This window comes from Bacillus sp. AFS029533 (assembly GCF_002585125.1).
GTDB classification, from domain to species: Bacteria; Bacillota; Bacilli; order Bacillales; family Bacillaceae_G; genus Gottfriedia; species Gottfriedia luciferensis_B.
In genome coordinates this window covers 1-42,383 of record NZ_NUQC01000048.1, presented here as the reverse complement: position 1 = coordinate 42,383, position 42,383 = coordinate 1, and the positions used below count along the sequence as shown (strand labels likewise).

At 31.4% G+C, this 42,383-nt stretch carries 40 protein-coding genes and 1 riboswitch; of the genes, 37 read left to right on the top strand and 3 right to left on the bottom strand.

Translation table 11 applies throughout. The features are described from left to right. Window positions 1-59 precede the first annotated feature (59 nt). Together COE53_RS20955 and COE53_RS20950 are read right to left on the bottom strand one after the other, a co-directional pair. Window positions 60-422, bottom strand: coding sequence for a group I truncated hemoglobin (locus tag COE53_RS20955; protein ID WP_098948665.1), 363 nt, complete (start codon window positions 420-422; stop codon window positions 60-62). Between the two features lie 359 nt (window positions 423-781). Continuing rightward, on the bottom strand, window positions 782-3,397 hold the full coding sequence (locus tag COE53_RS20950; RefSeq protein WP_098948664.1) for a right-handed parallel beta-helix repeat-containing protein: 2,616 nt from the start codon (window positions 3,395-3,397) through the stop codon (window positions 782-784). A 523-nt stretch (window positions 3,398-3,920) separates the two neighbouring features. On the opposite strand from COE53_RS20950, the gene COE53_RS20945 reads away from it, so the two are divergent. The 37 genes from COE53_RS20945 (at window position 3,921) to COE53_RS20775 (ending at window position 41,075) form a co-directional block, all read left to right on the top strand. Continuing rightward, window positions 3,921-4,628 (top strand): YveK family protein, encoded by a 708-nt coding sequence (locus tag COE53_RS20945; protein ID WP_098948663.1) that lies wholly within the window; start codon window positions 3,921-3,923, stop codon window positions 4,626-4,628. Further along, window positions 4,615-5,277, top strand: coding sequence for a CpsD/CapB family tyrosine-protein kinase (locus tag COE53_RS20940; protein WP_286162611.1), 663 nt, complete (start codon window positions 4,615-4,617; stop codon window positions 5,275-5,277). The genes COE53_RS20945 and COE53_RS20940 overlap by 14 nt, the downstream gene beginning before the upstream one ends. Window positions 5,278-5,530: 253 nt before the next feature. Next, window positions 5,531-5,704 carry a hypothetical protein gene (locus COE53_RS24155; protein WP_180242465.1) on the top strand — a complete coding sequence of 58 codons (174 nt, stop codon included), beginning with the start codon at window positions 5,531-5,533 and terminating at the stop codon, window positions 5,702-5,704. After that, complete coding sequence (locus COE53_RS20935; RefSeq protein WP_098948661.1) at window positions 5,701-7,539, top strand: polysaccharide biosynthesis protein; 1,839 nt, start codon at window positions 5,701-5,703, stop codon at window positions 7,537-7,539. Before COE53_RS24155 ends, COE53_RS20935 begins: the two co-directional genes overlap by 4 nt. An 11-nt stretch (window positions 7,540-7,550) precedes the next feature. Continuing rightward, window positions 7,551-8,441, top strand: coding sequence for a UTP--glucose-1-phosphate uridylyltransferase GalU (gene galU / locus COE53_RS20930; RefSeq protein WP_069033768.1), 891 nt, complete (start codon window positions 7,551-7,553; stop codon window positions 8,439-8,441). A gap of 25 nt (window positions 8,442-8,466) precedes the next feature. Further along, a complete protein-coding gene (locus COE53_RS20925) occupies window positions 8,467-9,621 on the top strand; it encodes a glycosyltransferase family 4 protein (protein ID WP_069033769.1) in 1,155 nt (384 codons plus the stop codon). Continuing rightward, window positions 9,606-10,715 (top strand): glycosyltransferase family 1 protein, encoded by a 1,110-nt coding sequence (locus COE53_RS20920; RefSeq protein ID WP_098948660.1) that lies wholly within the window; start codon window positions 9,606-9,608, stop codon window positions 10,713-10,715. The genes COE53_RS20925 and COE53_RS20920 overlap by 16 nt, the downstream gene beginning before the upstream one ends. A 3-nt stretch (window positions 10,716-10,718) precedes the next feature. After that, the gene (locus COE53_RS20915; RefSeq protein WP_069033771.1) at window positions 10,719-11,603 is read left to right on the top strand and encodes a glycosyltransferase family 2 protein; all 885 of its coding nucleotides are present in this window, start codon (window positions 10,719-10,721) and stop codon (window positions 11,601-11,603) included. A 32-nt stretch (window positions 11,604-11,635) separates the two neighbouring features. Next, window positions 11,636-12,724 carry an EpsG family protein gene (locus tag COE53_RS20910; RefSeq protein ID WP_098948659.1) on the top strand — a complete coding sequence of 363 codons (1,089 nt, stop codon included), beginning with the start codon at window positions 11,636-11,638 and terminating at the stop codon, window positions 12,722-12,724. A 39-nt stretch (window positions 12,725-12,763) separates the two neighbouring features. After that, complete coding sequence (gene galE / locus COE53_RS20905; RefSeq protein ID WP_069033773.1) at window positions 12,764-13,801, top strand: UDP-glucose 4-epimerase GalE; 1,038 nt, start codon at window positions 12,764-12,766, stop codon at window positions 13,799-13,801. Between the two features lie 30 nt (window positions 13,802-13,831). Further along, window positions 13,832-13,993, top strand: coding sequence for a YwzD family small protein (locus COE53_RS24150; RefSeq protein ID WP_175495615.1), 162 nt, complete (start codon window positions 13,832-13,834; stop codon window positions 13,991-13,993). Between the two features lie 24 nt (window positions 13,994-14,017). Then, on the top strand, window positions 14,018-14,617 hold the full coding sequence (locus COE53_RS20900; RefSeq protein WP_098948658.1) for a sugar transferase: 600 nt from the start codon (window positions 14,018-14,020) through the stop codon (window positions 14,615-14,617). Between the two features lies 1 nt (window position 14,618). Beyond that, the gene (locus COE53_RS20895; RefSeq protein WP_069033775.1) at window positions 14,619-15,239 is read left to right on the top strand and encodes an acetyltransferase; all 621 of its coding nucleotides are present in this window, start codon (window positions 14,619-14,621) and stop codon (window positions 15,237-15,239) included. 75 nt (window positions 15,240-15,314) lie between these two features. After that, on the top strand, window positions 15,315-16,448 hold the full coding sequence (locus COE53_RS20890) for a DegT/DnrJ/EryC1/StrS family aminotransferase (RefSeq protein ID WP_098948666.1): 1,134 nt from the start codon (window positions 15,315-15,317) through the stop codon (window positions 16,446-16,448). A gap of 22 nt (window positions 16,449-16,470) precedes the next feature. After that, complete coding sequence (locus COE53_RS20885) at window positions 16,471-16,803, top strand: helix-turn-helix domain-containing protein (RefSeq protein WP_069033776.1); 333 nt, start codon at window positions 16,471-16,473, stop codon at window positions 16,801-16,803. Between the two features lie 25 nt (window positions 16,804-16,828). Further along, window positions 16,829-17,986, top strand: coding sequence for a glycosyltransferase family 1 protein (locus COE53_RS20880; protein ID WP_098948657.1), 1,158 nt, complete (start codon window positions 16,829-16,831; stop codon window positions 17,984-17,986). Next, window positions 17,955-19,136, top strand: a complete 1,182-nt coding sequence (locus tag COE53_RS20875; RefSeq protein WP_069033778.1) for a glycosyltransferase — start codon at window positions 17,955-17,957, stop codon at window positions 19,134-19,136. Before COE53_RS20880 ends, COE53_RS20875 begins: the two co-directional genes overlap by 32 nt. 51 nt (window positions 19,137-19,187) lie before the next feature. Then, on the top strand, window positions 19,188-20,378 hold the full coding sequence (locus COE53_RS20870; protein ID WP_069033779.1) for a glycosyltransferase: 1,191 nt from the start codon (window positions 19,188-19,190) through the stop codon (window positions 20,376-20,378). A gap of 25 nt (window positions 20,379-20,403) precedes the next feature. Next, the gene (locus COE53_RS20865) at window positions 20,404-21,594 is read left to right on the top strand and encodes a glycosyltransferase (RefSeq protein WP_069033780.1); all 1,191 of its coding nucleotides are present in this window, start codon (window positions 20,404-20,406) and stop codon (window positions 21,592-21,594) included. A 67-nt stretch (window positions 21,595-21,661) separates the two neighbouring features. Next, the gene (locus COE53_RS20860; RefSeq protein WP_069033781.1) at window positions 21,662-22,852 is read left to right on the top strand and encodes a glycosyltransferase; all 1,191 of its coding nucleotides are present in this window, start codon (window positions 21,662-21,664) and stop codon (window positions 22,850-22,852) included. A gap of 15 nt (window positions 22,853-22,867) precedes the next feature. After that, on the top strand, window positions 22,868-23,908 hold the full coding sequence (locus COE53_RS20855) for a glycosyltransferase family 2 protein (protein WP_069033782.1): 1,041 nt from the start codon (window positions 22,868-22,870) through the stop codon (window positions 23,906-23,908). After that, window positions 23,905-24,879, top strand: coding sequence for a glycosyltransferase family 2 protein (locus COE53_RS20850; RefSeq protein WP_069033783.1), 975 nt, complete (start codon window positions 23,905-23,907; stop codon window positions 24,877-24,879). The genes COE53_RS20855 and COE53_RS20850 overlap by 4 nt, the downstream gene beginning before the upstream one ends. Next, window positions 24,876-25,784 carry an SP_1767 family glycosyltransferase gene (locus tag COE53_RS20845; RefSeq protein WP_069033784.1) on the top strand — a complete coding sequence of 303 codons (909 nt, stop codon included), beginning with the start codon at window positions 24,876-24,878 and terminating at the stop codon, window positions 25,782-25,784. The genes COE53_RS20850 and COE53_RS20845 overlap by 4 nt, the downstream gene beginning before the upstream one ends. A gap of 22 nt (window positions 25,785-25,806) precedes the next feature. Next, complete coding sequence (locus COE53_RS20840) at window positions 25,807-26,787, top strand: glycosyltransferase family 2 protein (RefSeq protein ID WP_069033785.1); 981 nt, start codon at window positions 25,807-25,809, stop codon at window positions 26,785-26,787. A gap of 36 nt (window positions 26,788-26,823) precedes the next feature. Beyond that, the gene (locus COE53_RS20835; protein WP_439097781.1) at window positions 26,824-28,617 is read left to right on the top strand and encodes an ABC transporter ATP-binding protein; all 1,794 of its coding nucleotides are present in this window, start codon (window positions 26,824-26,826) and stop codon (window positions 28,615-28,617) included. 45 nt (window positions 28,618-28,662) lie between these two features. Beyond that, complete coding sequence (locus tag COE53_RS20830) at window positions 28,663-29,829, top strand: polysaccharide deacetylase family protein (RefSeq protein WP_069033787.1); 1,167 nt, start codon at window positions 28,663-28,665, stop codon at window positions 29,827-29,829. Between the two features lie 34 nt (window positions 29,830-29,863). Next, a complete protein-coding gene (locus COE53_RS20825; RefSeq protein ID WP_069033788.1) occupies window positions 29,864-30,739 on the top strand; it encodes a 6-hydroxymethylpterin diphosphokinase MptE-like protein in 876 nt (291 codons plus the stop codon). A 213-nt stretch (window positions 30,740-30,952) separates the two neighbouring features. Beyond that, entirely contained in the window at window positions 30,953-32,146 is a 1,194-nt protein-coding gene (locus COE53_RS20820; protein ID WP_069033789.1) for a protein kinase family protein, read from the top strand. A gap of 80 nt (window positions 32,147-32,226) precedes the next feature. Next, window positions 32,227-32,973, top strand: a complete 747-nt coding sequence (locus tag COE53_RS20815; RefSeq protein ID WP_069033790.1) for a 3-deoxy-manno-octulosonate cytidylyltransferase — start codon at window positions 32,227-32,229, stop codon at window positions 32,971-32,973. Continuing rightward, window positions 32,970-34,592 carry an aldolase catalytic domain-containing protein gene (locus COE53_RS20810; protein WP_069033791.1) on the top strand — a complete coding sequence of 541 codons (1,623 nt, stop codon included), beginning with the start codon at window positions 32,970-32,972 and terminating at the stop codon, window positions 34,590-34,592. Before COE53_RS20815 ends, COE53_RS20810 begins: the two co-directional genes overlap by 4 nt. Before the next feature lie 12 nt (window positions 34,593-34,604). Further along, window positions 34,605-35,276 carry an HAD hydrolase-like protein gene (locus COE53_RS20805; RefSeq protein WP_069033792.1) on the top strand — a complete coding sequence of 224 codons (672 nt, stop codon included), beginning with the start codon at window positions 34,605-34,607 and terminating at the stop codon, window positions 35,274-35,276. 58 nt (window positions 35,277-35,334) lie between these two features. Beyond that, window positions 35,335-36,339, top strand: a complete 1,005-nt coding sequence (locus tag COE53_RS20800) for a metallophosphoesterase (RefSeq protein ID WP_069033793.1) — start codon at window positions 35,335-35,337, stop codon at window positions 36,337-36,339. 72 nt (window positions 36,340-36,411) lie between these two features. Next, window positions 36,412-37,320 (top strand): LCP family glycopolymer transferase, encoded by a 909-nt coding sequence (locus COE53_RS20795; RefSeq protein WP_286143768.1) that lies wholly within the window; start codon window positions 36,412-36,414, stop codon window positions 37,318-37,320. A gap of 537 nt (window positions 37,321-37,857) precedes the next feature. After that, a complete protein-coding gene (locus COE53_RS20790) occupies window positions 37,858-38,628 on the top strand; it encodes a hypothetical protein (RefSeq protein WP_069033794.1) in 771 nt (256 codons plus the stop codon). 91 nt (window positions 38,629-38,719) lie between these two features. Further along, on the top strand, window positions 38,720-39,295 hold the full coding sequence (locus tag COE53_RS20785; protein ID WP_069033795.1) for a hypothetical protein: 576 nt from the start codon (window positions 38,720-38,722) through the stop codon (window positions 39,293-39,295). Beyond that, window positions 39,295-39,867: a signal peptidase I gene (gene lepB / locus COE53_RS20780; RefSeq protein WP_069033796.1), complete on the top strand. Its 573-nt coding sequence runs from the start codon at window positions 39,295-39,297 to the stop codon at window positions 39,865-39,867. Before COE53_RS20785 ends, lepB begins: the two co-directional genes overlap by 1 nt. A gap of 26 nt (window positions 39,868-39,893) precedes the next feature. Next, a complete protein-coding gene (locus tag COE53_RS20775; RefSeq protein WP_069033797.1) occupies window positions 39,894-41,075 on the top strand; it encodes a hypothetical protein in 1,182 nt (393 codons plus the stop codon). Window positions 41,076-41,173: 98 nt separating this feature from the next. Here the strand turns inward: COE53_RS20775 and COE53_RS20770 are convergent, their stop codons facing one another. Then, window positions 41,174-41,494 (bottom strand): helix-turn-helix domain-containing protein, encoded by a 321-nt coding sequence (locus COE53_RS20770; RefSeq protein WP_069033798.1) that lies wholly within the window; start codon window positions 41,492-41,494, stop codon window positions 41,174-41,176. A 235-nt stretch (window positions 41,495-41,729) separates the two neighbouring features. Beyond that, window positions 41,730-41,860, bottom strand: a riboswitch (cyclic di-GMP riboswitch). Window positions 41,861-42,383 lie beyond the last annotated feature (523 nt).

The window sequence follows — 42,383 nt, the reverse complement described above, 5'->3', positions numbered from 1 at the left end:
TTTTATATTTCAACACTCTGTAAAAGCTACTATCATAGATAGTAGCTTTTATTGAACTATTATTTATATTGTATGTCATCTCTCAGTGATTCAACCTTTGTTAGGGCTTGATCGATGTCTGTTTCGCATACCCCGAAGTGAGCTAGTGCATCATGGAGATGGGTAGCAATTGCATTAAAATGTTCGGGTTGAATATTCATTCCTTCATGAGCTTTTGACATGGATTTGCCAGTATATTTGTTAGGTCCACCTAAAGCAAAACTAATAAACTTTGTTTGGTGACGACGTTGCTTGTCCATATCCGTTTGATCAAAGAAATGATTAACTGTTTCATCTTTTAGGACTAATTCATCGTAAAAATAATCTACTACTTTTCCAACTGTTTCTTCTCCACCATATTTTTCATAAAGAGTTTGTTCCATTTAGTAGCTTCCTTTCAAAATAAGATATAAGTAGAATCCCCTAAATTAACAATTTAAGACTGTCTATTTAACGATTAATTCATGATATGAAAATACATTTGCTAAACAATTATGCTTCTTATAATTAAACGCTTATATGTAAGTCTAATCAATCCGTTTAAACAAATTGATTAGACCATTATAGATTCAACCACCTATCCATAACTAGAACTTACTTTGTAGAAAGTTTTAAACTGTGTATGAAGTAATATGTGTAATCGTTAGAATGAATATTTTTGTATAGTAATATCAGATAAATTAATAGTAGTTGAATTTTACTTTAATAAATAATTAACGCACCTATTGTTTCAACTATTTTTTTAAGTGACTGTATTGTTTTTGTTAATATCTTTAGATGTTAATGCAAGTGTATTATTGATTAATGTGTTGTCTTCAATATCATAAGGAGGCGCACCGATACCACCGTTAGTTGTGTCAATTCCAACCCTTTTTATTTTGGATGTTATTTTGTTTCCTTTAATTACTGCTCCTTTAACTTGAGTAGGAGAATTTTTCCATGCGTCACGGCCGATTTGAATGATTGGATGATCTGCAGAAGTTGTTACACTATCATTTATTGTATTGTTAAGAAAGGAAAAACTTGTTGCATTATTTACTAAAATAATGTTACCTGATACAGATTTATCGAAGTCGAATGTTGAGCTTGATATAGTAACATTTGGATATCCATTGTCATTATCAAGTATGACAGTACTATTTTTAAACTGTCCCTGATTAATAGTTACTTTTCCAGGATAGAAATTGATCTTTCCATTTGTAACAATTAGATTGTTATAGTTTCCAGAAGCTAATCGAGATTCAGTAGTATTATTAAATGTAACATTCGAGTATACATTCGAAGCGAGTCCATTGCCACTTAGACCATTGTTTCCTTCTAGATAAATAGTACTTAACGTTATTGGCTTGTCTCCCCATATAGCAAAACCATGTAATTCTGAATCTTGTCCAGAAGATGTAAGAGAAATATTGGATGCGCTTATGCCGTTTTCAACAGTCTGAGTAAAGCTGATATCTGAATCAACACCAACAAGACCATCAACAATTATATTTTCTCCACCGTCAAAAACTGCTCCACTTTTTGTTAGTTTGTTATTTGTAAAAGTAATATTAGAAGAGCCGTCAGAACTTACAAATGAAGAATTGTCAAAGGTGTTATTAGAAGCAGAAACGCCACCCCAGCTAGTTGAAGCAAAAGCAGCATCAGGACCAAAGTAGTTATTATTTGCTATTGCATGGCCACCATAAGAGAGTACCATATGAATTTTATTATTTAAAAATTCATTTCCGCTTATCTCCGTATTTATACCCGGGTAAAATCCAGGCTCTAAATCAACTCCACTTCCAGGAGCGACTCCACTTATATCGTGTATTTTATTATTGAGTATTTTGACACCATCAGTGCCTACTAAACTTATGCCTTGTCGACGGTTATTGCCGATATTGCAATTTTGTATCAATAAATTTTCTGTAACAGCAACGGACATCATTTGAACACCAACATTTGCTGTACTTGTAGCATTAAAAACAGCACGCCATTTAACCGCGTCATCTGGAATCTTAGAATATCCAAAAGATGAATTGAAATCTTGATCTTTATCAGTTTTAATTAAACTTCCATCTGAGCGATAATAATATAAATCGTATTTCCCGGATACACCTTCAGGATTCCACATCATAATATTTCTAAAATGAGGATTTTGATACGCTGGATCACTAAGCGTATAAGGTTTAGTGCGAATTTTTCCTGATTGGCTAATAGGGTTTCCATTTGCATCTAATCCACCTAATTCTAGGTTGGTTGAATCAATCGATTCGCCTGTGACTGTTGTACCACCGGCTTGAACACCATCACCGGTAAAATCTGTAAAAATAACACCATCAATAATGACATTACTTGCTCCCTCTGTTATGATTCCAAATCCCCACTCATGCGTACCTGAAGTGTAAGGACCAACATAAGTGTAATCGTGAGTATATCGGTCACCTTTCAAGGTCCCACCTTTTATAGTCACATTCACAATGTCTTTACTTAGCGAAATAATAGCGTATTGTTCCCATTTATTTGTTTCCTTTTGAAGAACCGTATCACTATCCATTAAAAATGTCATATTACTTACCATATTAATTTGAGCATTATGATCTTTATCTTCAACGCCCTTAGCTATCAAGTACGTACCACCTAATACATGAAAGGTAGTGTATCCGTTACTAGTTGCCCACTGTAATGCCTGGTTAAATCCATTTGTAGTTTCAATAGGATGAGAATTATCATTATAAATTCCCCATCTAGTTCTTTCTTGCGAAGTTAGTTCATATACTCCAGCTGGAGGAGATACAACCGTAGTATCTTTTGTGACAACTGTGGAACTCGTAGATTGATTGCCATATTGATCATTCGAGACAGCAGTGATTGTAATACTTCCATTATTTAAAGAACTCATATTAAATAATACTGAAAAATTGCCACTTGTATCAGATGTAGTTACTTTAGAGAGTGGACTATGAATACCATCACTAACAGTTACTGTTACTTTTTGGTTTGCTTCCACTTTTCCATTTACTGGATAAGCACTTTGATTTTGTAAAGTAATATTTGAGACACTTAAAAGAATCGTTGGACCAACGGTATCTTTTAAAACAGTCTTATTAACCTTTCCACTTGTATTACCTTTTGTATCTTTTTGATAAGCTTCCAAATTTAATTGGCCATCTTTTAGAGTAATGAGATTAAATTTTGTAGAAAAGGTACCGCTTGAAGTTGCTTTAACAGTAGTAGAAATCGTATTTTTGTTAGGATCTTTAAACGTTAAATAAATAGTAGCATTTGCAATTCCGCTACCACTTACAGTATAGGAGCTTGCGTTGATACTTGTTACAACAGGTAAACTATTAATCTTTGGACTACTAATTGCCAAATAACATGACACTCCTTATAAATTAGTATATTTATAGGAGTAGTATATTTATTTCAGTCCAAATTGCTTGTACTAATTAAGAGAAAGCATAAAAGATGGTGAAACTATCTAGTAAGTAAATGGAAGATTATTAAAAAAAACTAATTTTTCCTAGTAATTTAGTATGGTAAATGTTCATTTAAAAGAACATCTTTGTTCTTATGTTTAGTACTAAACATAATTTATTAACAATAAATTTACTAGGAATTTATAATTAATTTACTAGAATCTACTATTATTAAAGTGTAGTAAAATAGGTATAAATTGGAGCGAAAATATTATTGACTAGTTCATTATAAAGAATTAAAATTAAGTTCATAATTACCCTAATTTTCAGATTTTAGTTAGTCATAAGAGTACTTATTATGCATAATTATATGCGTACATACTATTTTTGGTAGCTTATTAAAACGTTGTTCGTTATATAGAATCTTTCGTCATGTTTTATATCAAGTAAAAAATACTAAAAAGTGAAGGTGAATGGATGAATAGTGTAAGGCCTAAGGAAATTGATATAAAGGAATATTTTGATGTAATTAAAAGTCGATTTTGGATTATTATTGTTTTTACTATATTAACTACATCAGTTGGTTACCTATATCAGAAATTTTATAACAATTATGTTCCTGTGTATGAGTCTTCTACTAGAATAATGATTAATTCAAAGGATGATTTAAGTACGTTAGCAGTTATGATTAATGATCCAACTGTTTTGGCAAGAGTAATTAATAATTTACACCTTAATATTTCTAAAGACACTCTAGCAAAAAAATTAGACGTGCAAAGAATAGGTGATTCAACTATTTTTAGTATTACAGTACAAGATACCGATTCAACTATTGCTAAAAATATTGCGAACGAAACTGCAAAATCATTTAAAGATGAAGTTAGTAATCTATTAAATTTTAAAAATGTTCAATTGTTAACCCCAGCAGAGGCAGCCTCATTGCCAATTAATCAGCAAAGTAATAAAGTCATTATTTTTGCATTTGTTATGGGGATCGTTATTAGTATTGCATTAGTATTTTTAATGGATTCTTTAGATCAAACAATTAAAAGACGAAGCGAAGTCGAAGAAATCCTAGGGGTACCTGTAATTGGCGTTGTTCCAAATATGAATAAGAAAAAGTTACTAACTGAGAAAAAGAAATATAAATTATTAAAAAATGAAGGTGAGAATGTTGATATTTAATAAAAGAAAACAAAACACAGCCTTTAAAAAAAGAAATCTAGTAACGTTTACAAATCCAAATTCAATTATATCTGACCAATTTCGAACAATACGTATAAATTTACACTTTTTAACTGAGGAAATCAAAAATAAAATCCTCTTAATTACTTCAACTGGTAAAGGTGAAGGAAATTCAACAATTAGCGCTAATTTAGCTGTATCGATGGCCCAGCAGAAAGAAAAAGTCTTATTGATCGATGCTAATTTAAGGGAAGCCTCAATACATACAATTTTTAAATTACAGAACAATGTTGGCTTAACAGATTTGTTAACAAAACGTATAGAGCTTAAAGATGTAGTAACAAGTACAGATTTTGAAAATTTGGATGTATTGACTAGTGGCACAATTAACTTTAATCCTGTAGAACTTTTGGCGAATTCATCGGTAAAAGAGTTATTTAAAAAATTGATTACCTCTTATGATATTGTACTAATTGATTCACCATCAATATTAGACTATACAGAGACAAGAGTACTTGCAAATCAATGTGATGGTGTAGTTTTAGTACTTAACCGTGGTAAAACTGAAATAGAGAAGACGAGTGAGGCTAGTAGAGTAATTGAGCTATCACATGGCCGATTGATCGGTGCAATTATAAATGAAAAGTAAGTAAAATTTTTACTGTTTTGTTCTTAATTAAGAACGATGTTTGATAGAATAGTTTAGGTAATGTCTACTTTCCTTTATCAATGTAGGCACTCGATCATGCTGTGGGTTGAAATATACCTTAGACGCAAGTCGTCAAGAGTGTGGTGTGAGGGTGGGTTGAATGCCCGTTTTTTATATAAAGTGTTTATTTATGTGCTTTTTTTAAAAGAGTGCAAAAATAAGCACTTTATTAATACAGTATGGGGATGTGAATATGAAAAATAAGGATAGGCTACCTAAAACACTAAAGAATAGAATTAGAATCATTCAACAATTTGAACGGCTAGATGAAACTAACGGATTACCAAATAATAAAATAAATGACGATGGTAGAAAAAAGCTTGAATTATATAACGTAGGATGGTTTATGAGAGGAGCATTCAAGTGACTTATAGGCAAAGATTATCTCTATTTATAATTATTGATTCATGTATTGCACTCACATCCATTTTTATTAGTCGATTTTTGGTAGACGCAACAATTGATATTTTTATTAAACCTGTTTTTATAAGTTCACTTTTTCTTTTATTAAGCCATCATATTTTTTCTTTAATTTTTAAACTTTATAAAAAGGCATGGGAATATGCAAGTATAGGTGAAATAATTATTATCTTTAATATTGTAACGTCTTCAATAGTTACATCTTTAATTATCCAGCAAATGATTATGCAAAAAACATATTTCAGGTTATTTGCGGTCGCTTGGTTACTTCATATGATATTAATAGGTGGTTCAAGATTTACTTGGAGGTTATATCGAGATTCACTCGTTAGAAAAAATATTATTAAGAAGAGAACCCTAATTATTGGTGCTGGCGCAGCAGGCACTATGGTTGCAAGACAGCTTTTAAAGAGCAACGATAATTATAGTCATCTCCATCCTGTTGCTTTTATAGATGATAACGTAAAAAAACATCACTTAGATATACTAGGAATTCCTGTTTTAGGTGGGGTTGAAAAAATTGAAAGTGTTGTAAGTAAATATTCAATTGAAAATATTATTATTGCAATTCCTTCGTTACATAAAAAGGAGTTAAATATTATCTTTCAGGAATGCTCTAAAACAAACGCTAGTACTAAAATACTACCTATGTTAGAAGATCTAATTACTGGTAAGGTTTCAGTCAATCAATTCCGTGATGTTCAAGTAGAGGACTTATTAGGAAGGGATCCTGTTGTAATGGATATGGGCAGCATTTCTGAATCAATTACAAATAATGTTGTATTAGTTACAGGAGCGGGAGGATCAATCGGTTCGGAAATTTCACGACAAATTTCTAACTTTAATCCAAAACAATTAATTTTACTTGGCCATGGTGAAAATAGCATTTATTCAATTGAAATGGAATTAAAGAATAGTTTTAAGGATTCTAGCATTGAATTTATAACAGAGATTGCTGATTTACAAGACGAAAAGAAAATGATGTCAATTATGGAACAATATAATCCGGATGTTGTCTACCATGCAGCAGCACACAAGCATGTACCTTTAATGGAGCGAAATCCGGAGGCAGCAATTAAAAATAATGTAATTGGTACTATGAATGTTGCAAAAGCAGCTAGCTGGCATTGTGTAAAAACATTTGTCATGATTTCAACTGATAAAGCTGTCAATCCAACGAGTGTAATGGGTTCAACAAAAAAACTTGCAGAAATGATTATTCAAGATATGGATAAAAATAGTGATACCAAATTTGTAGCAGTTCGATTTGGAAATGTGCTAGGTAGTAGAGGGAGTGTTATTCCACTTTTTAAAAAGCAAATTGAAAATGGAGGCCCTGTCACTGTTACTCACCCAGATATGGTGCGTTATTTCATGACGATTCCCGAGGCATCTAGGCTAGTGATACAAGCAGGGGCATTAGCAAAGGGCGGCGAAATCTTCGTATTAGACATGGGCGATCCAGTAAAAATAGTAGATCTTGCTAGAAATTTAATTTTATTATCAGGTAATTCACTTGAGGATATAGAGATTGAATTCTCAGGAATGAGACCGGGAGAGAAGCTATTTGAGGAATTATTAAAAGAAGAAGAAATTCATGAAGAACAAATTTATCCGAAGATTTATATTGGAAAAACAACGGATTTGCATATAAGTGAAATACATGAAATTATTGATAACTTTTCAGATTTAGAGAAGGACGACCTCAGAGAGAGATTATTAAATTTGGCTAATAATAAAGTTATTTCTCAAACGAACGCTACAACACCAATTTTAAATTAAGGGAGAAAAAAATGAAAATTAAAAAAGCCATAATACCTGCTGCTGGATTAGGAACTAGATTTCTACCGGCAACAAAAGCAATGCCAAAAGAGATGTTGCCAATTGTAGATAAGCCTACTATTCAGTATATAGTTGAAGAAGCCATTGAATCAGGAATTGAGGATATTATTATTGTAACTGGAAAAGGTAAAAGAGCGATTGAAGATCATTTTGATAATTCATTTGAATTAGAACAAAATCTATTAGAAAAAGGTAAATTTGAATTATTATCAGAGGTTCAGAAATCATCAAAGATGGTAGACATTCATTATATTCGCCAAAAAGAACCAAGGGGCTTAGGTCATGCGATTTGGTGTGCACGCAAATTTATAGGTGATGAACCATTTGCAGTGTTATTGGGCGATGATATTGTTAAAGCCGATACACCATGTTTAAAGCAGATGATTGGGCAATTTAATCGATATAATGCTTCTATATTAGGTGTACAAACTGTAAATGAAGCTGAGGTTTCTAGATACGGAATTGTTGACGGGAGTTTAATAGATAATCATTTTTATAATGTTCATAGTTTAGTAGAAAAACCAAAGCAAGAAGAAGCTCCTTCAAACTTAGCGATTTTAGGCCGCTATATACTAACGCCGAGAATATTTGATATTTTAAGTAATCAGAAACCAGGGGCTGGAAATGAAATTCAACTGACTGATGCAATTGCTGAACTTAACAAACAAGAAGCAGTCTATGCTTATGAATTTGAAGGAACTCGATACGATGTAGGCGAGAAATTAGGTTTTATTAAAACGACTCTTGAGTTTGCTCTTAAAAGGGAGGACTTGAGACATAGTGTTCTAGATTATTTAACGGAACTAATGAAAAAAGAATTAATTAGCGGGTCAAATGATTAGAAAATAACGTTGATAGGTGAAAAAGATGAAAAAAAAGGTGCTCTTTTGTGCAACTGTGGATTATCATTTTACGGCATTTCATATGCCATATATAAAGTGGTTCAAGGATAATGGCTGGGAAGTACATATTGCTGCTAATGGAGAAAACAATATTCATTATGTCGACAAAAAGTTTAATCTACCTATTCAAAGATCGCCTTTTAATTTTAAAAATATAAGGGCACTAAAAGACCTTAAAAATATAATAGATGAAAATAATTATGAGATCATACATTGCCATACTCCTATGGGTGGGATACTTGCTCGCCTTGCGGCTCGTAAGTCCAGGGCTAAAGGAACAACAAAATTGATTTACACAGCACATGGATTCCATTTTTGTAAGGGTGCACCTATATTAAACTGGCTATTATATTATCCAATTGAAAAATTCATGGCACCCCTATCAGATTGTTTAATAACGATTAATAAAGAAGATTATGAGTTATCAAATAGAAGTTTTAATATTAAAAGAATCGTACATATCCATGGGGTTGGAATTGATACAGAGGATTTTAAGCCAATTGATGAATTAAATAAAAAGGTAGTAAGAGAGTCGTTTGGATATCAACCAGATGACTTTTTGCTTTTTTATGCAGCAGAATTTAATAAAAATAAAAATCAACAATTTCTACTTAATTCATTGGCACTAATGAAAGATGAATTGTTGAATGTAAAACTTCTACTTGCTGGGGAAGGTGCTTTACTAAATGAATGTAAACAGTTAGCAAATCAACTTGGAATTTCACATATGGTAGAGTTTTTAGGTTTTAGAAAGGATATTAAAGAAATCCTACCTATGTGTGACGTTGCAGTTGGGTCTAGTCTACGTGAAGGTTTGCCGGTCAATATAATGGAGGCCATGTCTTGTGGCTTACCGATTATAGCAGTAGATAACCGAGGGCATAGAGAGCTTGTAATTAATAACAAAAATGGATGGCTTGTAAAGAGTAATGACTCCACTGGTTTCTCAAGCGCTATAAAAGACCTTGCCGAAAGAAAGGGTCTCAAAGAGAGGCTTGGGGCCAATAGTAGAAAGATCATTATGAGAAAATATAGCATTGATAAAGTAATATTGGAAAAAAGTGAGGTATATAAGAGCTATATGAAGGAAATGGAGGATACAATGTGGGCGACCCTTTAAGAATCTTACATACCGTTGTTAATATGAACAGAGGTGGCGCGGAAACATTAATAATGAATTTGTATCGTAATATTGATCGAACGAAAATACAGTTCGATTTTTTAACGTGTAAAGAGGGGGCATATGACTCTGAAATAATTGCCATGGGTGGAAAGATTCATAGAATTCCATATATAACGGACGTTGGTCATATAGGTTATATAAGAAAACTAGATAAATTTTTTAGGCTAAATCCTAATTATAAAATCGTACATTCTCATATGGATAAAATGAGTGGCTTAGTTTTAAGAGCTGCAAAAAAAGCTAATATACCCACGAGAATTGCCCACAGCCATAATACAAAAAGTGAAGGTGGGTTGGCTTCACAGGTTTATAAATGGTATGCGGGTAAATACATTGAGCCCAATGCTACCCATTTATTTGCTTGTTCGGAGTCAGCAAGTAGGTGGTTATTTACTAAACGTTCAAGTGAATCACTAATCTTAAAAAATGGAATTGAAAGTGAGAGGTTTCAATTCTCATTAAATTTAAGAAAACAAATTAGGGATCAGTTAGATATCTCGGACAAAGCATTTGTACTTGGCCATGTTGGAAGATTTAATCAACAAAAAAATCATCTCTTTTTACTAGAAATTTTTGCTTCACTATTAAAAGAAATGCCGAGTGCAGTTCTAATCTTAGTTGGAGGAGGTTCCCTTCAAGCAAAAATAGAATCGAAAATAAAAGAACTTCAAATAGAGAAAAATGTAAAGTTACTTGGTATTAGAGATGATATTTATAAACTTTTACAAGCAATGGATGTATTTGTTTTCCCATCTTTACACGAAGGTTTACCTGTAACGTTAATAGAAGCACAAGGTGCAGGTTTAACTTGTATTATTTCAGATACGATTACAACAGAAGTTGATATGGGGATGGGACTAATTCAATACTGTTCATTAAATGACAGTGAAAAATGGGTTGAGAAAATCTTGAAAGAAGCAAAAAGAAATTTTAAAAGAGGAAATGCGGGAAGTGCATTGATCCAAAAAGGATATGATATTCGCATAACAGCGGAGAATACCCAAAAGACATATATCTCGTTAGGGAGGTAGGATATGAAGAAATTAACTGTATTTACTCCAACATTTAATCGAGCATACTGCCTTCACAAATGTTACGAGAGTTTAAAGAATCAAACTTGCAAAGAATTTATCTGGTTAATTATTGATGATGGTTCAACTGACAATACTAAAGAATTAGTTGAAGGTTGGATCGAAGAAAATAAAATTGAAATTATGTATTATTGGCAGAAAAACCAAGGAATGCATGGTGCTCATAATACCGCTTACCAGAAAATTGTCACAGAACTTAATGTTTGTATTGATTCAGATGATTATATGCCTTTAGATGCGGTTGAAAAAATTATTAAGCACTGGAATCAATTTGGTAACGATCATGTGAGTGGAATTATTGGTCTAGATGCATATTCAGATGGAAAAATTATTGGTACAAAGTTACCGGTTAATAGAAAACAGTCTAGATTATTTGATTTATATAATAAATTTGGAGTAACTGGTGATAAAAAACTTGTATATCGAACAGAGTTAACAAAAAAATTTCCATATCCACTATTTAAAAATGAACGTTATGTTGGTCTAGCATACAAATATCACATGCTTGATAAACAATACGAAATGCTATTAATGAATGAAACTTTATGCTATGTAGAGTATCTTGCAGATGGATCATCTTTAAATATGTTAAGTCAATATATTAAAAATCCGAATGGATTTGCATTTTATCGAAAAGAAATGATGAAATTGCCATTTGCAAGTCAGTTGTTTAAATTCAGACAAGCCATTCATTATGTTTCTAGTAGCATTATGAGTAGAAACTGGAGTTTTTTAGACGAGACGCCTAAAAAAGGTTTAACAATCTTGGCGATTCCATTTGGGATAACTTTATATATTTATATTACGACAAAAACAAAAGCCGCCTAAAAAGTGGTTTTGTTTTTTGGAAGGATATTGGTATGACTATATTTTGGTTCAATTTAGCAATTGTATTTGTTTTTTCATTCATGGCACGGGTAACCTCAAGGGTTAGCATATCTAGCACCGCAACATTATCATCGGTCTATATAAAACCTAATAAAACGTTGGCATTTGTTGTATTAGTAACTCTAGTTTGCGTATCGGGACTTAGATCAAATATCGGGGACACATATGCATATGTGGATATCTATAAAAGACATGACTTTACATGGAACTATATTTTAGAGTCTAAGGATATTGGATTCGGCATTCTGCAAATGATTTTAAAATATTTTTCTTCAAATCCTCAAATATTGTTAATTACAACAGCGATTATCACAAATGTATTAGTTATTTTTACTTTGTATAATTATTCAAGAATTTTTGAATTGAGCGTTTATGTATATATTACTGGTGGTTTGTTTCTGGTCTCTATGAATGGAATCAGACAAGTACTTGCTGCATCCATAGCTTTTGCAGGTATACGGCTATTGCTTGAAGGTAGCTTTAAACGCTATCTACTCGTTATTTTATTTGCTTCTTTATTTCATCAAACTGCACTTATTTTAATTCCAATTTATTTTCTTGTGCGCTTTAAGGCATGGTCAAAAGTAACAATCGCTCTATTATTATTTTCAATCGTATTCATAATTGGATTTAATCAACTTTCAACTTATTTGTTTAACGCTATTCAAGATACCCAGTATGCAGTCTATAAAAACTTTCAAGAAGGTGGAGCTAGCATTATTAGGGTTGCAGTAACAGCAATTCCACTTTTAATTGCTTTTGTGGGAAGAGAGAGGTTAAGAGAAATGAATCCAAAGAGTGATATTGTTGTCAATATGGCTTTACTTGGATTTGTCTTTATGCTTATTTCAACGCAAAATTGGATCTTTGCAAGAATTTCAATTTATTTTAGTTTTTATCAGCTAATTTTAATTTCATGGATTGTGAAATTATTTCGAGTAAGAGATCAAAAGTTAATCTATTATGGCATACTAATTTGCTACTTTTTTTATTATTACTATGAAAATGTAATTAGTCTGCAAATACAATATTTCAGCGATTATATTAATTTAAACTGGTAAAAGTGATTATTTTTTAGTCTTTTATAGGAGGAAAAATAAATGGCAATTCTTGTAACTGGTGGAGCAGGATATATTGGGAGTCACACAATCGTAGAGCTGTTACAGAGTGGCAATGAAATTATTGTTCTAGATAATTTTTCAAATAGTAAGCCAGAAGCATTAAAAAGGGTGTCAGAGATAACGGGTAAGTCATTTAAAACATATAATATTGACCTATTAAATAGAGATGAGTTAGAAAATATATTTTCTCAGAATAGGATATCGGCTGTTATCCATTTTGCCGGGCTTAAAGCTGTAGGTGAATCAGTCCAAAATCCTATTGAATACTATTATAACAATATTACAGGAACGATTAATCTTTGCGAAATGATGAGAAAATATGAAGTAAAAAAACTTGTTTTTAGTTCTTCTGCCACAGTCTATGGTTCAAAGAATGAATCACCGATATTAGAAAGTAGTGACTTAGGCGCTTCTAATCCATACGGACGAACTAAGCTTATGATTGAGGAATTCCTTAAGGACTTATACGAATCAGACCATACTTGGAGGATAGCATTATTGAGATATTTTAATCCAATCGGTGCACATCATAGTGGCTTAATTGGCGAAGACCCAAATGGAGTTCCGAATAACTTAATGCCATTCATTTCACAAGTAGCAGTAGGTAAATTGGAGCAATTAACTATTTTTGGAAATGATTATCCAACAAAAGACGGCACAGGTGTGAGGGACTATATTCATGTGGTAGATTTAGCAATTGGTCATATGAATGCACTAAAAAACCTAGAAAACAACACTGGAATTGAAGCATATAACATTGGTACAGGCAATGGCTATAGTGTTCTAGAAATGATTGAAGCTTTTGAAATAGCATCTGGTAAAAAGATACCATATAGAATTAAAGAAAGACGTCCTGGTGATGCGGCAGTTTGTTATGCGAATCCAACAAAGGCTATGCAAAAACTTGGCTTTACAGCTACAAAGGGAATTCATTTAATGTGTGAGGATACATGGAGATGGCAAAAAAATAATCCGAACGGATATACTGAAGGGATTGAACAAGTAACAGTGCAATAATGCAGTGTTTTTTTGGTTTGGGAGGAAAAAATGGAATCAATTAATTTATCACAACAACAATTAATAGATATTCTAAAACTCTTTTACTATAGAGGAAGCCATTCGAATGAATTAAATACGATTGATTTTATAAATGATATGAAAAATACGATCATTATGATTAGCACAAACAATTTAGTAGAAATGAAGTAATTAATTTTTAGGAGTAGACTAAAAATGAAAAGAGTCATAGATTTAGTATGTTCAATGATAATATTGCTGTTGCTATTGCTACCTCTAGTAGTTGTAGCAATTTTTGTTAGATTAAAAATGGGTGCTCCTATACTATTTACTCAAGAGCGCCCTGGTTTAAATGGTAAACCATTTTACTTGTATAAATTCCGAACAATGAGTGATTTGCATGATGCAGGAGGAAACCTTTTATCGGATGAATTACGTTTAACTGCTTTCGGGAAGTTTTTAAGAAAGTATAGTATTGATGAGTTTCCACAGTTAATAAACGTGGTTAAAGGGGATATGAGTTTAGTTGGACCAAGACCATTTTTAATGGAATATCTATCTTTATATACAGAAGAACAGATGCTAAGGCATAATGTAAAACCTGGGATAACAGGTTGGGCCCAAGTAAATGGACGGAATTCACTTACATGGGAGGAGAAATTTAAAATGGACGTATGGTATGTGAAAAATAATAGTCTCCTTTTAGATTTGAAAATCCTAATTAAAACAGCTATTAAGGTTATAAAGAAAGAAGGAATTTCACAGGAGGGGCAAGTGACAATGGAAAAATTCACTGGTTCTAATGAAGTGATGTAGTATGAAGGTAATTATTTTAGGTAATGGGGGACATAGCAAAGTTGTCCAAGACATCATCTACTCGATAAAGGGAAATGAAATTGTTGCTATATTAGATGACAAATATAAAGTTGAAAAACGTGAGAATGGAATTATATATGCTCCATTTGATTCTTTAAAAAAATTTCTAGATCAAGAAGCTAAAGTAGTGATTGCAATAGGAGATAACAAGCTTAGAAAAAATATAGTTACTTCAATGGATATTAAAAAAGAACAATACTTAACAGTTATTCATCCTTCAGCAATTGTTAGCACTTCGACTAGAATTGGATACGGAACAGTGGTCATGCCAAATGCAGTTATTAATGCAGAAGCGCAAATAGGCGATCATTGTGTAATTAATACTGGAGCAATCATTGAACATGATAATCAAATCGGAGACTATACGCATGTCTCTCCAAATGCTACTTTAACAGGAAACGTGTTAGTAGAAGAAGGTGCACATATCGGAGCATCAGCTACTATTATTCCCGGTATTAAAGTAGGGTGTTGGTCAATTGTAGGTGCGGGTTCAACGGTTATTCACAATATTTCACCACTTAGTACAGTAGTAGGCTGCCCAGCTAGAATTATTAAAAATTGAAATTTGTAGATTAAATTTTTCGAAAAGGTGGTAAGTGAGTTGACCTTATCAAGAATTTATTTATCTCCCCCCCATATGAGCGGAGAGGAGATAAAATATATACAGGATGCATTTAATACGAATTGGATCGCACCACTTGGACCCAATGTTGATGGATTTGAAAAAGATATTATTGATTATATAGGAGCCAATGGGGCGTTAGTTGTTAGTTCAGGAACAGCTGCAATTCATTTGGCTCTTTCTTTATTAAATGTCACAAAAGGCGATAAGGTATTTTGTTCCAGTCTTACCTTTGTGGCTAGTGCTAACCCAATAATTTATCAAGGAGCCGAACCGATCTTTATAGACTCGGAGCCTGATACATGGAATATGTCACCAAAAGCACTTGAAAGAGCATTGCATGACTCATATTTAGAAGGAACTCTTCCTAAGGCTGTTATCGTTGTTAATCTATATGGACAAGTTGCAAAAATGGATGAAATTCAATCGTTATGCTCCAGGTATAATATACCTATTATTGAAGATGCGGCTGAATCACTTGGTTCTACTTATAAAGGAAGAGTTAGTGGTACTTTTGGTCATTTTAGTATTTTTTCCTTTAATGGAAATAAAATTATCACGACATCTGGTGGCGGAGCACTTGTCTCAAATAATACTGAGTTAATACAAAGAGCAAGATTTTTAGCCACTCAAGCTAGGGATCAAGCGCGACATTACCAACATAGTGTAGCTGGTTACAATTATAGGATGAGTAATATTTTGGCAGGGGTTGGTAGAGCTCAATTGCAAGTATTAGAGGAGCGAATTGAAGCTAGAAGAAGGATTTTTCAACGCTATTTTGAAGAACTAAAAGATTTACCAGGTCTAACTTTTATGCCAGAGTTAGCAAATACACGCAGTAACCGATGGCTTACAGCATTAACGATTAAAGAAGAAGAATCTAATCTATCAGTAAATAATTTATTAGATGCATTAGAAGAGGAAAATATTGAAGCAAGACCAGTGTGGAAGCCATTACATTTGCAACCCCTATTCAAAGGAGTTCGTTATTATCCTAATGAAGAAAATAACCATGTTGCAGAGAGATTGTTCGAAACTGGAATTTGTTTACCTTCAGGATCGAATCTATCGTTGGACGATCAAAGTAGAGTAATAAGCTGTATCAAAAAATTATTTTATAAAGTAGCTTGTAGGGAGGGCATTCTATGACAGAACAGCTGAGGTGCCAAAAATGATAGGAAAAAACATTCAGGAAATTCGTATCAAAAAGGGACTTACTTTATCAGAACTTGCAGAAAAAGCTAATATTTCTAAGTCTTATTTAAGCAATATTGAGCGTGAATTAAACGATAATCCGTCTATTCAAGTTGTAGAAAAGATTTCGAAGGTATTAGGAGTTGAATTTAGAACATTACTGGGGACTAATATAGAAAATAATAAACTCGAAAATGACTATATTGATCTTATAAAGGAATTAGTTGAAATTGGCATTGGAAGAGAAGAGTTAAGAGAATATAAAAAGGTATTTGAATTTGTAAAATGGAAGAATTCTAAAAATCATTGATAAGAAATGCTAAAGGGAGTTATGTATGGATAAAACAAAGCCCTTAAAGGTCCTTCATGTTGTTGGTGCAATGAATAGAGCAGGGACCGAAACAATGCTAATGAATATATATCGAAATATAGATCGGACCAAAATTCAATTTGATTTTATTTCTTATAGTCAAAAAGAAGCACACTATGACGAAGAAATAGAAAGATTAGGCGGACGTATTATAAGATTGGTAAAAACATACTCAGTAAAAGAAGTTTATACTGCGATTAAAAAGTACGGTCCGTATGATGTAGTTCATGCACATACTTTATTTAATTGTGGTATAGCCAATTTAGCGGCTCAATTAGCAGGTGTAAAGATTAGAATATCACATGCACATACAACTTTAGATACTAATCAATCTTTAATTAGAACAATCTATAAAGGAATAATGCGAAAACTCATCAATGTAACTTCAACAAAATTGTTGGCATGTAGTAATGGTGCCGGACGATATTTATTTGGAGAGAAAGAATTAGTAAAAACAAGATATTCCTATTATCCGAATGTAATAGACTATACAAAATTTCTAGAACCGCCATTAAAAGAAGTGAAGAAATTCAAAGAAGAAGCAGATTTAGAAAATAGTTTTGTAATTGGTCATATCGGTAGGTTCATGGATGCAAAAAATCACTTGTTTTTAATTGAGATAATGAAGAACATTTTAAAAAAACAAAAAAACATTTCCTTGTTATTAGTCGGTGATGGGGAATTAAGAGTAGGTATTGAAGAAGAAGTTAAAAAGTTTGGAATCGATGAGAATATTAAATTTGTAGGTATTAGGGAAGACATACCAACGCTATTACATAGTATGGATTTATTTGTTTTTCCATCTTTGTACGAGGGATTAGGACTTGTTCTTTTAGAGGCGCAAGCATGTGGTATACCTTGTATTGTATCTGAAGCAGTACAGCCTGAGGCAAACTTAAATATCGGACTAGTAGAACAGCGCATGTTAAGCGAAGGACCAGAGCTTTGGGCAAATACAATATTAATGAATTCTCGGAATAAGGAAGGCAATATTAACCGAATAATTAATGGATTCGAAACGGAAGGATATTCGGTTTCTAAAGGAATATCAAATTTATTGGCTATTTACCAATATTCGACAGGTGAACTAAATGAAGAAGAATATATTAGTGGCATCCTTTGATCTAGAGATTGGAGGAGTTGAGAGAAGCCTAATCAGTATGTTAAATAACTTTGATTTTAAGAGTTACACAGTTGATTTAATGCTTTATAGTCATACAGGTGAATTTATGAAGCTTTTGCCTAATAAGGCAAATCTACTCGCGGAAAGTAAGGCATATAAGACATTTCGGATGCCAGTCCTAGATGTCATAAAAAGTGGGCAATTAAGTCTTGCGTTTTCTAGACTGTTAGCAAAGTACTTGGCAAATAAAAATCACTCTTCCGAAAATGGATATAAACAAATGCAATATATGTGGAAGTATTCAGTTCCTTTTCTACCAAAGCTAAATAAGAAATATGATGTGGCAATTAGTTACCTATGGCCACATTACTTTGTAGCGGAGAAAGTAGATGCCAAGATCAAAATTGCATGGATTCATACAGATTTTTCAACAGTGGAAACAGACATTGAATTAGATGTGAAATTGTGGAGTAAGTTCAATTATATCGTAGCAGTCTCAGATGAATGCAAACATGCATTCATAAGTAAATATTCAGAATTAGAGGACCGAGTCATCGTAATGGAAAACATTACAACTCCAGAATTGATTAACACATTAGCAAATGAAGAAGCCGATAATCCAATGGTGGAAGATGCAAGATTTAAAATTATAACTGTGGCCAGACTTTCATACGCAAAAGGAATTGATTCCGCGGTTAAAGCACTGAAAATGTTAAATGATCGAGGATACAAAAACATATGTTGGTATGTAGTCGGTTACGGGGGCGACGAACAACAAATTAAAGATTTGATAGAGGAAAATAATTTAACGGATCAGTTTATTCTTTTAGGAAAAAAAATAAATCCCTACCCATTTATAAAAGAAGCTGATTTATACGTACAACCATCAAGGTATGAGGGAAAAGCAGTTACAGTGGTCGAAGCGCAAGTTCTTTCGAAGCCGGTTATTATAACAAATTATCCAACAGCTAAAAGCCAAGTAAAAGATGGATTTGATGGTTCAATCTGTGAGCTCTCAGTCCAGGGTATTGCAGATGGTATTGAAAAACTTTACTTGGATTCCCGAATGAGAGAGCAATTAGTAACCAATTGTAAAGATACAGTTTTTAGTAATTTAAATGAACTAAACAAACTTTATAGCTTAATATAATTTGCGACAGCTTTTGCTTAAATATAAACCTGTATAAGGGAGGTTTTTCTAGTGAAAAAAAATATACTCTTTGTAATTGATTCCTTACACATAGCAGGAGCGGAAAAAAGTTTAACTACACTATTGAATTTATTAAATCTAGAAGAATACTCCGTTGATCTAATGTTATTTGCACACGGTGGTGAATTCGAGAAGCTTGTTCCTAAGGATGTAAATATTTTACCCCCCCTTAAATACACCAAATTTACTGAGCTAAGTATGACTGACTCAGTTATCAACTCATTAAAGAAATTTAAATTTGATATGCTATTTTCAAGGCTAAAGTATTCCTTTGAAATAAGGAGAAAAAACTATAGTATAGCGGAAGAAGCAAGAATATTTTGGGAAAGTGTTTCCAATGTGATCGAGAAAAATGAAAAAGTATATGATATTGCAATAAGTTATGCACAAGGTATTCCTACTTTTTACGTCGCTGATAAAGTTATAGCAAAGGAAAAATACGCATGGGTAAACGTAAGCTATCATTTAACTGATCATGAAAGGAATTTTCAAGAACCGTTTTATGATCAATATAAAAAAATTGTAGCTGTATCAAATTCTACACGTGAAATCTTCATAAAGACCTTTCCTAGTTGTTCCAGTAAAATGGAGGTTATTTTTGATATAAATAATCCAGAATTTATTAACCAAATGGCATTAAGTGGAGATAGTTATCAAGATAATTTTAATGGCATTAAAATTTTAACGATTGGTAGGTTGGCCCAACAAAAAGGTTATGATCTTGCTTTAGAAGCTTGCAAAAATCTGAAAGAAAAGGGCATTGACTTTAGATGGTATGTATTAGGAATGGGACCGTTACAACAAGAAATTGAAAAGTATATTGAGGATCATCAGTTACATACAAACTTTATCTTGTTAGGGGTAAAATCAAACCCTTATCCATATATAAAAGATGCTGATCTTTATGTTCAAACATCGAAGTTTGAAGGATTTGGTCTTGCAATTGCTGAAGCACGTATGCTAAATATTCCTATAGTTACAACTAGGTTTGACGCAGTTTATAGTCAAATGATTGATGGGAAAAATGGTTTAGTTGTAGATATGACGGCTGAAGGTGTTACAAACGGGATATTGAAATTAATCACGGATAATGAACTGAAAGAGAATATAGTAAAATTCTTGCGAGTGGAGAAAAAAGGCAATGTCGAAGAATTAGAAAAATTTTATGAGTTAATAGGTTAATGTAAGAAGAGAGAGAGTGAAGCCTATGAAAATAAAGATATTATTTATGATAATTAATATGAATATTGGTGGAACTGAAAAAGCACTACTAAATATGTTATCTGAGATGAATGAAGATGAATACGAAATCATTGTACTTATGTTAGAAGAGTTTGGTGGTTTTTTAAATGAATTACCAAGTAATATTCAAATTGAATATGTAAAAGATTACGAAAAAATAAAAGCTTTACTAAATAATCCTCCATTATTCGAAGCTATGGAAATATTAAAAGATGGTAAACCGGTTCGCGCTATTAATTTAATCTTTTATCACTTACTTTCAAAGATTATGAAAGATAGAAGTTCATACTTTAAATATGTATTAAAAGATTATCGCAAATTTGAAAAAGAATATGATATAGCAGTAGCTTATGCAGGTCCAATGGAGTTAATAAGCTATTTTGTTATGCACAAAATAAACGCCAAAAAGAAAGTTCAGTGGATTCATTTTGATGTAACTAAAATTTCTTTTAATAACAAGTTTGCTATAAATCTATATAAGAAGTTTGATCAAATTTTCGTTGTATCAAATGAAGGAAAAGAAAAACTTATAGAGAAGTTATCTGGAATAAAAAACAAAATAAATACATTCGGAAATATTATTTCTTCAAGTTTAATTGAAAAGATGGCGGAAAAAGAGTCAGGATTTGATGAAGATTTTAAAGGAATAAAAATTCTAACAGTTGGAAGACTTTCAATTGAAAAGGGGCAGGATTTAGCAATCAAAGTATTATCGAAGCTAAAGAAAGCTGGATACAATGTTAAATGGTATTGCATTGGAGATGGAGAAGGTAAGGTAGAATATCTCAAATTAATAGATGAGTATAATGTTTCGGAAGACTTTATTTTATTAGGTACGAAAATAAATCCATATCCTTATATGAGGCAATGCGATCTATATGTGCAGCCATCGCGCCACGAAGGATATTGCATTACTCTTTCTGAGGCAAGATGCTTTAATAATCCAATCATTACAACGAATTTTACTGGTGCAAACGAACAGCTCAAAAATCGGGAAACAGGCTTAATTGTTAATTTTGATGTAGAGGAAATGTATAAGGCAGTGAAAGAATTACTAGATAATGAGATTTTAAGAAATGAAATAAAAATAAATTTAAAAAAAGAATCCGTAGATACTACAAAGGAAATAGAGAAGTTGAACTTACTCAATGTATAACAAATTTACCTCATTAGTCATCTAGATAGATATTTTGGTTTTTTAATACTCATTTTTGGGGTGAAATATGAAGAAAAAAGTTTTATTTATGCTTAGTAGTATGAATATAGGCGGTGTGGAGAAATCTCTTCTATCATTATTATCAGTAATTCCAAAAGATAAATATGATATTACGCTCCTACTCTTAGAGAAAAAAGGGGGATTTTTTGGGAATATCCCAGATTGGGTTAATGTAGTAGAAGCTACATGGTTTACCACAATTAAAGATATTATATTACAACCTCCACACAAAACTTTGAAAGATTACTTTCATAATAAGCAATACGTAAAAATGCTATCTTTTTTAAGTAAATACCTAATTTCAAAAAAAACTTCAGATCGAAATATTTATTATCATCATATTTTTAAGGATGTTCCAAAAGATTTAACTTTGTATGATGTAGCTATAGCATATCAAGGTCCTACTGACATCATTGATTATTATATCGCCAACAGAGTAACTGCTAAAAAAAAGGTGTCATGGGTTCACTTCGATGTTTCAAAACATCTAATCAATACGAAATTATATAAAAAGCTTCATAAAAAGTTCGATAAGATCTTTGTTGTTTCAGAGGAAGCAAAGAAAAGGCTAATTGAAAAATTACCACAAGATGTAAATAAAACAGAAGTATTTAAAAATATACTTTCATCAAGTGTCATTAATAATATGTCTTTAGCAGAGGTTGACTTTGATAATAGTTTCATAGGAATAAAAATTTTGACGGTTGGAAGGCTCTCCATGGAAAAGGGTCAAGATATGGCTATAAAGGTATTATCAAAATTAATTGAAAATGGATACAACGTGAGATGGTATTGCATTGGTGAAGGTGAGGATCGCAAGGAGTACGAGGCATTAATTCATAAACTTGGGTTAGAATCCAATTTTATCCTATTAGGTGCAAAACAAAATCCATACCCGTATGTAGCGAATGCTGATCTTTATGTACAAACTTCTAGACACGAAGGTTTCTGTCTTACTTTAGCTGAAGCTAGGTGTTTACATAAACCAATCGTTACTACAAATTTTACAGGTGCAAATGAGCAAATTACTGATAATTACGATGGGTTAATTGTCAAATTTGACCAAGATGAGTTATTTGAAAAAATAACATATTTAATTAATAATCCTGGAAAAAGTGAGGATTTATCTAGAAATCTATTAAACGAAATTGTAGATACTACTTCTGAAATAGATAAGTTATATCAATATATCGGATAAGATGGAGTGAAATTAATGAATCCAAAAATGAGTATTATTGTTCCTGTATATAAAGTAGAACCCTATCTTCATAAGTGTATAAATTCATTATTGGATCAGACGTTTGCTGATTTCGAATTAATTCTAGTTAACGATGGATCACCAGATAAAAGTGGGGAAATTTGTGAACTTTATGCTTCTAAAGATAATAGAATTAAAGTAATTCATAAAGAAAATGGTGGGCAGGCCAGCGCTAGAAACATGGGATTAGATATAGCAAAGGGCGATTATATAGGATTTGTTGATAGTGATGACTATGTTGAAAGTGATATGTTTGAATCATTAATTGAGAATGCAATGAAATTTGAGGCAGATGTTGTTGAGTGCGGCATAAAAATTGTAAATGGAAATAAGGTAGAACAAATTCAAAATAATAATCAAGTTGAAATTGGTGATAATATATTCGCTTTAAAAGGACTATTAAACAATGGATACAGGAATTCAGTTTGTAATAAGTTGTACAAAAAAGAAATCTTTGATGATCTTAGATTTCCAAATAAGTTATATGAAGATGGCTTTTTAGCATTTAAAATATATTATTTGGTAAAGAAATACGTATTTATTGGTACAAGTAAATATTATTACGTACAAAGAAACGAGAGTACAATGTCAAAACAAGAAAAATTCACTTTAAGGAACTTAGATGGCTTAGAGTGTGACGAAGAGAGATTTCATTTTATACGGGAACGAGTTAGTGAACAATCATTACTTACTTTATCAGAATCTTATTTTTTTACTCGTATTTTATTTTTTTATCAAAAACTACTTAACAATAAAGAAATTGATCCAAATAAGAAATATAGAAATGATTTAAAAAACAAAATCTTAATAAGTTACCGAGAATTTTTAGTAAATCCAAATTTAAAGAAATTTTATCCTATAGTTAAGACTTCGAAGTTAAATATTAACAAGTTTAACTTTATATTTACGAATTATATGTGGGGATTAAATTACCTTTTAAGAACATACTCTAATATTCGTAAAATATTAATAATGGAAAGGATAGTGAACAAATGAATCCCAAAATAAGTATTATTGTTCCTGTGTATAAAGTAGAGCCATATATACATAAATGTGTGGATTCAATCTTAGTTCAAACGCTAACTGACTTTGAACTTATCCTTGTCGATGATGGATCACCCGATCAGTGCGGAATAATATGCGATGAGTATGCTAAAAAGGATAATCGAATAAAAGTAATTCATAAGAAAAATGGCGGGCAAGCAAGTGCTAGAAATGCTGCTTTAAACATTGCTAAAGGCGATTATATAGGATTTGTAGATAGTGATGACTGGATTGAACCGGATATGTATGAACTACTTTATAATATTTGTATTGAGAATGACTGTGATATTGCAAACTGTACGAGTATCGTTCATTATAACGACAAAACAATCGTAAATGGATCAGAGCCATTAACAATTCATAATCGAAGTCAAGCAATGAAGGCATTATTTGAAGGTGCACTATATGATGAAGTTGTTTGGTCGAAATTAATGAAAAGAAAGCTTTTGGAAAACCTTAGATTTCCAGAAGGGATTATGTATGAGGATACTGCATTTACTTATAAAGTAATTAATGAGAGTGAAAAAGTATGCTATATAGGTGAACCAAAATATCACTATATTAAGCGTGAAAATAGCACAATGGATCTGGCAGTAAAGAATAAAAGTATTGATGCAGTACTGATTTACGACGACATCTATCGTTATGTAAGTCAATACTATCCGGAACTAAAACCAATCATAACATTAAAACTGGCTAATAATGCTATGGCTGTTTTAAACACAATATCACTAGATCCAAATCATATTGTATATCAAAATGAATACAAAAAAGTAACCGAGATTTTAAACAATTACTTCACCGAAACAATCAAACTAAAAGAGTATGTTACAAATGTAAAAATATTATTATTTGCAACACGCATTCACCCTATTTTGTATAAGTTAATAATTAATTTCCTATCAAGGAGAAAAAGAGGATGAGCATATACCGAAAAATGTATGTGTTAGGTTCGAAAATAAAAATAAGAAGTATTGAACAGATTACCACCCTATTTAATGGAATGGTTTTTTTATTTTCTAGACAACCTTCTATAAAAACAACCGATGAAAGTTTAAGCCTAATTGTTCAAAATAAATGTTCTATAAGTAGGTATGGCGATGGTGAATTCAATTTAATGAACGGAAAAAGCTTAAGATTTCAGCCATATTCAGAGGAGTTAAGCCTGAGATTAAGGGAAATTATCAAAAGTAATCAAGAAAATCATGAAGTCTTTATTCCAAATGTTTTTAAAAGTGTTGACTGGTGTACAGACAAATCAAGAAATTATTGGACCCGTTACTTAAATTTAAATCGATATAAGATCTATAAACTACTACAAAAGAACAAGGTCTATTATGATTCATTGGTCACTCGCCTTTATATAGACTATAAGGATAAAAGTCAGGCTGAGTTTAGGTTTAAGACTTTTAAAAAGCTGTGGCATCAAAAAGAGGTCATTATGATCGAAGGCGAGCAAAGTAGACTAGGGATTGGAAATAATTTGTTCGATAATACCAAATCAATAAAAAGAATTTTATGTCCAGCTACCGACGCATTTGCAAAGTATGATCAAATATTTGAAGAGGTAATAAAACACGATAAGTCAAAACTAGTATTAATTGCTCTTGGACCTACAGCTACGGTATTAGCTTATGACTTGGCTAACTATGGCTATCATGCAATTGATATTGGCCATATTGATATCGAATATGAATGGTTTTTAAATAAAGCTGTAGAAAAGGAAGCAATTAAAAATAAATATGTAGGTGAAGTTCCCGAAGGTACTGATGTTCATGGAATCAATGACATTAAGTATGAGGAAGAAATTATCTCTAGAATATCGTAATTTTAGAATAGGGTGACATTGAATGGCTTGTGAAATTTCAATAATCGTTCCTGTATATAAGGTAGAAAATTATCTTAATAAATGTATCGATTCAATACTAGGGCAGACATTTAAGGATTTTGAACTAATACTAGTAAATGATGGATCGCCTGATAATTGTCCGAAAATCTGTGATGACTATGCGTCCACCGATCAACGAGTAAAAGTGATTCATAAAGAAAATGGTGGTTTATCATCAGCGAGGAATGCTGGTCTTAAAATAGCAAAAGGAAAGTATATTGCATTTGTGGATAGCGATGATTTCATCCATTTAAAAATGTATGAAGTCTTGCATAGTAATGCAAAGCAATATTCATCAGATATTGTGATTTGTGACTATTTAAAAGTAAATGAAGGAGATGTACTCAACTCAGATGAACCTAATCTTCGATATAAAGAAGAACATTATACGAACATAGAAGCTTTAAACGAATTATACGGAAATAAAGGAGTCAAATTTGTCGTTGTTTGGAATAAATTGTTCAAAAAACACTTGTTTGACAATTTAGAGTTTGAAGAAAACAAAATCCACGAAGATGAATTTATCGCTCATCAATTACTTTATAAAAGCTCGAAGATAACATACATACCTATACAATTACACTTTTATTTACAAAGAAAAAATAGCATTACACAGGCCGAATTTTGTATTAAACATCTAGACTTTATTAAAGCATATAAAGAAAGAGTCAACTTTTTTATGACAATAAATCAGTTTGATCTACAAAAAAAAGCTGAGTATAGTTATATACCATTATTTTTTAGGTATTATTACAAAGCAAAAAATGAAGTACCTAATAGTAGAGAAGAGTTAAAAAGATTAAAATCAGAATTCTGCTTTAGTCTTTTTTCATTTATAAAAAATCCATACTTTATAAAAAAAGAAAAAATAGGTTGGTTTATTTTTGTGATCAATACGAGCTTATTTGATAGTTTAGTTCAAAAAAGACTAAGAAACTTTTAAAAAATTAGTTTACTAGTCTTATTTATTTTTAAAAGGGTGATAAATTTGAAGTCTTCATTAAGTAAATTACTAATGCTTTTTAATAAAAAAGAAAAGAATAAACTTTTAATATTATTTCTCATGATGATAGCTGCAGCAGTATTTGAAACGATTGGAATAGGAGCAATCTTCCCTTTTGTAGGGATATTAACCGATCCAAAAGTAATCAAAGAACAAGCTATTTTATCATTTATTTATAAATTTCTTCATTTTCAATCGGTAAACGGATTCATCGTATTTGCAGGTATAGCACTACTTGCAGTATTTTTTATTAAAAATATATACTTACTAATATTTAACCATTTACAAGTACGTGTCATTTTAAACCAACAAGTTAGATTATCAAGAAACTTGTTTAAAGAATATTTAACGAAACCATATATATTTCATTTAGAAAGAAACACATCAGAATTACTTCGCAATATAAATACAGAAATTACTAAAGTATTTCAAGGAATCATCATTTCGGGTTTTCAGTTATTAACAGAAATTCTTGTTACTTCATTTATATTAGTTTTGTTAATTATTACTGCTCCTTTAGCAACAATAATTGCTTCGACTTTACTGGGTGGAAGTGTATTCCTATTTTTTAGGTATTTTCGTAAAAAGATTAGTCGCTTAGGTACTGAACAACAAGAAGTAAATGCTGCTATGATTAAATGGGTAAATCAGGGATTAGGTGCTAGTAAAGAAGTTAAGGTATCGGGTAAAGAAGACTTCTTTGTAAATGCTTTTACTAATCAAAGTCAAAAAAGTGCAGGAAATAGTAGACAATTAAATATATTAAATCAAGTTCCAAGATATTTTATTGAAACAACTATGGTAACAATCGTACTAATCACGATGTTAATAATTGTCTTTAAGGGTAGTAATACTACAAGTCTAGTTTCAACTATGGCACTCTTTGCTATGGCAGCATTTCGTTTAATGCCTTCAATTACCCGTATTGTAGGGTTTATAACTGCGATACGTTATTCAGAACCTGCGTTATCAATCATTTATGAAGATTTATTCCTAAATAAAGATCACCTCATAAATATTGACGATCAAATTAGCAAGGAAAATTCAAAAGTGGTTGATCATAATGATAGAGTTTTCACTCAATCCATTAAATTGAACAATATTTCCTTTAAATATCCTAATCAGAGAGACTTTTCAGTTAAGGATGTATCTTTAACTATTCCAATTGGTCAGTCTGTGGCATTTATTGGTGAATCCGGTGCTGGTAAAACAACACTAGTTGATATCATATTAGGGTTATTCCATCCCGAAAATGGTGAAATCTTAATTGATGGGAATGATTTAAACAATCAAAGAGAACTGTGGAAACAAAAAATTGGTTATATTCCCCAATCAATTTTCCTATCAGATGATACAATTCGAGGAAATATTGCATTTGGATTAGATGAGGACCAAATTGATGAGAGTGCAGTGTGGAGAGCGCTAGAGCAAGCTCAATTAAAGGAATTTGTGAAATTACTTCCTGAACAATTAAACACAACAGTAGGTGAAAGAGGAGTAAGGCTTTCAGGTGGACAACGCCAACGTATTGGAATTGCTAGGGCATTATACCACAATCCAGAAATAATTTTTATGGATGAAGCAACATCTGCACTGGATAATGAAACAGAAAAAGAAATTATGAAAGCGATCGATGGCTTAAAGGGAGAAAAAACTTTAATTATTATTGCGCATCGTCTGAGTACAATTGAAAACTGTGATATTGTTTTCAAATTGAATAAAGGTAGATTAGTAACAGTTGACCATAAATTAAAGCACTCGGTTATTTAATAATGGAAAATATCTAATTTAAACTATTATTAAAGGAGGTACGTGATGTTTAGGAGAGGATTAGAAAAAATAAAAAATAAAGTGGCTGAAACTTGGTATTGGCATGGATTTTATGGGAATTTAATTAGGGAGATGGAAAAGAAAATAGTTCCAAGAGACGAAAAGAATGAAGTTCCTTTCGTAAATAAACCTGGGATTGCATTTTCGTTTGATGACAGTTTTAGAGTAGGACATTGGTATAAATATGGTATGGATTTATTTGGGTATTATGATGTGAAAGTAACATTTAATATTAATGCCTTTCACCAATTTGAGGGTGGAAGGGAACATAATCAAAAGGAAATAGATCAGTTACTAGAATTACAAGCAAATGGTCATGAACTTGCTCACCATAGCTTAAAACACCAAAATGCTAAATCATATATTAATGAATATGGTTTAGCAAAATGGGTTGAAGATGAAATAGAATCATTGTTTAAATGGATGGACAAACACTCTCATTCTAAAACAAAGGAAAAGTTTAAATTACCAGTAACCCATGCATTCCCTTTTGCAGCATATAATGATGAAATGATAAACGAGATCGTCCCGAAGTACTTTAAAGTTGTAAGGGGACATTCATCTACTAATCATTTAACACCTTTCAACCATGCTGGATTTGCACCTGCCGTTTGTATAGACAGTATATTTTTAAAGAATAAAAAGTATATAAAAAGGATTTTGAGGGTTGTTAAGAAAACTGGGCTAAATTTAATTTTAATGTCACATTCTACATTACCAGAAGATGTAAAGTGGGAAGATTTTGGATGGGGAGAAGAATCAGACCTTGCTGGAACGTGGAGAACTTCAACAAAATTAATCGAAGAAATTATAAAAGAAGCTAAAGCGCTAGGGTTTGAATTCTATACTACTGCTGAATTAGCTGGAATTGCCACTTTTATAGATAAAAACTTAGAAAGGTGTATCAGACAGCATCTTCATAATCCAAATGTAAAATGGATAACTATTTCTGAATTGAGCTCGATAAAGGAAATAGATTTAAGCGGTCAAAATATTTCAAATTTAGACGGTTTACAATATCTAACTAATTTGGAGAAAGTTAACCTATACGATAATAGTATTGTGGATTATAGGCTATTAGACAGACTTAGTAAGTTAAAAGAAATAAAAATTAATAATGACCATATCGAATCTAAGACAGGGACATATTAACAAACTAATTAAATAAAAAAGGGAATGGGGAACTATGACAATAAAAAAGATCTTAAAAAGTAATAAGGTCACATTGTACTTTTATGATTTTATTAGAAATATTCGATATACTTTTATTCCTATGATTAGACCGGTCATTATACCAAATATTATGTTTAGTATTAATAAATTTTTAAGAGTGAATTGTATTAATAGAAAAAGTCATTTCGAAAAATTAAAAGACATAAAGAATAAACATCTAGGTGAAAGGTGCTTTATTGTAGCAACGGGACCAAGCTTGAAAATTGAAGATTTGGAAAAACTTCGTGGCGAAATTACTTTTAGTATGAATTCAATTTGCCTCGCATTTGACGAAACAGACTGGAGACCAACATATTATGGGATTCAGTGTATTGGAAATTATCTTAGGTTTGAAGAAGATATTAAAAATTTGGATTCAGAATGTAAATTCATTGGTGAACCTATTTTAAAAAGAGCGGAGATCCCAGAAGAATATTATGTTTATCCAATGAACATGTTAAATCATTATTGGCTGCATACGGAGTATAATACAAAGTTTAGCGACGATGCATTTGCAGTAGTGTATGATGGTTATTCAATAGCTTATTCACTTATACAAATTGCAGTTTATATGGGATTTAAAGAAATCTATTTGCTTGGCGCAGATTGCAACTATTCTAGTGATCTAAATCATCATTTTAAAAATTACGATTGCTTTGATCCCACTTATTCAGTTGCCGGAATAAAAATGATTCATGCGTATAGTGTGGCAAAGAAATATGCGGATTCAAATAATATTAAAATCTTTAACGCTACTAGAGGAGGAATGCTGGAGATATTTGAAAGAGTTGATTTAGATGATGTTATAGCGAACAATAAAAGAGAAAAATCTTTACAACCTTTATCATAATTTAATATCCTAAAACACTTAAAAAGTATTATAATCAAATAAAAAATGAAAGGCGTTTAATAAGATGAAAATTTTTGAAATAAGATGTTCTTAATTAAGAAAATAACATTCTCATTAGACTTCTTAATACATTTTTTTAGTGTTTGTTCAAAAGTTGTTTCCAAATATTAAAAATCATTTACTTACAACAATATACAATAGAGGGAGATTTACATGGAGGAGTTTAGATATATTTATGTAGATAATTTTTTATATAGTTCGCTCTACATTAATCTAGATCAGAGTTTAATTAGTCTTATATACTTCCTATTTTTCAAAGGTAAACCTTTTGGTTTTCTTGAGAGGAAGACAAAAATTCATATTATTAATTTGTGTCTTCCGATTGTTAGACTTATTCGCGTATTGCAATTTACTTATTTATATAAAAGAAAAAAGAACTTAAATAAAAAGTCTCCTGATTTATTTCCGACTCTATCATCAGTATATTGTGGGCACTGTCTCATTTTAGGAGGTCAAGGTGAATACAAAATAATAAATTTTAGAAAGAAATATGTTACAACTGTATACCCTAATGATTTTCCAAAGAGTGTGATGGAGAATAGGTTTTATAAACTAAAAGAAGCACAAAATTGCAAATTATCACCTAAACTACTAGATTGGGAACTTAATAGTAGGTTTATGAAGGAAAGTTATTTAAATTTAAAGCCAGTATCTTTCAAATTAAATGATATAAAGCATGTTTATTTAGAAACTCTACCTATTTTAAAGGAGATTTTATTAAGTAAAGGTCATCAAAATATATTCTTAGGTCAACATATTCAAAATGTTTCAAAGAGGATTGAGCAATTATTGAGTCCTTTTCTAAATCATAATGTTAGTTTAGTAAATAATATAAAAATTATTTCAGATTTTATTTCGGTAATACATCAAGAGCTGAACAAAGTTGTCTCCCAATCAGAAATTGTTTTAGGATTTTCACATGGAGATTTTTGGGAAGGTAATATTTTGAAAAGTGGGAAAAAATCTAGGGTAATAGATTGGAATACTTTAGAAATCAGAAGTGCTTTTTTTGATTTTTACTTTATTACATTTGATAAAGTTTCTAGTATAAATGAGGAAAATCTTTACGAAGTAAGTAGGGAAATTGAAAATGCTTATCAGACTTTTATTCGCAATTATTTAGAGAATCATTTTATAAATTCTAAGTTAGCAGCAGTTCTAGTACAGCATTCAGAATTATATAGATATATATTTTACTTAGAATTTATTACACAAAGGTTAGTGGAAAATCCTTTAGGGGAGCAAAAATATTTTAAGTATTTAGCGGATAGAATCAAATTTTTTCAAGTGTTTGAAAGTAAAATATACGAAAATAAATTTAATAATTATTTAGTTGAAAATATTTAGGATGAATTTTATTAGTGAATGTTCTTTTAAATGAACAAATCTTTTTAATATATAAGATGATATCAGGAGGAAGATAATTTATGAAAATCATTGGTGTTATTCCAGCTAGATATAATTCGTCAAGATTCCCAGGCAAGCCTTTAGCAGATATTTGTGGAAAACCAATGATTTGGTGGGTTCATGAACGATTAAAGGGATTAGAGGGACTAAATGAGGTATATGTCGCAACAGATGATTTACGAATTAAAGAAGTTTGTGAAAGCTACGGAATAAAAACGATTATGACTTCTGAAAATCATAAAACACATCTTGATCGTCTATACGAGGTTTCTACATTAATAGATGCAGATTTTTATATTAATGTAAACGGAGATGAACCTTTAATAGAAACTGAAGCGATTAGTAGAATTCTACCTAATGGGGTTGACCCTAATTCCTTATATGTATCAAATTTAATGACAGAATTAAAAAATCCTTTAGAAGCTGTGGACTTCTCCAAAATAAAAATTGCAACAGATGTATTTGGATATGGATTATATTTAGCCCGAAGCCCAATTCCTTACCCAAAGGGGACATACGATTTTTATTATAAAAAGTTTGTTGGGGTACAATGTTTCACAAAAAGTGCATTGGAGTTTTGTTATTCAGCACCAAGAGGCCCTTTGGAAGCAGCCGAAGACATTGATGAGTTTAGATTTATTGAGAATGGCCAAAAGATAAAATTTGTGGAAGCAAATGTGACGACTCTTTCCGTGGATACTCCAAAAGATTTAGATAAAGTGCGAGATATTATAAAAGATCGTTTAGAAAGCGTGGTATTTGAGTGAACAATATAAAGCTACTCGACTGTACTTTACGCGATGGTGGATACATCAATGATTGGAACTTTGGTAAGAGGACGGTTAAAAAAGTAATTGAAAAGTTGACACAATCTAGTATAGACATTATTGAATGTGGATTTCTTAGGGATGTGGATTATGATAATGACACTACAATTTTCAATGATATTGAAAACATCAAAGAACTGATTCAGCCAAAAAATAAAGATACTATTTACGTAGCTATGATTGATCAACCATTCATCTCAATCGATAAAATAAAAGTATATGATGGTACTTCAATCGATGGAATACGATTAACGTTCCATGATAATGAAAAAGAAATTACTGAAGCATTAGAATATGGAAAAATGTTAATTGAAAAAGGGTATAAAGTGTTTATTCAACCAGTTGGTACTACAAGCTACACTGATGCAAATCTGTTAGCTTTGATCGAAAAAGTTAATGAGCTAAAACCATATGCATTTTACTTAGTAGATACACTTGGAATTATGTACAAAAATAATTTACTAAGAATGTACCATCTACTAGATCATAATCTTGATAAAACAATTAACATCGGATTCCATTCTCATAATAATTTACAATTATCTTTTTCAAATGCCCAAGAATTGTTAACGCTGCATACTAAAAGAAAGATAATAATAGATTCTTCGGTATTTGGTATGGGAAGAGGAGCAGGAAATTTATGCACGGAGCTAATTTCTGAGTACATCAATGAAAATATTGAGGAAAAATATAAAATAGTACCGTTATTGGAAATTGTAGATGAACATTTGAGTAGATTTTTTAATGAGCCCAAATGGGGTTATTCCGTTCCCTATTTTATAGCGGCAATCAATAATTGTCACCCTAACTATGCATCCTATTTAATGAATAAACAGACGATTTCTGTTAAGTCAATCAATACAATATTGAGGCAAATCCCGAACAAAAAACGTGATATCTTTGATGAAAATTATATTGAAGATTTATACATAAGTCATCAAATGCAATTGGTAGATGATACAGAAAATTTGAAGAGATTAAGGAAGCTAATTGGTAATAAAAAAGTACTTATTGTAGCACCAGGTAAATCAATCAAAAAAGAAATAGAAAATATTAAAACGTTTATAAACGAAGAAGATCCATTTATTATTAGCATAAATTTTTTACCAAGTGCTTTTAACTGTAACGCCATTTTTATTAGCAATAGTAAGAGATTTAAGAGTATGGAAGATGTAATAAAAGATTTATCATTTGCAACAACTTTAATAACAACATCTAATATTACAAACTTAAAAGTCGATTCATCAATAGTCGTTAATTATTCTGATTTACTGCTAGAAAACTCCTTAATTTCAGATAACGCAGGATTAATGGCTATTAATTTATTAAATCATTTATTTATTGATCATGTATATCTTGCTGGATTTGATGGATTCAGTCTAAACAAGGCTAAAAACTATTATTCAACAGATTTAATTAACCATATTGAAATGGTCGAGCTTGTTAAGAAGAATGAAGAAATAAAAAATTACTTAGCCAATGTAGAAAAGAATATGGGAATTCACTATGTAACGTCGACGATTTATAAAGATGTTCATTTGTATAGTAAGACATATTAAAGCGGAGGGCATATGAAATATTCTACAATCATTTTTGACTTAGATGGAACATTATTAGATACAGCCCAAGGAATCATGATTGGCGCGAATCATACTGCAATTCTAATGGGGGCACCTGAATTAACAGTTCAACAGCAGAGACGATTTATTGGTCCACCACCCGTCGAATCATTTATGCGAGAGTGCGGTTTTAATGAAGAAAAGGCAAGAGAAGCTGTAAAAATATATCGAAGTAGATATAAAGAAAAGGGTAAATTTGAGGCTAAGCAATATAGCTATATAAAAGAGTTACTATTTTCATTAAAAGAGAAAAAATGTAATACGGCAGTTGCAACGCTAAAGAGGGATGATTTAGCAAAAGAAATATTGGAAAATTTCGAATTGAGTAAGCACTTTGATGTTATTTTCGGGGTCGATGATGCCGATACGCTTAGTAAATCAGATTTAATTTTAATGTGCTTAGAAGAGATAGGGCAAAATGATTTGTCGAAGGTAGTATTGATCGGCGATAGCATGCATGATGCAATTGGTGCAGAGAAAGTGGGAATTGATTTTATTGCCGTGACGTATGGTTACGGATTTGAAAGTAAAGTTGACGCGGATAAATGCAAGAATGTTTATGTAACTGAAAGTGTTGAGGAGCTCTTTGATTTTTTTGAATTAAAGCAGAAGATCAAGTATTAATTTCATATAAACGGTTTATCAATACTTTGTATAAAAAGTGGATAATGGAGCGGTTACTTTGAAAAATAGATTAGCAAAAGTAGTTGCAGGGTTAATCATATTATTTATCTTTGCACTAGTAATTTATATAATTTGGGATAATAACCGAATTACAATAGCAAAACAAGATGTCTTAGTAGACCACTTACCAAAAGAATTTGAGGGATATAAAATTCTTCAAATTTCAGACTTGCATAGTAAAGAGTTTGGTAAAAATCAAAGTCGCTTGTTAAAATCCATTAACTCCACCGATTATGACGCCATTGTTTTTACTGGTGATATGATTCTTAAAAGCCAAAGTACTAATATTAAGCCTTTTTATCAATTATTAGAAGGAATACAAAACAAAGAGAATGCCATTTATATACCTGGAAATGAAGATCCAGAGGCATATTATGTAAATTCAAAAGATGTATTAGTAAAAAGTAAGTTCATAAAAGGTATTGAAAAACGTGGTGTCAAATTCTTGGAATCTATTTATTCAGTCAAAAAAAACAATTCCACAATTAACTTCGTTGACTTTGAAACGTCAATCCTGAACGCTTCTCAAAGTGATAAACAAACAAATGGAATCTTCTTACCTGAATATGTACAAACCAAGCAGTATATTGAGCACCGTAAATCATTAATTAAAGAGATGTCCGGTATTAATCAATTAAAAAAGAATGATGTCTTAATTGCGCTTAATCACTATCCTATAGTTGACGCGAGAATTGATAGTCTTTTAAATGATGCAAGTCTGAAGTTTAGAGATCGGAAATACGATTTGATTATTGCTGGACATTATCATGGAGGACAAATTCGTTTACCCTTTATAGGAGCACCATTCGTACCAGAGGGATGGTATAAGTGGGGTGGTCTGTTTCCTCCACAAAACCGCGTTAAAGGTCTTTGGGAGTACAAACATACTAAACAATATGTGAGTACAGGTCTTGGAAGTAGCAATTTTATTCGGTTCCTAAAGTTTCGTTTATTTAACCCTCCTGAAATCAATGTTTTAACATTAAAACAAAAAATTAATTAACAAGACGTTGAAACATATTTTCTTAAATATTGTTTAACTACACTTTAATTTTTACTAAAAGGAGCAATATCCGTGAGCTGGAAAAAAATAATGTTGCGCATTGGAATTGTTTTGACCGTACTGGTATCTATAGCTGGGGCTACTGGATTTTATATTTATCATGAAGTAACGAAAACAACGAGCGTTATCTATCACCCAATAGAAAAGACGGAAAAAAGGGTTGAACCCGTCAGCGTTAAAGAAAAAAATCCATTCTCTGTTTTACTCCTAGGGGTAGACAAACGACCAGGTGACCAGGGGCGATCTGATTCGCTAATGGTTATAACCGTAAATCCTACAAAACATACGACGAAAATTATTAGTATTCCACGTGATACTCGTACTGAAATAGTAGGGAAAAATCGTACTGATAAGATTAATCATGCATTTGCATTCGGTGGTATACAAATGAGTGTAAACACTGTGGAGAAATTTTTAAACATACCTATTGATTACTATTTAGAAGTCAATATGGAGGGGTTTAAAGGCATTGTAGATGCAATTGGTGGAGTAGAGGTTATGAATACACTAGACTTTACAAATGACGGTTATCACTTTAAAAAGGGATTATTGTCTCTAAATGGAGAAAAGGCGTTAAGTTTCTCGCGAATGCGTTACGAGGATCCACAAGGTGATTTTGGACGAGAAGCAAGACAACGTCAAATCATTCAAGAAGTAATTAACAAAGGAACAAAAATTAAAAGTTTAGTGGGTTATAAGGATATATTAAATTCGATTAGTAAAAACCTAGAAACTAATTTAACCCTAGATGAAATGTTTGATATTCAGAAAAGCTATCGAGGTGCCACTGATAGTATTGAACAACAGCAACTAGAAGGAAATGGGAAAATGATCAAGGGAATCTACTATTATTTAGTACCGGAAGAAAATCGTTTAGCACTTTCAAATGAACTACGCGATCAGTTAGGATTAACACAATAGCGTGAATTTTTATGAAGAGAAAGAACCCCGATTTGGTAAATAGTTTAACTATATACCAAATCGGGGTTTTTTTGCTTTGTTCAAGATAAGATCTCTAATCTAAAAGGAAAGACTACTCCTCCCATTTATCCCCTGAGGTTTCTACAAATTTCTACATATTAATATTTGTTTGTAAATCCGAACGCTACTATAGACCTAGTACATATTCCTGGTTTTTCCATTAAAATATGAAAAAAAATAGAGAATCAACAGTATTTACGTTTAATCATTTCCGTATTTTATGTATAAAAAGAACTAGTTAACAGTGTGATAGTTAGTATAGTTCTGTTTTTACAACAACAATAAACAAATAAATACATTATTCTTCAATAAGTGATTAAAAAAAATAATAACATTGTCGTTTTTTATCAAAATAGCACTTTTTATAAAGATTCAACTCAATTGTTAGATTATTTAGTCTTTTGTATAGTTAAATTGTATACGTTCTCATAGGAGAACAAAATACAAACTATATACAATTTAGGGAGAGAGAAAGAGATGAAAAAGGTTAAGAGTAAAGTTGTAATAGGGATTGTATCCGCTGGTTTAGTTATTTCTGGAGGAATCGCATTCGCAAGTACTAACGCAGGGGAGTTATTAACAAACTGGGCTAATTCGAAAACTTCTGATGCAAAAACAGAGCTATCTTCATCATACAAACCAAAATATGATTCTTCAGTTGCAGATATGAAAACTAACGTAAATAATTACAAAGTTAATGCTGCAAACACGATTGAATCAGTAGGAGACGCTCAAACAAAATTGGCAAATCAACAAATTAGTGCGGCTTTAAATGAGCATATTACTGCAATTTCTCAAGCTATGGCTGCTTTAAACATGAGCATTCCTGCTGATTTTGCTAATTATGTTTCAACAACAAATGGTAAAACAACATCTGATTTAAATGCATTAGCAGATACATTAAATAGTAGCTTTAACGCACAGCTTTCAGCGGTTGCTAAAAGTGCGGATTCAAAACTTCAATCTAATTTAAATTCTTCTCGCACAACAGCTGTGAACACTTTAACGCAAAAAATTCAAGATGCTAAAGCTGAAATTACTACACTAATTAATACTCAAGCATCTGATTCTGAAAAAGCTGTTTTAGAGCACTTATCTTCTGAAATTGATCGTATTGAAGCTTCATTAAAAACTGAAATTGACACGCAAAAAGAAGCAGCATTTAAAACTTTAGAAGATACACAATCAAAAACTACTAATGATGCTATTAAAGATATGCAAGATTTAGTGGACGCTATTAATAAATAAGATAATTTACATTATTAGTAGTAAACATGACTTTTAAATTCATAAAATTAAAGAGTTTGTTTTTTTTCATGTAGTCATTAGGAGGTAAATTATGCAGAATCATACTGAAAAAACAGAAAAACAAACATGGGTCTCTAAAAAATTTAAAAAGCTTTTAATTGGATCTGTTACGTTAAGTGGTGGTTTACTCGTTGCAACGACGTTTTCATTTGCCGATACAAATTTACCTGCAGCGATGACTGCATGGACAAGCCAACAAACTAAACAAGCAAGTGATTATATTATTGGAATGACCGAAGCAGAGTCTATTAAGCAAAAAGCACGCTTAATTCAAGAGGTGCAAGAAAAAGCTAAAGAATCTGCTGATGAAATACAAGAATATGCGACACAAAAAAGCTTAGAATCTCAAGCGGAGCTTCAAGAGTATGGAGATCAATTGATTAAACAAATTGATAGTAAGAACGAAAAAGATGTACAAGAAGCAAAAGCGAGAATTGATAAAATTATACAGAACGCTCAGGAACAAGCAAAAGAAGAAATGAAACAGCAGGTTCCTAAGGTGAACTCAAATAATGGGAATAAATCCAACGAAACATCTGACTCCAAAAATGATGATTTACAAAATACAAACAGCCAAGATCAGTCTAGCGGGGAAGGACAACAGTAATGAATGCTTCAAAAATTGAAGAACAAAAAACGGTGGAAGATAAAAACGTACAAACTTTTAGTCAGTCATTATTTGAATGGTTGAGGTTCTTTCTAATTTTAAGTATTCTTTTAGTTATTTTACTAAACACAGTTGGACTTACAAAAGTTAGTGGATTTTCAATGTACCCTACTTTAAACGATGGGGATGTAGTCTTTGTGAATAAATTAGCGCGTTTTACTCATGATCCTGAACTTGGAGATGTTGCGATTATGAAATTAAGAGCAGAAGGATTTGATGTTGTAAAACGAATAATTGGAGTTCCTGGGGACACAGTTTTTATAAAAAATGGAATTATTTATGTGAATAACCAACCGGTTCAAGAAATCTCTACAAATGGAACTTCTGAAGATATGGATAAAATAACGGTTCCTAAAAACAAGATATTTGTTGTTGGTGATAATCGAGAGCCGGGAATAAGCTTCGATAGTCGAAGTAAAGATTTTGGATTTATACCTATTAATGACATTAAAGGTTATGTACTTGTTTCAATTTTACCTATTCATAAAATAGCAAAACCACTTAAAGTGTAATCTGTCTAATGGAGGCACGAAAGAAAATGGAAAAAAAATCAATGAAAAAGAAAATTGCAGTTGGAATACTGGCTGCTGGAATCTTAACATCTTCTAGTTTGGCGTTTGCATCTACTAATGCCGGGGAGTTATTTACAAATTATGCAGCTCAATTATTAAATGATGCGAAGTCAACGGTTAGTAGCACATTAGGTTCAAAAACTTCAGATATGATTGGGGCATTAAAGAATAAATTAAATGCATATGCTTCTGATACAGAAAACGGCGTTAATAATAAACAAGGCGAGTTAGAACAAGCTGGTGTTAATAAAATTAACAGTCAGTCAGATGAGCATATTAAAGCAATCAACAATGCTTTACCTGGAATTAATCAAAATACTACAGACCAATTTTCGCAGCTAGTAGCACAATTAAATGCTCAAATTACTGCTGGAGTTGAAGGTGAAGTTAACGGGTTAAAACCTGACTTTAGTTCACAAGTTTCAAATGGGCAACAAAAAATTACTGCTGAACAAGCTAAGGCGCTTGATGATTTAGAAGACGCTATAAATGCTGCAAAAGTAACTTTAGGACAACTAATTGATGAGCAAAAAAAATCGACTGATGCAACTGTAAAAACATATTTATCAGATGAAATAAAAAGAGTAACAAATATTATTAACGCTGCAACAGATCAATTAGAGCTTAAGAAAGCAACAGCTCTAGCTAATAAAGCTACATCTATTAAAAATGATACACTTAATGATTTAGATTCTTTAGCTAGTGGATTATATACTCCCCAAAATAGTTTTCTAGCAGACTTTGAAAGTGCAAGTTCACCATTTTCAATTGCTGGTGATTGGGGAAGAATTAATTCAAAAGTAGATGGGAAAACTGACTATTATTTAATTAGCAATAACATTCCTAATAATAGTTCTTCTACTGCTGAAGTAACAATTAATGTACCAGATAATGCCTATAACGCATTCCTATCTTTTGATTATTTAGTACTTTCTCAACTAGATAAAGATATCTTAACGATTTCATTAGATGGCAATGTACTAGTTAGTGAATCAGGTACAGATAACCATTGGACAAATAAAAAACTTACTATTCAACCAGGTAAACATGTGTTAAAACTTACTTATGCTAAGGATAAATCTGGCAGCTCTAGTAAAGATGCTGGTTATATCGATAACATTTCTCTAAAGTATGATTTACGTAAATAAAAAATAAGAAGGGCGCTCTTCATTTTGAAGTGCGCCCTTCTTATTTTTGTGTGAAAAAAAATCTTCAAATTAAAATGGAAACATTTTAATTCGAAGGTTTATTTGCCTTGCTTATACTTATTAAACTCAATAAATTTTAATAATTCATCTTTTGGTATACCTGAATTAATTGCTTCTTGAAGGATTTCCATCCATTCAGAATCAATAATTTTTGTTGGATCAATATCATCTTTCAGGAGGCTTTCTGCCGTTGTATTGAAGACGCCAGCAATTTTTTCAAGTACTTGAATTGAAGGATTGCTTTGTAGATTTCGTTCAATCGAACTTATGTAAGATTTTGCGATACCAGCACGTTCTGCAAGCTCTGTAAGTGACATTCCATGTTGTAAACGTAGTTTTTTAATTCGTTCTCCAATCATATAAGCTACTCCATATCTTTTTGACTATTACAAAAAGTATATCATAGTAGGGAGTAGTTATCCTAGTTTTGACATGAATCTTTAACGCAATTGTAAAGAAATGATCGCACTTCATCAGGACTTATGCCTACTTCAATGCACTCTAGAAGTAAGTCGATCCAGTTTAATTCGGCAGAATGTTTTTCCAATTGACTGTACATGGATAATAGCCTCCTAAAATTAAGGTATAAAATACCTAGGTAACCCTGCTATCTTAGTCCGTTTGATAATAAAAAAATACAGTGAACTAGTTCTTTTTAACTGTATTTACAACTAAGATCAGTGGCTTTGCGTCCCAATCTCTCAATTGGTTTGCCTTTTTCTAGAGAGAGTTCTGGTTGATTTATTACAATTTTTAAAAAATTTATATAACAATTATATAATGAATCCAATACATAGTTTGTAGTAATTTGTAGTTTCAAAAAAAACAATAATATTAATAATATTTCAATTATATTAAAAACATTAGATAAATCAAGGTGTTTTTTTACATTTGAAATAAAAGGAAAAATTTTAAGGAAAAACATTTCGACATATACAAAAAAAATGTCGAAATACCAAAAAAACACTGGAAAAACTTAGTAATTTTAGAATAATATTCTAGAGTAGGCCAAAATGGAAGATTACGTTAAAAAATGTATGAAGTTCTACTTAAAATGGCATAGTTCTGAAATTTGTAAAAGTAGGAGGAAAGTAATGGTTTATTTGGATTTGATTGGAATTTGGATAGATAAACTTAAACTAAAAAATAAAGTAACCAATAAATAGATTACTTTCATGTTGCTGAAAACAACCTTGTCAATTAAATTACCAAATTATCGTAAAAGGAGTAGAGTGATGTTGATTTCCA

Bases quoted from the DNA above. Each gene is read 5' to 3' on its own strand.
- galU (WP_069033768.1), top strand. From the start codon at position 7,551: ATGAAAATTAAAAAAGCCATAATACCTGCTGCTGGATTAGGAACTAGA.
- COE53_RS20820 (WP_069033789.1), top strand. From the start codon at position 30,953: ATGGAGGAGTTTAGATATATTTATGTAGATAATTTTTTATATAGTTCG.
- COE53_RS20775 (WP_069033797.1), top strand. From the start codon at position 39,894: ATGGAAAAAAAATCAATGAAAAAGAAAATTGCAGTTGGAATACTGGCT.
- COE53_RS20845 (WP_069033784.1), top strand. From the start codon at position 24,876: ATGAGCATATACCGAAAAATGTATGTGTTAGGTTCGAAAATAAAAATA.
- COE53_RS20865 (WP_069033780.1), top strand. From the start codon at position 20,404: ATGAAAATAAAGATATTATTTATGATAATTAATATGAATATTGGTGGA.
- COE53_RS20885 (WP_069033776.1), top strand. From the start codon at position 16,471: ATGATAGGAAAAAACATTCAGGAAATTCGTATCAAAAAGGGACTTACT.
- COE53_RS20945 (WP_098948663.1), top strand. From the start codon at position 3,921: ATGAATAGTGTAAGGCCTAAGGAAATTGATATAAAGGAATATTTTGAT.
- lepB (WP_069033796.1), top strand. From the start codon at position 39,295: ATGAATGCTTCAAAAATTGAAGAACAAAAAACGGTGGAAGATAAAAAC.
- COE53_RS24155 (WP_180242465.1), top strand. From the start codon at position 5,531: ATGAAAAATAAGGATAGGCTACCTAAAACACTAAAGAATAGAATTAGA.
- COE53_RS20890 (WP_098948666.1), top strand. From the start codon at position 15,315: ATGAGCGGAGAGGAGATAAAATATATACAGGATGCATTTAATACGAAT.
- galE (WP_069033773.1), top strand. From the start codon at position 12,764: ATGGCAATTCTTGTAACTGGTGGAGCAGGATATATTGGGAGTCACACA.
- COE53_RS20860 (WP_069033781.1), top strand. From the start codon at position 21,662: ATGAAGAAAAAAGTTTTATTTATGCTTAGTAGTATGAATATAGGCGGT.
- COE53_RS20910 (WP_098948659.1), top strand. From the start codon at position 11,636: ATGACTATATTTTGGTTCAATTTAGCAATTGTATTTGTTTTTTCATTC.
- COE53_RS20875 (WP_069033778.1), top strand. From the start codon at position 17,955: ATGAAGAAGAATATATTAGTGGCATCCTTTGATCTAGAGATTGGAGGA.
- COE53_RS20805 (WP_069033792.1), top strand. From the start codon at position 34,605: ATGAAATATTCTACAATCATTTTTGACTTAGATGGAACATTATTAGAT.
- COE53_RS20925 (WP_069033769.1), top strand. From the start codon at position 8,467: ATGAAAAAAAAGGTGCTCTTTTGTGCAACTGTGGATTATCATTTTACG.
- COE53_RS20790 (WP_069033794.1), top strand. From the start codon at position 37,858: ATGAAAAAGGTTAAGAGTAAAGTTGTAATAGGGATTGTATCCGCTGGT.
- COE53_RS24150 (WP_175495615.1), top strand. From the start codon at position 13,832: ATGGAATCAATTAATTTATCACAACAACAATTAATAGATATTCTAAAA.
- COE53_RS20830 (WP_069033787.1), top strand. From the start codon at position 28,663: ATGTTTAGGAGAGGATTAGAAAAAATAAAAAATAAAGTGGCTGAAACT.
- COE53_RS20955 (WP_098948665.1), bottom strand. From the start codon at position 422: ATGGAACAAACTCTTTATGAAAAATATGGTGGAGAAGAAACAGTTGGA.
- COE53_RS20770 (WP_069033798.1), bottom strand. From the start codon at position 41,494: ATGATTGGAGAACGAATTAAAAAACTACGTTTACAACATGGAATGTCA.
- COE53_RS20900 (WP_098948658.1), top strand. From the start codon at position 14,018: ATGAAAAGAGTCATAGATTTAGTATGTTCAATGATAATATTGCTGTTG.
- COE53_RS20915 (WP_069033771.1), top strand. From the start codon at position 10,719: ATGAAGAAATTAACTGTATTTACTCCAACATTTAATCGAGCATACTGC.
- COE53_RS20840 (WP_069033785.1), top strand. From the start codon at position 25,807: ATGGCTTGTGAAATTTCAATAATCGTTCCTGTATATAAGGTAGAAAAT.
- COE53_RS20785 (WP_069033795.1), top strand. From the start codon at position 38,720: ATGCAGAATCATACTGAAAAAACAGAAAAACAAACATGGGTCTCTAAA.
- COE53_RS20855 (WP_069033782.1), top strand. From the start codon at position 22,868: ATGAATCCAAAAATGAGTATTATTGTTCCTGTATATAAAGTAGAACCC.
- COE53_RS20850 (WP_069033783.1), top strand. From the start codon at position 23,905: ATGAATCCCAAAATAAGTATTATTGTTCCTGTGTATAAAGTAGAGCCA.
- COE53_RS20895 (WP_069033775.1), top strand. From the start codon at position 14,619: ATGAAGGTAATTATTTTAGGTAATGGGGGACATAGCAAAGTTGTCCAA.
- COE53_RS20880 (WP_098948657.1), top strand. From the start codon at position 16,829: ATGGATAAAACAAAGCCCTTAAAGGTCCTTCATGTTGTTGGTGCAATG.
- COE53_RS20940 (WP_286162611.1), top strand. From the start codon at position 4,615: ATGTTGATATTTAATAAAAGAAAACAAAACACAGCCTTTAAAAAAAGA.
- COE53_RS20815 (WP_069033790.1), top strand. From the start codon at position 32,227: ATGAAAATCATTGGTGTTATTCCAGCTAGATATAATTCGTCAAGATTC.
- COE53_RS20825 (WP_069033788.1), top strand. From the start codon at position 29,864: ATGACAATAAAAAAGATCTTAAAAAGTAATAAGGTCACATTGTACTTT.